Annotated in this window: 52 protein-coding genes and 3 pseudogenes (1 of these 55 cut by a window edge); 23 read left to right on the plus strand and 32 right to left on the minus strand. The window is 60.2% G+C overall.

The window, feature by feature from the left end:
- From LAB08_RS23230 to LAB08_RS23240, 3 genes are all read right to left on the minus strand, one after another.
- Window positions 1-124: the start of a carboxylate/amino acid/amine transporter gene (locus LAB08_RS23230; protein WP_096509521.1), read on the minus strand. 743 nt of this gene lie to the left of the window's left edge; only the first 124 of its 867 coding nucleotides appear in the window; its start codon is at window positions 122-124; its stop codon lies off the left edge, out of view.
- A 348-nt stretch (window positions 125-472) separates the two neighbouring features.
- Complete coding sequence (locus LAB08_RS23235) at window positions 473-1,072, minus strand: FMN-dependent NADH-azoreductase (protein ID WP_096509520.1); 600 nt, start codon at window positions 1,070-1,072, stop codon at window positions 473-475.
- A gap of 150 nt (window positions 1,073-1,222) precedes the next feature.
- Window positions 1,223-1,552 carry a 3-phosphoglycerate kinase gene (locus tag LAB08_RS23240; RefSeq protein ID WP_096509519.1) on the minus strand — a complete coding sequence of 110 codons (330 nt, stop codon included), beginning with the start codon at window positions 1,550-1,552 and terminating at the stop codon, window positions 1,223-1,225.
- A 50-nt stretch (window positions 1,553-1,602) separates the two neighbouring features.
- Here LAB08_RS23240 and LAB08_RS23245 point away from each other — a divergent pair, with 50 nt between their 5' ends.
- The 4 genes and pseudogenes from LAB08_RS23245 (at window position 1,603) to LAB08_RS23260 (ending at window position 5,833) form a co-directional block, all read left to right on the plus strand.
- On the plus strand, window positions 1,603-2,526 hold the full coding sequence (locus LAB08_RS23245) for a PA3225 family LysR-type transcriptional regulator (RefSeq protein ID WP_096509518.1): 924 nt from the start codon (window positions 1,603-1,605) through the stop codon (window positions 2,524-2,526).
- A gap of 14 nt (window positions 2,527-2,540) precedes the next feature.
- Window positions 2,541-3,346: pseudogene (locus LAB08_RS23250) on the plus strand (alpha/beta fold hydrolase).
- 3 nt (window positions 3,347-3,349) lie between these two features.
- Window positions 3,350-3,907, plus strand: coding sequence for a peptidylprolyl isomerase (locus tag LAB08_RS23255; RefSeq protein WP_096509516.1), 558 nt, complete (start codon window positions 3,350-3,352; stop codon window positions 3,905-3,907).
- Window positions 3,908-4,000: 93 nt separating this feature from the next.
- A complete protein-coding gene (locus LAB08_RS23260) occupies window positions 4,001-5,833 on the plus strand; it encodes an ABC transporter ATP-binding protein (RefSeq protein WP_096509515.1) in 1,833 nt (610 codons plus the stop codon).
- Between the two features lie 122 nt (window positions 5,834-5,955).
- On the opposite strand, the gene LAB08_RS23265 is transcribed toward LAB08_RS23260, so the two are convergent.
- On the minus strand, window positions 5,956-7,080 hold the full coding sequence (locus LAB08_RS23265) for a GNAT family N-acetyltransferase (RefSeq protein WP_096515222.1): 1,125 nt from the start codon (window positions 7,078-7,080) through the stop codon (window positions 5,956-5,958).
- Window positions 7,081-7,362: 282 nt separating this feature from the next.
- Here LAB08_RS23265 and LAB08_RS23270 point away from each other — a divergent pair, with 282 nt between their 5' ends.
- Window positions 7,363-8,685 (plus strand): putative porin, encoded by a 1,323-nt coding sequence (locus LAB08_RS23270; RefSeq protein ID WP_096509514.1) that lies wholly within the window; start codon window positions 7,363-7,365, stop codon window positions 8,683-8,685.
- A 134-nt stretch (window positions 8,686-8,819) separates the two neighbouring features.
- Here the strand turns inward: LAB08_RS23270 and LAB08_RS23275 are convergent, their stop codons facing one another.
- The 10 genes from LAB08_RS23275 to LAB08_RS23320 all read right to left on the minus strand — a co-directional run bounded on the left by LAB08_RS23275 (window position 8,820) and on the right by LAB08_RS23320 (window position 17,528).
- Window positions 8,820-9,872: an AI-2E family transporter gene (locus LAB08_RS23275; protein ID WP_096509513.1), complete on the minus strand. Its 1,053-nt coding sequence runs from the start codon at window positions 9,870-9,872 to the stop codon at window positions 8,820-8,822.
- A gap of 70 nt (window positions 9,873-9,942) precedes the next feature.
- Window positions 9,943-10,749 (minus strand): DUF4892 domain-containing protein, encoded by an 807-nt coding sequence (locus tag LAB08_RS23280; protein ID WP_096509512.1) that lies wholly within the window; start codon window positions 10,747-10,749, stop codon window positions 9,943-9,945.
- An 8-nt stretch (window positions 10,750-10,757) separates the two neighbouring features.
- A complete protein-coding gene (locus LAB08_RS23285; RefSeq protein ID WP_096509511.1) occupies window positions 10,758-11,417 on the minus strand; it encodes a glutathione S-transferase family protein in 660 nt (219 codons plus the stop codon).
- Between the two features lie 50 nt (window positions 11,418-11,467).
- A complete protein-coding gene (locus LAB08_RS23290) occupies window positions 11,468-12,322 on the minus strand; it encodes an alpha/beta hydrolase (RefSeq protein WP_096509510.1) in 855 nt (284 codons plus the stop codon).
- A complete protein-coding gene (locus tag LAB08_RS23295) occupies window positions 12,319-13,122 on the minus strand; it encodes an alpha/beta fold hydrolase (protein WP_096509509.1) in 804 nt (267 codons plus the stop codon). Before LAB08_RS23295 ends, LAB08_RS23290 begins: the two co-directional genes overlap by 4 nt.
- A 220-nt stretch (window positions 13,123-13,342) precedes the next feature.
- Window positions 13,343-13,786 carry a hotdog fold thioesterase gene (locus LAB08_RS23300; RefSeq protein WP_096509508.1) on the minus strand — a complete coding sequence of 148 codons (444 nt, stop codon included), beginning with the start codon at window positions 13,784-13,786 and terminating at the stop codon, window positions 13,343-13,345.
- Between the two features lie 31 nt (window positions 13,787-13,817).
- Complete coding sequence (locus LAB08_RS23305; protein ID WP_096509507.1) at window positions 13,818-15,485, minus strand: AMP-binding protein; 1,668 nt, start codon at window positions 15,483-15,485, stop codon at window positions 13,818-13,820.
- A gap of 187 nt (window positions 15,486-15,672) precedes the next feature.
- Window positions 15,673-16,128: a phosphohistidine phosphatase SixA gene (gene sixA / locus LAB08_RS23310; RefSeq protein ID WP_096509506.1), complete on the minus strand. Its 456-nt coding sequence runs from the start codon at window positions 16,126-16,128 to the stop codon at window positions 15,673-15,675.
- On the minus strand, window positions 16,125-16,472 hold the full coding sequence (locus LAB08_RS23315) for a DUF4389 domain-containing protein (protein ID WP_096509505.1): 348 nt from the start codon (window positions 16,470-16,472) through the stop codon (window positions 16,125-16,127). The genes sixA and LAB08_RS23315 overlap by 4 nt, the downstream gene beginning before the upstream one ends.
- Before the next feature lie 30 nt (window positions 16,473-16,502).
- Window positions 16,503-17,528 carry an NAD(P)H-dependent glycerol-3-phosphate dehydrogenase gene (locus LAB08_RS23320; RefSeq protein ID WP_096509504.1) on the minus strand — a complete coding sequence of 342 codons (1,026 nt, stop codon included), beginning with the start codon at window positions 17,526-17,528 and terminating at the stop codon, window positions 16,503-16,505.
- 196 nt (window positions 17,529-17,724) lie between these two features.
- On the opposite strand from LAB08_RS23320, the gene LAB08_RS23325 reads away from it, so the two are divergent.
- The 6 genes from LAB08_RS23325 to LAB08_RS23350 all read left to right on the plus strand — a co-directional run bounded on the left by LAB08_RS23325 (window position 17,725) and on the right by LAB08_RS23350 (window position 25,254).
- Window positions 17,725-19,848 carry a TonB-dependent receptor plug domain-containing protein gene (locus LAB08_RS23325; protein WP_096509503.1) on the plus strand — a complete coding sequence of 708 codons (2,124 nt, stop codon included), beginning with the start codon at window positions 17,725-17,727 and terminating at the stop codon, window positions 19,846-19,848.
- A 1-nt stretch (window position 19,849) separates the two neighbouring features.
- Window positions 19,850-20,782 (plus strand): ABC transporter substrate-binding protein, encoded by a 933-nt coding sequence (locus LAB08_RS23330; RefSeq protein ID WP_096509502.1) that lies wholly within the window; start codon window positions 19,850-19,852, stop codon window positions 20,780-20,782.
- Window positions 20,779-22,680 (plus strand): ATP-binding protein, encoded by a 1,902-nt coding sequence (locus LAB08_RS23335; protein WP_096509501.1) that lies wholly within the window; start codon window positions 20,779-20,781, stop codon window positions 22,678-22,680. The genes LAB08_RS23330 and LAB08_RS23335 overlap by 4 nt, the downstream gene beginning before the upstream one ends.
- A gap of 247 nt (window positions 22,681-22,927) precedes the next feature.
- Complete coding sequence (fabA, locus tag LAB08_RS23340) at window positions 22,928-23,443, plus strand: 3-hydroxyacyl-[acyl-carrier-protein] dehydratase FabA (RefSeq protein ID WP_003179264.1); 516 nt, start codon at window positions 22,928-22,930, stop codon at window positions 23,441-23,443.
- A gap of 11 nt (window positions 23,444-23,454) precedes the next feature.
- Window positions 23,455-24,675 (plus strand): beta-ketoacyl-ACP synthase I, encoded by a 1,221-nt coding sequence (fabB, locus tag LAB08_RS23345; protein WP_096509500.1) that lies wholly within the window; start codon window positions 23,455-23,457, stop codon window positions 24,673-24,675.
- Between the two features lie 390 nt (window positions 24,676-25,065).
- A complete protein-coding gene (locus LAB08_RS23350) occupies window positions 25,066-25,254 on the plus strand; it encodes a hypothetical protein (protein WP_096509499.1) in 189 nt (62 codons plus the stop codon).
- 70 nt (window positions 25,255-25,324) lie between these two features.
- Here LAB08_RS23350 and LAB08_RS23355 read toward each other — a convergent pair whose 3' ends face one another.
- The 8 genes and pseudogenes from LAB08_RS23355 to LAB08_RS23390 form a co-directional block, all read right to left on the minus strand.
- Window positions 25,325-25,867 carry a DUF2058 domain-containing protein gene (locus LAB08_RS23355; protein WP_096509498.1) on the minus strand — a complete coding sequence of 181 codons (543 nt, stop codon included), beginning with the start codon at window positions 25,865-25,867 and terminating at the stop codon, window positions 25,325-25,327.
- A gap of 28 nt (window positions 25,868-25,895) precedes the next feature.
- Window positions 25,896-26,729, minus strand: coding sequence for a nucleoside triphosphate pyrophosphohydrolase (mazG, locus tag LAB08_RS23360; protein WP_096509497.1), 834 nt, complete (start codon window positions 26,727-26,729; stop codon window positions 25,896-25,898).
- Between the two features lie 124 nt (window positions 26,730-26,853).
- Window positions 26,854-29,097, minus strand: a complete 2,244-nt coding sequence (gene relA, locus LAB08_RS23365; protein WP_096509496.1) for a GTP diphosphokinase — start codon at window positions 29,095-29,097, stop codon at window positions 26,854-26,856.
- Window positions 29,098-29,220: 123 nt separating this feature from the next.
- The gene (gene rlmD, locus LAB08_RS23370; RefSeq protein WP_096509495.1) at window positions 29,221-30,573 is read right to left on the minus strand and encodes a 23S rRNA (uracil(1939)-C(5))-methyltransferase RlmD; all 1,353 of its coding nucleotides are present in this window, start codon (window positions 30,571-30,573) and stop codon (window positions 29,221-29,223) included.
- Window positions 30,573-31,475 (minus strand): cysteine synthase CysM, encoded by a 903-nt coding sequence (gene cysM, locus LAB08_RS23375; RefSeq protein ID WP_096509494.1) that lies wholly within the window; start codon window positions 31,473-31,475, stop codon window positions 30,573-30,575. The genes rlmD and cysM overlap by 1 nt, the downstream gene beginning before the upstream one ends.
- 108 nt (window positions 31,476-31,583) lie before the next feature.
- A pseudogene (locus LAB08_RS23380) lies at window positions 31,584-32,436 on the minus strand (PDDEXK nuclease domain-containing protein).
- A gap of 183 nt (window positions 32,437-32,619) precedes the next feature.
- Window positions 32,620-34,041: a sensor histidine kinase gene (locus tag LAB08_RS23385; protein ID WP_096509493.1), complete on the minus strand. Its 1,422-nt coding sequence runs from the start codon at window positions 34,039-34,041 to the stop codon at window positions 32,620-32,622.
- Window positions 34,031-34,750 carry a response regulator transcription factor gene (locus LAB08_RS23390; protein WP_096509492.1) on the minus strand — a complete coding sequence of 240 codons (720 nt, stop codon included), beginning with the start codon at window positions 34,748-34,750 and terminating at the stop codon, window positions 34,031-34,033. Before LAB08_RS23390 ends, LAB08_RS23385 begins: the two co-directional genes overlap by 11 nt.
- 215 nt (window positions 34,751-34,965) lie before the next feature.
- Here LAB08_RS23390 and LAB08_RS23395 point away from each other — a divergent pair, with 215 nt between their 5' ends.
- The 4 genes from LAB08_RS23395 to LAB08_RS23410 all read left to right on the plus strand — a co-directional run bounded on the left by LAB08_RS23395 (window position 34,966) and on the right by LAB08_RS23410 (window position 39,806).
- Window positions 34,966-37,719, plus strand: a complete 2,754-nt coding sequence (locus tag LAB08_RS23395) for a response regulator (RefSeq protein ID WP_096509491.1) — start codon at window positions 34,966-34,968, stop codon at window positions 37,717-37,719.
- 178 nt (window positions 37,720-37,897) lie between these two features.
- Window positions 37,898-38,890, plus strand: a complete 993-nt coding sequence (locus tag LAB08_RS23400; RefSeq protein ID WP_096509490.1) for a 2-hydroxyacid dehydrogenase — start codon at window positions 37,898-37,900, stop codon at window positions 38,888-38,890.
- Window positions 38,891-38,967: 77 nt separating this feature from the next.
- Window positions 38,968-39,402, plus strand: a complete 435-nt coding sequence (locus tag LAB08_RS23405; protein ID WP_084321985.1) for a hypothetical protein — start codon at window positions 38,968-38,970, stop codon at window positions 39,400-39,402.
- Window positions 39,402-39,806, plus strand: a complete 405-nt coding sequence (locus LAB08_RS23410) for an META domain-containing protein (RefSeq protein WP_096509489.1) — start codon at window positions 39,402-39,404, stop codon at window positions 39,804-39,806. The genes LAB08_RS23405 and LAB08_RS23410 overlap by 1 nt, the downstream gene beginning before the upstream one ends.
- Window positions 39,807-39,890: 84 nt before the next feature.
- Here the strand turns inward: LAB08_RS23410 and LAB08_RS23415 are convergent, their stop codons facing one another.
- Window positions 39,891-40,358: a TlpA disulfide reductase family protein gene (locus LAB08_RS23415; protein WP_096509488.1), complete on the minus strand. Its 468-nt coding sequence runs from the start codon at window positions 40,356-40,358 to the stop codon at window positions 39,891-39,893.
- Window positions 40,359-40,472: 114 nt separating this feature from the next.
- Between LAB08_RS23415 and arsC the strand changes: the two genes are divergently transcribed.
- From arsC to LAB08_RS23430, 3 genes are read left to right on the plus strand one after another with little or no spacing between them, the layout of a single operon-like run.
- Complete coding sequence (gene arsC, locus LAB08_RS23420; RefSeq protein WP_096509487.1) at window positions 40,473-40,826, plus strand: arsenate reductase (glutaredoxin); 354 nt, start codon at window positions 40,473-40,475, stop codon at window positions 40,824-40,826.
- Window positions 40,823-41,419, plus strand: a complete 597-nt coding sequence (gene wrbA, locus LAB08_RS23425; RefSeq protein WP_096509486.1) for an NAD(P)H:quinone oxidoreductase — start codon at window positions 40,823-40,825, stop codon at window positions 41,417-41,419. The genes arsC and wrbA overlap by 4 nt, the downstream gene beginning before the upstream one ends.
- A gap of 2 nt (window positions 41,420-41,421) precedes the next feature.
- The gene (locus LAB08_RS23430) at window positions 41,422-41,847 is read left to right on the plus strand and encodes a DUF2069 domain-containing protein (RefSeq protein WP_096509485.1); all 426 of its coding nucleotides are present in this window, start codon (window positions 41,422-41,424) and stop codon (window positions 41,845-41,847) included.
- A 99-nt stretch (window positions 41,848-41,946) separates the two neighbouring features.
- Here the strand turns inward: LAB08_RS23430 and LAB08_RS23435 are convergent, their stop codons facing one another.
- On the minus strand, window positions 41,947-42,621 hold the full coding sequence (locus LAB08_RS23435) for a DNA-3-methyladenine glycosylase I (protein WP_096509484.1): 675 nt from the start codon (window positions 42,619-42,621) through the stop codon (window positions 41,947-41,949).
- Between the two features lie 129 nt (window positions 42,622-42,750).
- Window positions 42,751-43,575: a tRNA 2-thiocytidine(32) synthetase TtcA gene (gene ttcA / locus LAB08_RS23440; RefSeq protein ID WP_096509482.1), complete on the minus strand. Its 825-nt coding sequence runs from the start codon at window positions 43,573-43,575 to the stop codon at window positions 42,751-42,753.
- 373 nt (window positions 43,576-43,948) lie between these two features.
- Here ttcA and LAB08_RS23445 point away from each other — a divergent pair, with 373 nt between their 5' ends.
- Both LAB08_RS23445 and LAB08_RS23450 read left to right on the plus strand, forming a co-directional pair.
- Complete coding sequence (locus tag LAB08_RS23445; protein WP_096509481.1) at window positions 43,949-44,551, plus strand: Yip1 family protein; 603 nt, start codon at window positions 43,949-43,951, stop codon at window positions 44,549-44,551.
- Window positions 44,552-44,708: 157 nt separating this feature from the next.
- Window positions 44,709-45,203 carry a SprT family zinc-dependent metalloprotease gene (locus tag LAB08_RS23450; RefSeq protein ID WP_096509480.1) on the plus strand — a complete coding sequence of 165 codons (495 nt, stop codon included), beginning with the start codon at window positions 44,709-44,711 and terminating at the stop codon, window positions 45,201-45,203.
- A gap of 130 nt (window positions 45,204-45,333) precedes the next feature.
- Here LAB08_RS23450 and LAB08_RS23455 read toward each other — a convergent pair whose 3' ends face one another.
- Together LAB08_RS23455 and LAB08_RS23460 are read right to left on the minus strand one after the other, a co-directional pair.
- Complete coding sequence (locus tag LAB08_RS23455; protein WP_096509479.1) at window positions 45,334-46,515, minus strand: CaiB/BaiF CoA transferase family protein; 1,182 nt, start codon at window positions 46,513-46,515, stop codon at window positions 45,334-45,336.
- A 145-nt stretch (window positions 46,516-46,660) separates the two neighbouring features.
- On the minus strand, window positions 46,661-47,995 hold the full coding sequence (locus LAB08_RS23460) for a dicarboxylate/amino acid:cation symporter (protein ID WP_096509478.1): 1,335 nt from the start codon (window positions 47,993-47,995) through the stop codon (window positions 46,661-46,663).
- Window positions 47,996-48,335: 340 nt separating this feature from the next.
- Here LAB08_RS23460 and LAB08_RS23465 point away from each other — a divergent pair, with 340 nt between their 5' ends.
- Window positions 48,336-49,364 carry an AraC family transcriptional regulator gene (locus LAB08_RS23465; RefSeq protein WP_096509477.1) on the plus strand — a complete coding sequence of 343 codons (1,029 nt, stop codon included), beginning with the start codon at window positions 48,336-48,338 and terminating at the stop codon, window positions 49,362-49,364.
- A 120-nt stretch (window positions 49,365-49,484) separates the two neighbouring features.
- Here LAB08_RS23465 and LAB08_RS23470 read toward each other — a convergent pair whose 3' ends face one another.
- The 3 genes and pseudogenes from LAB08_RS23470 to LAB08_RS23480 all read right to left on the minus strand — a co-directional run.
- Window positions 49,485-50,831 (minus strand): ATP-binding protein, encoded by a 1,347-nt coding sequence (locus LAB08_RS23470; protein ID WP_096509476.1) that lies wholly within the window; start codon window positions 50,829-50,831, stop codon window positions 49,485-49,487.
- Window positions 50,828-51,505, minus strand: a complete 678-nt coding sequence (locus LAB08_RS23475; protein ID WP_096509475.1) for a response regulator transcription factor — start codon at window positions 51,503-51,505, stop codon at window positions 50,828-50,830. The genes LAB08_RS23470 and LAB08_RS23475 overlap by 4 nt, the downstream gene beginning before the upstream one ends.
- Window positions 51,506-51,600: 95 nt before the next feature.
- Window positions 51,601-51,900, minus strand: a pseudogene (locus LAB08_RS23480) (hypothetical protein); the annotation flags it as partial.
- Between the two features lie 156 nt (window positions 51,901-52,056).
- Here LAB08_RS23480 and LAB08_RS23485 point away from each other — a divergent pair.
- A complete protein-coding gene (locus LAB08_RS23485) occupies window positions 52,057-52,848 on the plus strand; it encodes a dienelactone hydrolase family protein (protein ID WP_096509473.1) in 792 nt (263 codons plus the stop codon).
- 162 nt (window positions 52,849-53,010) lie between these two features.
- The gene (locus LAB08_RS23490) at window positions 53,011-53,736 is read left to right on the plus strand and encodes a 4'-phosphopantetheinyl transferase family protein (protein ID WP_197706296.1); all 726 of its coding nucleotides are present in this window, start codon (window positions 53,011-53,013) and stop codon (window positions 53,734-53,736) included.
- 126 nt (window positions 53,737-53,862) lie between these two features.
- Here the strand turns inward: LAB08_RS23490 and LAB08_RS23495 are convergent, their stop codons facing one another.
- Both LAB08_RS23495 and LAB08_RS23500 read right to left on the minus strand, forming a co-directional pair.
- The gene (locus tag LAB08_RS23495) at window positions 53,863-55,473 is read right to left on the minus strand and encodes an ATP-binding protein (protein WP_096509471.1); all 1,611 of its coding nucleotides are present in this window, start codon (window positions 55,471-55,473) and stop codon (window positions 53,863-53,865) included.
- Complete coding sequence (locus LAB08_RS23500; protein ID WP_096509470.1) at window positions 55,470-56,192, minus strand: response regulator; 723 nt, start codon at window positions 56,190-56,192, stop codon at window positions 55,470-55,472. The genes LAB08_RS23495 and LAB08_RS23500 overlap by 4 nt, the downstream gene beginning before the upstream one ends.
- Window positions 56,193-56,648 lie beyond the last annotated feature (456 nt).

Raw genomic sequence — 56,648 nt, forward strand, 5'->3', positions numbered from 1 at the left:
CCAGTCCGGCCAGCAGCACGCGCACCAGTACCGCGAAGTAACTGTCGACATGACCGGCAAGGTATTCGCCGATCAGACTGAAGGAAAACGCCTGGATCAGCGTGACAAAAAGTAGATAGCCCATGCTCGCCTCGTTTCGAATGGCGGCGACGATAGCGGTTTTTGTCTTTCACTGCGAATCATCAGGCAACACACAAATTCCCTTGTGGGAGCGAGCCTGCTCGCGAAGAGGGAGTGTCAGTCGACATCATTGTTGCCTGACCTACCGCATTCGCGAGCAGGCTCGCTCCCACAGGGGTGAAGTGGATACTCCGTAAATCCCGGGCAAAAAAAAGCCCGATCTCGCTAAAGCGTTCAATCGGGCCAGGGCACTCAGGAGCAATAAGTGCAAAGGGAGGTTCGATGCGCGTACAGGCTTGAAGGGTTGCGCCAGGTCACTAGACCATCCAGCGATTATCTGGCGATTAACCGGTCAGGCCACCTGCGAAAGCTTGGCATTGGCCTGGTTCAGGCCCTTCTCCTGGAAGCCACCGCCCAGGTTCATGCCTTCGGCGTGAATGAACGTGACGTCGTGGATGCCGATGAAGCCCATGACCTGACGCAGGTAGGGTTCCTGGTGATCCGATGGCGCGCCGGCATGGATGCCGCCGCGAGCGGTCAGCACATAGGCGCGCTTGCCATTGAGCAAACCCTGGGGACCGGTTTCGGTGTACTTGAAGGTCACGCCGGCACGCAGCACATGATCGAGCCAGGCTTTGAGGGTGCTCGGAATGGCGAAGTTGTACATCGGTGCGGCCATGACCAGCACGTCGGCGGCCAGCAATTCGTCGGTCAACTGGTTGGAGCGTTCCAGGGACAGTTGTTCAATGTCACTGCGCTGATCGGCAGGTTTCATCCAGCCACCCAGCAGATTGATGTCCAGGTGCGGCACCGGGTTGACGGCCAGGTCACGAACGGTGATCTGGTCCTGAGGATGCGCGGCTTTCCACTGGTTGATGAAGGTCTGGGTCAGTTGACGGGAAACCGAGTCTTGCTGACGGGCACTGCTTTCGATGATCAGAACGCGGGACATGGGATGTAGGCTCCATCTGAGAATGCTGTAAGTCGATGGAGTGAAGGTTAAACAGAGTCATATCGATGAAAAAGCGCAAATAACTGCTATAACCCATCAATAAATTCGTTTATAAGCGGAGCATAGCCAGCTGGCCTGCTCCGCTGGAGGTCATTTCGGCTTGCAGGTCATGCTGATGTACAGCTTGATGATTTTGCGATTGAACTTGGCTGACAGGTCGGCGCTTTTGCCGGCATCCAGATTGACCCTGCGCGTCTTTGGCGATTCGGGGCCATTGCGGAACACCACCGCGCATTCGGCAGGGATCTCACCATAGTTGTTCACGGTGATCGAACCCAGATCGTAATCGGAGGCGTAAGTGGTGTAGTCGATCTTCAGGCCATTGAGTTCTTTTTGTACATCGATCGGATAAGCAAACGCAGTCAGCGGCAACATCGCCAGCAGCACAAAGCCTGATTTAAAAAAAAACAGTTTTTTCATTCAGCAGTCTCCAATAAGAACTGCGCAGCTTAGGACAAGAGGAGCTCCACATGAAAGCGCCCCGCGTGACCCTTGATCAATGGCGAACGCTTCAGGCCGTGGTCGACCACGGTGGTTTCGCCCAGGCCGCCGAAGCGCTGCACCGCTCGCAATCGTCAGTCAGTTACACCGTGGCGCGCATGCAGGACCAGCTCGGCGTGCCGCTGTTGCGCATCGACGGGCGCAAAGCGGTGCTCACCGAAGCCGGTGGCGTGCTGTTGCGCCGATCCCGGCAACTGGTGAAACAGGCCAGCCAGCTGGAAGACCTGGCCCACCACATGGAACAAGGCTGGGAAGCCGAAGTGCGCCTGGTGGTCGACGCCGCGTACCCCAGCGCCCGCCTCGTCCGCGCGCTGACCGCCTTCATGCCGCAAAGCCGCGGCTGCCGGGTGCGTCTGCGCGAAGAGGTGTTGTCAGGCGTCGAGGAAGTATTACTGGAAGGCGTAGCCGATCTGGCCATTACCGGCTTGAGCATCCCGGGTTACCTGGGCGCGGAATTGAGCGATGTCGAATTCGTCGCGGTCGCCCACCCCGAACATCCCCTGCACCGCCTGAACCGTGAACTGAATTTCCAGGACCTGGAAAGCCAGATGCAGGTGGTGATCCGCGACTCCGGTCGCCAGCAACCGCGAGATGTCGGCTGGCTCGGCGCCGAACAACGCTGGACCGTCGGCAGCCTGGCCACCGCCGCCACCTTCGTCAGCAGTGGCCTGGGGTTCGCCTGGTTGCCCAGGCACATGATTGAACGCGAACTTCGAGAAGGCACGCTCAAGCTGCTACCGTTGGATCAAGGCGGGAGCCGCAACCCGAGTTTTTACCTGTATTCGAACAAGGACAAACCGCTCGGGCCGGCAACCCAGATCCTCATCGAACTGCTGCGTACTTTCGACACTGCGCCGCTGGACGCACCTTTCGCGGCCCCTGAACAAGCCTGACACGGAGTGTACCCATGGCCTATTTCGAACACGAAGGTTGTAACCTGCACTATGAGGAATATGGCCACGGCACGCCGTTGCTGCTGGTCCACGGCCTGGGTTCCAGCACGCTGGACTGGGAAAAACAGATCCCCGCGCTGGCGACGCGCTACCGGGTGATCGTCCCCGATGTACGCGGTCACGGTCGCTCCGACAAACCTCGCGAGCGCTACAGCATCGCCGGGTTCAGCGCCGATCTCGTCGCACTGATCGAGCATCTGAATCTCGGCCCGACCCATTACGTGGGCTTGTCCATGGGCGGCATGATCGGCTTTCAACTGGCTGTGGATCAGCCGCAACTGCTCAAGAGCCTGTGCATCGTCAACAGCGCGCCCGAAGTCAAACTGCGCAGCCGCGATGATTACTGGCAGTGGTTCAAACGCTGGAGCCTGATGCGCGTCCTCAGCCTGCGCACCATTGGCGAGGCGCTGGGCGGCAAATTGTTCCCCAAGCCCGAGCAGGCGGATTTGCGACAAAAGATGGCCGACCGCTGGGCAAAAAACGACAAACATGCTTATCTCGCCAGCTTCGATGCAATCGTTGGCTGGGGGGTTCAGGAACGACTGTCGAAGGTGTCCTGTCCAACCCTCATCGTCAGCGCCGACCGTGACTACACACCGGTCTCGCTGAAGGAAAACTACACAAGACTGCTGCCCGATGCGCGGCTGGTGGTGATCGCCGATTCCCGTCACGCCACGCCGCTGGACCAGCCCGAACGCTTCAACCAGACACTGCTCGAGTTTCTCACCGCAGTCGATACCACCCCACTCAGGATCACTGACCCATGCTGAAAAAAATCGCCCTCGCCGCCGGCTCCGTTCTGTTTGCCGCCAACCTGATGGCGGCAACGCCTGCCACGGCGCCGCATGTCCTGCTGGAAACCACCAATGGCCCAATCGAAATCGAACTGGACCCGGTCAAGGCCCCGATCAGTACCAAGAACTTCCTTGATTACGTGGACAGCGGCTTCTACAACAACACGATTTTCCACCGCGTGATTCCGGGCTTCATGGTCCAGGGCGGCGGCTTCACCCAACAAATGCAGCAAAAAGACACCAAGGCGCCGATCAAGAACGAGCACAAGAACGGCCTGGCCAACGTTCGCGGCACCTTGTCCATGGCCCGTACCTCGGTACCGGATTCGGCCACCAGCCAGTTCTTCATCAACGTCAAGGACAACGATTTCCTCGATCAGGGTGACGGCTACGCGGTGTTCGGCAAAGTGGTCAAAGGCATGGATGTGGTCGACATCATCGTCAATACGCCCACCACCATGCGTGGCGGCATGAAGGATGTGCCGGCCGACCCGGTGTTCATCAAGTCGGCCAAACGCATCGACTAAGACTAAGCTGGACAAGGATGTCCGAGCTTTTACCGGTTTAACCGGCAAGGCTCAAACCGTTTAAAGGAGTGCCCGTTCGCGGGTGGAAAACCGATGCTTTATCGCCGTTTTGAAAAACTGATCGACATTTTTCGCGATGCCCCGACAGCCGCTCCCCCGGACCGGGTCCTGCCCTTCTATACCTATTACCTCAAGCAGGTCTGGCCGAGTTTCGTGGCCCTGCTGATCGTCGGCCTGTTCGCAGCCCTGATCGAAGTGGCGCTGTTCAGCTACCTGAGCCGCATCATCGACCTGGCACAGGGCACCCCAAACGCCAACCTTTTCAAGGAACACGGCGTTGAACTGGCCTGGATGGTGGTGGTGGCGCTGATCCTGCGTCCGGTGTTCGTCGGGCTGCATGACTTGCTGGTGCACCAGACCCTGAGCCCCAGCATGACCAGCCTGATCCGCTGGCAAAACCACAGTTACGTGCTCAAGCAGAGCCTGAATTTTTTCCAGAACGACTTCGCCGGGCGCATCGCCCAACGCATCATGCAGACCGGCAACTCCCTGCGCGATTCGGCCGTGCAAGCGGTGGATGCGCTGTGGCACGTGCTGATCTATGCCATCAGCTCGCTGGTGCTGTTCGCCGAAGCCGACTGGCGCCTGATGATCCCGTTGCTGACCTGGATCGTTACCTTTATCAGCGCCCTCTACTACTTCGTACCCCGGGTCAAGGATCGCTCGGTGGTCGCTTCCGATGCTCGTTCCAAACTCATGGGGCGGATCGTCGATGGCTACACCAACATCACCACCCTGAAGCTGTTCGCCCACACCCATTTCGAGCAGCAATACGCCCGCGAAGCGATCAAGGAACAAACCGAAAAAGCCCAACTCGCCGGCCGTGTCGTCACCAGCATGGACGTGGTCATCACCAGCATGAACGGCCTGTTGATCGTCTGTACCACCGGGCTGGCCCTGTGGCTGTGGACACAGTCACTGATCACCGTGGGCGCGATTGCCCTGGCCACCGGACTGGTGATTCGTATCGTCAACATGTCCGGGTGGATCATGTGGGTGGTCACCGGCATCTTCGAAAACATCGGCATGGTCCAGGACGGTTTGCAGAGTATTTCGCAACCGGTCAGCGTGACCGACCGCGACCAGGCCAAACCGCTAAACGTGGCCCGTGGCGAAGTGCGCTTCGAGGACGTGGACTTTCACTACGGCAAGCAGAGCGGGATCATCGGCGGGCTCAACCTGACGATCAAACCCGGTGAAAAGATCGGCCTGATCGGTCCGTCGGGCGCCGGCAAGTCGACACTGGTCAACCTGCTGCTGCGCCTCTACGACGTGGAAGGCGGGAAGATTCTCATCGATGGCCAAAACATTGCCGACGTCAGCCAGGAAAGCCTGCGCGAACGCATCGGCATGATCACCCAGGACACGTCCCTGCTGCATCGCTCGATCCGCGATAACCTGCTTTATGGCAAACCCGATGCCACCGACATCGAACTCTGGGAGGCGGTGCACAAGGCGCGGGCCGATGGCTTCATTCCCACCTTGTCGGATGCCGAAGGCCGCATCGGCTTCGATGCCCATGTCGGTGAGCGGGGGGTGAAACTCTCCGGCGGCCAGCGTCAGCGGATCGCCATCGCCCGTGTGCTGCTCAAGGACGCGCCGATCCTGATCATGGACGAAGCCACCTCGGCACTGGATTCGGAAGTCGAAGCGGCGATCCAGGAAAGCCTGGAAACCCTGATGCAGGGCAAAACCGTAATCGCCATCGCCCACCGGCTCTCGACAATCGCCCGGATGGACCGCCTGGTGGTATTGGAAAACGGCAAGATCGCCGAAACCGGCAACCATGCCGAACTGCTGGCCCTGGGCGGTTTGTATGCGCGGTTGTGGCAGCACCAGACGGGTGGGTTTGTCGGGATCGATTAACTATCACCAATAACCCTGTGGGAGCGAGCCTGCTCGCGAAAGCGGTGTATCAGTCGACAAACTTGCTGTCTGACACTCCGTCTTCGCGAGCAGGCTCGCTCCTACAATGGTTTGTGTGAAATTCAGCCCTGTCGGTAAGGCAACGCCATCCGCGCATCCTCGGCATAGGCCAGCACACCCACCCGTTCCTGATGCAGGAAATCTTTGACCGCGGCTTTCAAGCCTGGATGACGCAGGTAATGCCATGAATGGGTGATCACCGGTTCGAAGCCGCGAATCAACTTATGCTCACCCTGGGCGCCAGCGTCGAAGCGCTGGAAGCCGTTGGCAATCGCGTAGTCCATGCCCTGGTAGAAACAGGTTTCAAAGTGCAGGCGATCGAACTCCGCCAGGCAGCCCCAATAACGGCCATAAAAACTGTCACCCCCCACCAGACTGAACGCCATCGCCACCGGCCGAGCACCCTGTTTGGCCAATACCACGCGTATCGACTGCGGCATGCGCTCGGCCAGCAAGCTGAAAAACGCTCGTGTCAGATAGGGTCGTTGCCGACGCACTGCGTAGGTATTGGCGTAGCAGGCATAGACAAAATCCCACTGCACCTGGGTCAGTTGCCGACCTTCAAGCCATTCGAACTCAAACCCCTGCCCCGCCACTTGCTCGCGCTCTTTGCGCATCTGTTTGCGTTTGCGTGAACTCAGGGCATCGAGGAAATCCTGGAAGTCCCGATAGCCGCGATTGTGCCAGTGATACTGACAGCCGATGCGTTGCAACCAACCCGGTTGTTCGGCCAATGCGGCATCGGTGAACGGGTCGGTGAAATTGATGTGGGCGCTGGAGAGTTGTTCAATCTCCAGATAGCCCGGCAGGCTTTTCAATAATTCAAAACCGTCTTCCACGCTCGCTGCCAGCAAACGCGGACCGCTGACCGGGCTGAACGGCACGGCGGTCAGGAGCTTGGGGTAGTAATCAATGCCGGCGCGCTCACAGGCATCGGCCCAGGCGTGGTCAAACACGTACTCGCCGTAGGAGTGCCATTTACGGTAGCTGGGCAATGCCGCGATCAGTCGATCGCCTTCGACATGCAGCAAATGTTCAGGCTGCCAGCCGGAATGAGGGCCCACGCTGCCGCTGTCTTCCAGTGCGCTCAGGAACGCGTGACACAGAAACGGCTGAGTCTCGGGCACCAGGGCGTCCCACGTGTGCGGGTCGATTTCGGACAGATTTTGCAGGCGTTGCAACGGCATCACCATCCTCACTTATTCGTGGTGTGAAAGCCCCGCGAGTATCGCCTATCGCCATCCTTTGCACACGATCAAATCGACGACAGCGCTCTAGCTCAATAGTTCGGGACGACTTTGTATCGTCATCGACATGCCATCACATTGCCACCGCTCTGTCATAAACCATCGCGATACTGGCGCCTGTTTTTAGAGCGCCGGGTTATACCCGGTCACTGTTTTCCGTCCATCAATGGTCGGTTGTGCCCTGGATGGCTCAGTCATCCACTCTCATCTTCGGAGATTGATATGCGTCTTGCTTCCACGAAAACTGCGGCGGCCCTGTGTGGTGGCCTGCTGCTGGCCATGAGTGTTCCGGCCAGCGCCGCAGTCGACGCCAAACTGCTCGACATGCTTAAGGCTAACGGCTCGATTACCAACGCGCAGTACAGCGAACTGCAAGCCGAGCTGGCCAGGGACCAAAAAGACCAGCAAATCGCCCGCCAGGCTCAGCAAGAGACCAATGAGCAGATCGCGGCAACCGCGAAGAAAACCAATGAGCTGAGCACCTTCGACCAGAAACTGGCCTGGGCTGCCAAGACCCAATTCAAGGGCGACGTGCGTTTCCGTCAGGAGACCGTCAAGAACGATGGCGTTCCAAACAACAAAGACCAGGATCGCCAACGCATTCGTGTCCGCCTGGGCGCCTACAGCGAAATCAACCCGCAAGTCGATACCGGTATCCGTATCGCCACCGGCAACAACGACGACCCTCGCTCCACCAACCAGAGCCTGGACAACTACTTCGACAAGAAGCAGATCTGGCTGGACCAGGGTTACGTGGATTACCACCCAGACGCCATCAAAAACCTGCACGTGGTTGGCGGCAAGATGCCACAGCAATGGGTGAGCATGGGCGACGTCATCTGGGATAGCGACATCAGCCCGGAAGGTCTGTCGCTGTCGTACAAGTACCCGCTGAGCGGCAGCACCGAGCTGTTCGGTAGCGCCGGTCACTACACCCTCAAGGACAACGTCGACGGCGAGGGCGTGCAGTTCAAACACGACCTGCGTCTGTATGCGGGTCAGTTGGGTGCGCGCTTCGCCCTCACCGACAACCTGAAGTTCACCTTGGGTGGCAGCATCTACAGCTACGACAACGATGACAACATCACCCCGGTCCCAGGCGTCATCCCAGGTCAGTTGGCTATCAACGGCAACAGCCCGAACGAACAGTTCAAGCTGTACGAAGGTTTTGGTCAGCTCGACATCGGCGGCCTGCCAGTACCGCTGTCGCTGTACGGTCAGTACGTCGACAACAAAGACGCCAGCAACGATCAGGACACCGCCTGGCTGGCCGGCGTCAAGACCAAGTTCTACGGTTTCGCAGTGGACTACAACTACCGCGACGTACAGCGTAACTCTGTAGTTGGCGCCTTCACCGACTCCGACTTCGCCAACGGCTTTACCGGTTCGCGCGGCAGCAAGCTGAAAGTGAGCTACGAGCTGGACAAGAACTTCGCCCTGGGTGCCACGTACTTCATGGCGACCTCCGACCAGACCAACGCCAACATCAACAAGAAAGATTCGGACATCAACACCCTGCAACTGGATGCCGAAGCGAAATTCTGATTTCCCGCTATACGGCTCGGGCAAGGAAGCCCGAGTCGCTTTTACAGCCTGGCGTTGGTCTGACGGTCCCCATCATCCGTCCGCCGGATCAACGCGAGTCTGTTTTCTTCTTCCCCTGCGTAATCCTTCCTGACTCAGCGACGGTCTTCGACCCGGGCCTGACTCTTGCTCCAGTCGGTCAACAAGCTGTACGCCACCGCCAGCAACGTCGGACCAATGAACAGACCGATGAAGCCGAACGCAATCAACCCGCCAAACACCCCCAGCAGCACGATCACCAACGGCAAATTCCCGCCGCGGCTGATCAGGTAGGGCTTGAGGACGTTGTCCACGCCGCTGATGATGAATGTGCCCCAAATGCCGAGGAACACCGCCAGCCCGTACTCCCCTTTCCAGACCAGCCATGCCGTGGCCGGAATCCACACCAGTGGTGGCCCCATGGGAATCAGGCTGAGCAGGAACGTGGCGATGCCGAGCACCAGCGCCCCCGGCACTCCGGCAATCAGGAATCCGATCAGCGCCAGCACCGCCTGGGCCGCAGCCGTGCCGATCACTCCGTTGACCACCCGTTGCACCGTGCCCGCCACCAACTCGATGTAATAACCGGCACGGTGGCCGATCAGGCGCTCCAGCAAGCTATGGACAAACGCCGCCAGCCGTGGCCCGTCGCGGTAGAAAAAGAACACGAAGACAATGCTCAAGGTCAGTTCGAGAATACCGCCGCCAATCTGCGCACTGCGCGCCAGCAACCAGTTCCCGACCTGCCCGAAATAGGGCTTGAGCGACACTATCATCGCCGCGCCCTGCTGATCGACACTGTCCCAGATCCCCACCAGACGCCCGCCCACCAACGGAACGCTGCCCAGCCAGACCGGGGCCTCCGGCAGGCCATCGACCTGCACATCCTTGATGAACGCCACGGCATCGCGGACATGATCGGCCAGGTTGAACCCCAGCCACACCAGTGGCGCCGCCACCAACACCATCCAGCCCACAGTCAACAGCGCTGCCGCCAGGGATTCGCGGCCATTGAGCCAACGGGTCAGCAGGCGCATCAACGGCCAACTGGCAAACGCCAACACCGCGCCCCAGAACAACGCAGACCAGAACGGCGCCATCACCCAGAAACTCGCACCGAACAGCACCACGAGCAGGATCTGCACCAACAGCCGATCGTTATTGATCATTGGAAATCTCGAATAAATCAGTCAGCAAAAGAGTAGGCGAACGCTTCGACAAGCGTTCACCTGATAAAGCTTATCGCAGCAGTTCAATGTGCAGGCCAGAGCCTTCGACACGACCGGTTTCCGTCCGCGCCGCACGCACGCCCTGGTCGATCAACGCCTGACGCCAGGCTTCGGCATTCGGTCCGGAAACACTGACCCGTAGCGTCGTGTCCAGATTCAGGCCTCGGGAGATCAGGCGCAACCAGGTGTCATCAGGCGCCTGGGTCAGGTTGGGGAAATCGAGTTCGCCCGTGCTTTTGAGTTCACGCAGCAAGGTCGCGGAGGTCGGCAGCAGAACACCCAGCGGTGCGGCAGCGTCGAATTGCTCAACGTGCAGGTAGGCTTTGCGATTGCCGCGGGTGATGCTGTAAAGCGCCACCAGTGTGTTGTCTTTCGGTGCCGCCAGGCGCAACAGCAGGTACGCCTGTTCGTTGTCCGAGCCGTAGAGTTTGGCGTTGCCGAACACCTCGTTGGCCCACAGGCTGCTCTCGCCGCAATCACGGGCCTGGCACCAGAACAGCAACTGGGCGTCCTGCTTCTGCAACGCTTCGCGAGCAGCGGTGAAGGCGTCGATGGATGAATGTTCCGGCGGCAACTCATAGGTTACCGACGTGGTGCTGCCACGGGCACTGACCTGGCCATCGAAGCGTAACTGGCCGCTGATCTTGCGGATCGAACCGAGCGGATAAATCCGTTCAAGTTCGGCCGCCGGGCGATAGTCGATGATCTGTGCATCGGCCATGCGGGGCAGGATCGGCAGGTCCTGACTGCCAGGTAGATCAGCGGCAAACAACAGGGGACTGAAACTGCACAGCACCAGCAGATTGAGGGAACGCATCGATAGACTCATCGGATCAGCATGGCCTGGGCACCCTTGACGACGCTGGCGTCATCGGTGCGTTCAGGAATCAGCAAACCACGCTGCACCGCTGGCCGCGCTTCCAGGGTCGCCATCCAGCGTTGCAACGCCGTCAGTCCATCCACTGGAACACCGGACCACTCGTAGCCTCGCACCCAGGGGAACGTCGCAATGTCAGCGATGCTGTACTCGCCGGCCAGAAACTCGACGGTTTGCAAGCGCGTATCGAGCACTTCGTAGAGGCGTCGGGTTTCATGCTGATAGCGATCGATGGCGCCCTGGAGTTTTTCCGGAAAGTAACGGAAAAACACGTTGGCCTGGCCCTGCATCGGGCCGATACCGCCCATCTGGAACATCAGCCACTGCAACGCGACCGAGCGCCCCTTGGGGTCGGCGGGCAATAATTTGCCAGTCATTTCAGCGAGGTAAATCAGGATGGCGCCGGATTCGAACACGGCGAAATCGCCGTTGGCGCGATCGACAATCGCCGGGATCCGGCCATTGGGGTTGATCTTGAGGAAGTCCGGGGACTTCTGTTCCTTCTTGTCGAAACTCAAGGCATGCACGGTGTAAGGCAGGCCGAGTTCCTCGAGCACGATAGAGACCTTGTGGCCATTCGGGGTCGCAGCGGTGTACAGATCTATCATGGTTGTCTCCCATTTCAACCCGCCCAGCCTCGACAGTTGCCCGGTGCAAGTCAAGGAATGGCGAAGAACCGATTGAAACAGTCTGCGACAAGATCGGCACCGGGCTCGTCATTCAGGTGCAAATGATGGCCGCCTGGCAGCTGTTCACGGCTAAAGGGTAGACGCTCCAGCAATTCGGGATGTTTGGCGAGCATGCCATCGGCGGCAACCACCAGTTTTGCAGGGCACGCGACGCGCTGGACGAAGGCCATGGCCTGTTCGGTGGTCAGCCGCAGTGGCGATGGCAGTGTGAGGCGATTGTCGGTGCGCCAGGTGTAACCGCCCGGCACCGGCATCAAGCCACGCCGGGCCAGCAACTCGGCGGCTTCGCGGCTGACCGCCACCAGCCCCTTCATGCGCGCCTCGATGGCCCGTTCGAGGGTGCTGTAGACCGGTTTGCTTTTTTCCCGCAGATCCAGTTGTGCCTGCAAGGCCATGCCCATGCGCTCGGCAGCATTTTCGCCTTTGTCTGTAGGAGGAATGACGCCGTCGATCAACGCCAGATGGGTGACACGTTCCGGCAATGACCCGGCAATGATCAGCGAAGCGATCGCCCCCATGGAGTGTCCCATCAGTGCAAACCGTTTCAAGCCAAGCTGTTCGGCGACTTGCAATACATCGTGGGCATAGTCCCACATGGCATAGCCGGCACCGGCCGGGCGATGCCCGGAATGACCGTGGCCGGCCATGTCCAGGGCAATGATGCGCAGGCCTTTGAGCTTCGGCGCCAGCCGGGCGAAGCTATTGGCATTGTCGAGCCAGCCGTGCAGGGCAATCACCGGCAACCCGTCTTCGGCGCCGAACAAGTGTGCCGCCAGCTCGATGTGCGGCAGGCTCAGGCGGATTTCTTCGACGACGTTGCTCATGCGCAATCCTGCTGGCGACCGTCCCAGCGACTGAACAGGTTTTTCAGCATCGCGGCAGTGTCCTGAGGCCGTTCAAGGGGAAACATGTGGCCCCCGGGCATGGTCAGGGTTTCGCCCAGCGGCATGCGCCCAACGGAACTGGCTTGATAGCGCATCACCACCCGGCTCTTGCGGCCGCGAACCAGTGCCAGTGGCACTTTCAATTGCCCGGTTCGGCCAGGGCTGGTGTGGGGCACGCCACGGTAAATGCTGATTTCCGTGGCCGGGTCAAAACGCAGGCGCAACTTGTCGCCGACCTGCTGCAAACCGTATTGCAGATAGGCGTCGAAACACTCCGGGTCGAAACCGCGAAACAGGGTTTTGCCGGCGAAATAACGACGGGCGCTTTCGAGATCGGCGAACTCTTCGCGTCGCCCCAGGGTACGGCCAGCGGGCGTCAGTTTGTCAATGAAACCGAATCGCTTGGCTGCGCGGATCACCCATTGGTCGGCACGGGACAGTACCGGCGAGTCGAGCATGACCACGCCGCGATACAACTCGGGGCAACGCAACGCTGCGTGCAGATGCAGTACACCGCCGAAGGAATGGCCAACGCCCCAGACCGGCTCGGCCTGTTGCTGCACGTGATGGATCAACTCATCCACCAGGTTGTACCAGTTGTCATCCGCCGGGAAACGCGGGTCATGGGCATGCTGCTCCAGATGCGACACCTGATACTCGGGCGCCAGCGCCGCGAACAATTTGCCGTAGGTACCCGAAGGAAAACCATTGGCGTGGGCGAAAAATATCTGTTGCGACATAACCGGCAAATCCATGAGCGAGATCAGGCGTTGATTGTCCGTAAGACCGCGTACTACAGCAATGACCGTAACTGACAGGAATGATGACAGTCCGGCCATGGTGATACCCCCTGTAGGAGCGAGCTCGCTCGCGATGAACTAAAGAACGCCGCGGGGTGTCAGGCTCTCAGCGTTTTCGTTAACGACCATCGCGAGCAAGCTTGCTCCTACAGGTACGGGGTCAACGGGCAGGCGGATTTTCACCCAACGGCACCACCGCCATGGTCAACCTCGACACGCAACTGGCCTTGCCCTCGTCGCTGGTCAAACGGATATCCCAGACATGGGTCGTGCGACCGATGTGAATCGGCCTGGCCACTGCCGTCACCCGCCCGCTGCGCAAGCCACGCAGGTGGTTGGCGTTGATTTCCAGGCCCACGCAGTAAAACTTGCTGGCGTCGATGCACAGGTAGCTGGCCATGGAGCCGACAGTTTCCGCCAGTACCACCGAAGCGCCGCCATGCAGCAAGCCGTACGGCTGATGGGTGCGGTGGTCGATGACCATGCTCGCGGTCAGGGATTCATCATCGAAGGCTTCGAAGCGGATATCCAGCACTTCGCCGATGGTGTTTTTCTGGATTGCGTTCAACTGTTCGATGTTGGGAGTGGTACGCCACAGGCTCATCGCTGAATTTCCTTGTTGGTCTATGCGTGCCTCAATCCTGCCACAGCACCGCTTCGCTATGCTCGCTCCATTCTTCGAAGCGCGCGCCATAGGCGGCTTCGATCACGTTGCGCTTGATCTTCAGGGTCGGTGTGAGGAAGCCGTTTTCCACGGCCCAGCTGTCCTTGACCACCACCAGCCGCCGCAATCGCTCGTGCTTATCGAGGACCGCATTGACCTCTTCCAGCAGTTTTTCCAGGCTGGAGCGCAAGCCGGCGCGGGCCGCTTCCCCTGCATCCTGCTGCCCCACCGCCGAGAGCACGCACAAGCCCAGCGGCGCACTCAAGCCATCGCCCACCACGCACACCTGCTCGATGCGGGAATGCACCGCCAGGCGGTTTTCGATGGGTGCCGGCGCCACGTACTTGCCTTTGCTGGTCTTGAAGATTTCCTTCAGCCGTCCGGTCAGGCGCAGGTTGCCTTCGGCGTCTTCCTCGCCTTTGTCGCCAGTGCGCAGGAAGCCGTCCTCGGTCAGGGTATCGGCGGTTTTCTGCGGTTCCTTGAAATACCCAAGCATGGTGGCGCCGCTACGCACCAGCACCTCGCCCGACTCATCGATTCGAACCTCGACCTCCGGGCAGGGCTTGCCGATCCAGCCGGGTTTGTTCTGGCCGGGCAGACAGATGTGCGAGTAGCCACAGCTTTCCGTCATGCCATAGACCTCCAGCACGTCCAGCCCGAGTTTGCGATACCACAGCAGCAAGGTCTGCGGCACGGGAGCGGCGCCCGACAACGCCACGCGCAAGGCGTCCAGGCCCAGCCCGGCGAGCACCTTGTGCCCGACCCGCTTGCCGATGATCGGCAGGCCAAGCAGGAAGTCGAGGCGTTTTGCCGGGATCTTGCTGTACACACCCATCTGGAATTTGGTCCAGATACGCGGTACGCCGAACAACGCCGTCGGCCGGGCGCGCCGCAGGTCGGTGAGGAAGGTATCGAGGCTTTCGGCAAAGAATACGGTCTGCCCGGTATAGATCGACGCCAGTTCGACGAACATCCGCTCGGCAACGTGACACAGTGGCAGATAGGAAAGCAGTCGATCCGACTCATTCAAGCCGAACAATTGCGTGCCGTGAGTGGTGGCGAATCCCAGATTGCCGAAGCTGTGCATCACCCCTTTGGGCATGCCCGTGGTGCCGGAGGTATAAATGATGGTCGCGAGTTGATCGGCGCCGGGTTTCGGGTCGTCCTGAATCGGCGAGCTGTGTTGCAGGTCGGCCCAGCTGAAATCGAAGTCCCCCGGCGGATGCAGCGGCAGGCTGATGGTTACAAGGTCCGGGTTGACCCCACGGGACATGCCGGGCCAGTCGTCGAGCTTACCGATAAAGGCCAGCGCCGCTTCGGAGTGCTCCAGCACCTGGGCCACCGACTCGGCCGTCAGGTTTGGGTACAAGGGCACTGAAACATGCCCGGCCATCCAGATCGCCAGGTCGGCAATGATCCAGTGCGCACAGTTTTTCGAGATCAGGGCGATGTGACTGCCTTGGGGCAATTCCCGCGCCCGTAGCCAGTGCGCCGCGCAGCGGGCCTGATAACCGACGTCGGCCCAGGTCAGGGTCTCGACCTGGCCGTCACCGACAGGCTGGACCAAAAAGCGCTGGCGCGGATGACGCGCCTCCCGCTCGTAGAACACCTCCAACGGCAAACGAAAAGCAGCAGACATGCGACTCGCTCCTTTATTTTTGTTGTGGAGCAAGCGTAGCCAACCAAGCAAGTGCTTGGTTAGCTATTTCATACATTTTTTTCAGGCGAAGCAGTACCTGTAGGAGCAAGGCTTGCCCGCGATGGCGATCTTGAAGACGCCATCGCGGGCAAGCCTTGCTCCTACAGGAATCAAAAGCAAAATCAGGTTACGGGTGCTTGATGCTGTTGAGCTTCATCGCCCCGATCAGCAGCTCATTGCTTTCAAGCTCGGCCAGGCCGGCGGTACTGACTTTTTCTGGCGGATGGCCAGCACCATGTTGCAGGTAACTGAGCAGATTCCCCACCAGTGGATTATGAGAAACCAGCAGCACATTGGTCACCGACTTCAGTTGATCGGTGACCCTGTCGGGATCGAAATCCGGGGTCAGCCACTCAACGGTGCGGATTTCCGGTTCGAAACCCAGGGCATCTTTTACCAGGTGCGCGGTCTGCTGCGCTCGCATATAAGGACTGGCATAAATCGCTGTTAGCGGCTGGCCAACCAGGTTGGCGGCGGTGCGCAGCACTTCTTCACGACCGTTGGCCGTCAGTTCCCGTTCCGAATCGTGGGGCTTGGAGCCGTGCGGTTCGGCTTCACCATGACGCAATACCCAGAGTTTCATAGCTTGGGTTCCTCATCTCGGGCCGGATGCGGGGCTGGCGCCACGACATGCGGTGCCTCACCTTCCGGCGTACGCGGCGTCGGCCAATCGGCGAACGGCCAAGGCTTCTGGTCGCTGTGAAAACTGCCGAAACGACCGATCTGCGCCAGGAACTGGCTCAGGCTGTCGCCGAAGTTCATCAGGCTGGCGCTCGGGGCGCCATAAATCAAACGATAGATCAACTGCACCAGCACCACAGCGCCAAGGATGAACTGCGCCACTTGCCAGACCAGCACAAAGACAACCATCCAAAGCACCCGCAGCAGGATGGACTCGTATTTGGCTTCTACTTTTTGATCGCTCATGTCTCGCTCCGTTCCTGTTGCGTTGAGGGCTCAGTTGAAGCCGCTGGTGGAAATAAAGTCGACGTCGGTCTTCGGTTCGCCGCGCATCAGCAGGCCGATCACCTGTTCAAGCGTGCGCCCTTCGAACAGGATAGCGTGCAGCCCGGCGACCAGCGGCATGTAAACGCCCACTTCCTGGGCCTTGGCCTTGAGCACCTTAAGGGTGTTCACGCCTTCGGCCACTTCACCCAAGCGGTTGACCGCTTCCTCCAGGCTCAAACCCTGGCCTAGGGCGAACCCGACCTGATAATTGCGACTCTTTGGCGACGAACAGGTGACGATCAAATCACCCACGCCCGCCAGGCCGAGGAAGGTCATCGGGTTGGCGCCCTGGTTCACAGCGAAACGGGTCATTTCCGCCAGAGCCCGGGTGATCAACATACTCTTGGTGTTTTCGCCCATGTCCAGCGCCACCGCCATGCCGGCGATGATCGCGTAGACGTTTTTCAACGCTCCGCCCAACTCGACGCCGAAACGGTCGCCACTGGCGTACACACGAAAGGTACGGCCATGCAGCACGGCTTGAACCCGTTCACAGAGTTCTTCGTCCTCGCTGGCCACCACCGTGGCGGTCAACGCATGTTCGGCGATTTCACGGGCCAGGTTCGGCCCGGACAACACGCCGATGCGCGCTTGCGGGGCGATCTCTTCGAGGATCTGGCTCATCAGTTTGAAGGTATGGGCTTCGATGCCCTTGGTCAGGCTCACCAGCAGCTTGCCCCGCAGCAATTCGGCGTGGGGCGCGAGCACCGAGCGCAACGCGCTGGAAGGCAATGCGACGAAACTCAGGTCGCAGGCTTCCAGGGTGGCTTGCAGGTCGGTAACCGCCGTCACGCCGGGCAGTATCTTGATACCTTTGAGGTAGCGCGGGTTCTCGCGATTGACCCGGATGGCCTCGGCCTGTTCGGGGTCACGCATCCACTGCAGGACTTGATGGCCGTTTTCGGCCAGCAGGTTAGCCACGGCGGTACCAAAACTTCCGCCTCCCAGGACCGCAATCGGGCGCTGTTCAGTCATATGCAATCCGTTTATCCAATACCAGTGGCAATGTCGGCATTATACGGAGCCCCCCAGTGGCGGCCAGCCCCTGTGTCAATTACCCGCGCATGAGCAAAGAAGTCCGATAAAACCGAGGAAAGTGCTGACATCGTGACTGGAAAAGTCATCCGGCTCGGTTAACATGCGCGCCAATAATTAATAACAAGGACGTGTTGTGTCATTGGGCTCGCCTTCACCCCGCTCGCCACTGGTACTGGCGCTGGTCTTCAGTTCGCCATTGCTCGCTGACGACCTGTTCCTCGACAGCGATCCGTTGCCGCAGGTGCTCACGGCCACGCGCCTGAAACAGTCGCCGGCCGCGGTCCCGGGAAGCATGACGGTGATCGACAATGCCCTGATCACTGCCACCGGCGCCCGGGATATCAGCGAGGTGCTGCGCCTGGTGCCGGGCATGATGGTCGGCAATATCAGCGGCAATCAAGCGGTGGTGAACTATCACGGGACCAATGCCACCCAGGCACGGCGCATGCAGGTACTGATCGATGGCCGCTCGGTCTATCGTGCCGGACTGTCCATCGTGGACTGGAGCGACATCCCGGTGGCCATGGAAGATATTGAGCGCATCGAGGTATTCCGCGGTCCGAACACCGTCAGCTATGGCGCCAATGCCCTGATGGCGGTGGTCAATATCATCACGCGCCACCCGGCCGACAGCCACGGTACGCGAATGAAAGTCACGCATGGCCAACGTGGCATCGACGACTTTTATGCCAGCCAGGGCGTAGGTTGGGATGACGGCGATTTGCGCCTGTCGTTGTCTGGCCAGCAGGACGATGGTTTCGACATCGATCGCAACGGCGCCGATTACCACGATAGCCGCCGATTGAACCGTTTCAGCCTGGACGTCAGCCAGGCACTCAGCGAACGGCAAAGCATCGATTGGCAATTGAACGCCAAGGAAGGCAGCAACCAGCGGCCGTATACCTACCGCCCGGTGTTTTCCGGGATTACCAATTCTGGTAACAATTCCGACGTCACCGCCAAGGACTACGCCGGCTCGCTGCGCTGGAACCTCGACATCAATCCCGACCACAGTCTGTACATCCAGGGCACGGCCCAGCACTGGGACCGCCAGCAAACCTGGCGCGCCTGTGATGCCGAGGTCTCGTTCAGCCCGCAGTTGACTGAGCTCTGGCAACTCAACCCGAACTACACCGAACGCCTGGCACGCAACATCGAACAATTCATCGGTCCCGGCGCGCCCGCCGGCGATCCTGCCCAGCAGGCATTGGCCAACCAGGTACTCGACCAATGGCGCAGCGGTGCTCGACAGACGGTTTGCGGTGACATCGATCAAAGCACCCGGGAAACACGCTACGACCTCGAACTGCAAGACACCCTGAGCCTGTCCGATAGCCTGCGCCTGGTCAGCGGCCTGAACTATCGTTACGACCGGGCTGACTCCGAGACCTACTTCAATGGCACCCTCGATGACACTACCTGGCGGACATTCGGCCAACTCGAATGGCGTGCCAGCGAACACTGGTTATTGCAGGGCGGAGCCATGTTCGAAGACACCCGTTTGATCGGCAGTTCGCTGACCCCGCGCATGGCGGTCAATTACCTGATCAACCCGCGCCACGGTTTGCGTGCGGTGTACTCCGAGGCGATTCGTTCTCCGGACATGTTCGAGAACAGTGTCAACTGGAGTTACCAGGTCACCAAGCTGCAGCCCGGCGCGTTTGGACAGTCCAGTGCCCGCTATTTCGTCAAGACACGCGGCCCCGGCAACCTTGATCAGGAACACATGCGATCCCGTGAACTGGGCTACAACGGCTACTTTGCCGAATGGGGGATGGCCGTCGATGTGAAGCTGTTCCATGACGAAATCACCGGAATGATCAGCGAGCCGTTACGCAACAATCAGTACATTGCGAGCAATGCCAATTCGGCACGCTTTTCGGGAGCTGAAACCCAGTTCGACTGGAGAATCGACAATGCCGACCGACTGCGCCTGACCTATGCCTACGTCGATGCCGACGCGAGCAACCCGCTGGACGCACAACAGACCGCACGCAACAGCGGTTCCGCCGGTTGGCTGCGGGATTGGGGCCATGGCTGGAACAGCGCACTGTTCTACTATGGCGACGACGCCCTCAACGACTATCGCTTCGAACGTGTCGACACACGCATCGCAAAACGCATCGGCCTGGGCAAGGCGAACCTGGAGCTGGCCGGCGTGATGCAGCAACGCCTCGACAACCAGCCCACCACTTTCGTCGACAACAATTACGATGAACGTCGGGTGATGTATTTCAGCGCGGAGCTGGTCTTTTAAGATGAATCATTGTCCGCCACGCAAGACGCCAGGTGTTGGCCACCTGCTGGCGATGCTGTGCCTGGTGATCAGTGGCTGGCTGGCTTGCCTGTCAGCCGGCGCCGCGGACATCCTGTTGACCGGCGCCGAAGACAGCCCGGGCGTGCAATCCTTCGTCCAGGCAGTGCGCGCATTGCGCCCTGGCGATCGCGTACGGTTCCAGCCGCTGGCCGACCTGCCATCACCCGGAAAAATCCCGGACGATGTCCGTTTGATTCTGCTCGACCTGCCGAGCCTTGACTGGCGCCTGCAAGACGCCCAGGGCCCTGCGACACTGGTGCTGCGTATCAGCCGTTTGCAAGCGCGCCAACACCTGGGCGACAGCGTGCCCCCACACCTCAGCCTGTTGTGGAGCGACCCGCCGCTGGAGCGCCAATTGCGCCTGACCCGAACGCTCCTGCCCCAGGTCAAGCGTGTCGGTGTGCTATACGACAGTCACAGCGAATTTCTGTTGAAAGAGCTGCGCCGGGCCGCTTATCCGCTCGGGCTCGAGGTGGTCACCGAGCGCTGGGACAACATCCAGGACAGTCGTCCATTGCAAACCTTGCTCAATAGCAGTGACGTGCTGCTGGGCCTCGATGACCCCGATCTGTACAACCCGAAAACCGCAAAAAACCTGCTGCTCAGCAGTTATTCGCGACAACTGGCGCTGATCGGCCCCAACGCCGGGTTCGTCAGGGCCGGGAGCCTGGCCAGCACCTACAGCGATCAGAGCGATTGGCTGGCGATTCTCGATGAATTGCTCGACCAGCCACCCGCCACGTGGCCGCGTACGCACTACCCGCTTCGCTTCAAAGTCTCAAGCAACCCGCAGGTGGCACGTTCATTGGGTATTGAACAGATAAACGAAGCCTCTGTCGCAACACTGTTGGCTGAAAGAGAACGCCGTCCATGACCTTCCGTCGCCGTTGGGACATCAACACCCGCACGCAGTTGATCAGTCTGGGCCCTGCCCTTTTGCTGACCTTGCTGCTGATCAGCTTCTTTACCTTCGTGCGGATCCAGGACCTGCGCCAGGAACTCAACCACACCGGTCAACTCATCGCCAACCAATTGGCCCCGGCCACTGAATACGGGGTGATTTCCGGCAACAACGAGGTGCTGGAAAGTCTGCTCAAGGCCACCTTGGCAACGCCCAACGTACGTTTTCTGGAAATCCAGGACAATGACAACCGGATTCTGGTGTATGTCGAGCAACCGTCGGCCAGCCATACCCACCCGCATCAGGTCGAAGTGTTTCAGGCGCCGGTACGGCTGCAGCGGATCCCGCTGCACAATGATTTTTTCCAGGACAGCAAAATCGCCACCAGCGGCCCCGCCGAGGATTACCTGGGCCGGGTGATCGTCGGCCTGTCCAGCGATGCCTTCAGTCAACGCCAGCAGGAAATTCTATTCAAGGCCGCGATTCTGGCGCTGTTCGCCCTGCTGTTTACCTTCGTCCTCGCCCGACGCCTGGCGGGAAGCCTGTCGCAACCGATCCGCGACATCGGCAATGCGGTCAAGGCGATCCAGGACGGGGACTACAAAACGCCGTTGCCCATTGTGGACGACACCGAACTGGGCGCCTTGTCGCAACACATCAATAACCTGGCCAGCGGTCTCGAACAGGCCAGTCGCGAACAGCACCAGGCCATGGCGCAATTGATCCAGACCCGTGAAGAAGCGGAAAAAGCCAACAATGCCAAGTCCGACTTCCTTGCCATGATGAGCCATGAACTGCGCACACCGATGAATGGCGTGCTGGGCATGTTGCAGCTGCTGGAAACCACCGAAATGACCCCGGAGCAGGTCGAATACGCGGCGCTGGCGTCGGAGTCCACCGAGCATCTGCTCAAAGTCATCAACGATATTCTGGATTTCTCGCGCATCGAGCGCTCGGAACTGGAGCTCGAACACATTCCGTTCAACCTCGCCGACTTGATCGGCAGCTGCGCCCAGTCGTTCCAGCACAGCGCCGCGCAACGCGGGCTCGATCTGCAATTGCAGATCGCGCAAGACATGCGCGAGTTGCAGGTCCAGGGTGACCCGACGCGGATCCGGCAGATTCTGGTCAACCTGATCGGTAACGCACTGAAGTTCACCGAGCAGGGCCGTGTGTCTATCGAACCGCAGTGGCAGTCGCTGGATCATGAACTGGTGTGGTTCACCTGTACCGTGCGCGACAGCGGGATCGGCATTGCGACCGAAAACCTGGAATTGATGTTCAACGCGTTCCAGCAGGCCGACAGTTCTATTTCAAGACGTTACGGCGGCACCGGCCTGGGCCTGCCGATTGCGCGTACTCTCGCCGAGCGCATGGGCGGCACCCTGCGCGCCCAGAGCGAAGAAGGCCGTGGCTCGGTATTCACCCTGGAAATCCCGCTGGCACTTCATCAGCAGCCACTGCAGGTTCCAGCCCCGCGGGCACCGACAGGCAATGGGGATGGCGATGGCCGCAATGTGTTGCTGGTCGAAGACAATCCGGTCAATCAGACGGTCATCGAAGCCATGTTGCGCAGCCTGGGCTTTACTGTCAGCGTCGCCGCCGATGGCGCACAGGCGGTGCGCAGTGCCGAGAGCCTGATTTTCGAAGCGGTTCTGATGGACTGCCGATTACCGATCATCGATGGCTACGAGGCCACCCGACAGATTCGCCAACTGCCTGGTTGCACCGACTTGCCGATCATCGCCCTGACCGCCAATGCCTTGCAGGGCGATCGCGAAGCCTGTTTGTCGGCGGGGATGAACGATTATCTGGCCAAGCCCTTCAAACGCAATGATCTTCAGCAGATTCTGCAGCGCTGGGTGCAGTAGTACAGGCCTTTCGAGCATCTGCGACTGGCGTGAAAGGCGAAAGTGCGGCAGTCTTAGGCACCCGAACAGGCCCGAAAAGGGGCTTGAATAATAATTTCAGTGCACAAGTGTACATTCATGTCCTTGGTGCTGTGACTTTCACCACAACGCAATAGTCTATGAGTAGGCTGCCGGTTCGAGGCATGAACGCTTCGATCGGCCGGGAAGATTTGCCCCACCTGCCGCATGGGACTATTGAGGAGCTCGCATGACCAAACAAAACGCCTTTACCCGGGAAGACCTGCTGCGCTGCAGTCGCGGTGAGCTGTTCGGCCCAGGTAACGCGCAACTGCCCGCCCCGAACATGCTGATGGTCGATCGCATCACCCTGATCAGCGAAGAAGGTGGCAAGTACGGCAAAGGTGAATTGGTCGCCGAGCTGGATATCACTCCGGACCTGTGGTTCTTCGCCTGCCATTTCGAAGGCGATCCGGTGATGCCGGGCTGCCTGGGCCTCGACGCCATGTGGCAACTGGTCGGCTTCTTCCTCGGCTGGCAAGGCTTGCCGGGCCGTGGCCGCGCCCTGGGTTCGGGCGAAGTGAAGTTCTTCGGCCAGGTCCTGCCGACCGCCAAGAAAGTCACCTATAACATTCATATCAAGCGTGTCCTGAAGGGCAAGCTGAACCTGGCCATCGCCGACGGTTCGGTCACTGTCGACGGTCGCGAAATCTACACCGCCGAAGGCCTCCGGGTCGGCGTATTCACCTCCACTGACAACTTCTAAGGGTTATTCGCATGCGCCGCGTCGTTATCACTGGTCTGGGCATTGTTTCGTGCCTGGGCAATGACAAAGAGACCGTCTCCGCTAACCTGCGTGCAAGCCGCCCTGGCATCCGGTTCAACCCGGAATATGCCGAAATGGGTCTGCGTAGCCAGGTTTCCGGCTCCATTGACCTCAACCTTGAAGAATTGATCGATCGCAAGATTTATCGCTTCGTCGGCCACGCAGCGGCTTATGCCTACCTGGCCATGAAAGACGCCATTGCTGACTCCGGCCTGACCGAAGAGCAAGTGTCCAACCCGCGTACCGGCCTGATCGCCGGTTCCGGTGGCGCGTCCACGCTGAACCAGATGGAAGCGCTGGACATCCTGCGCGAAAAAGGCGTCAAGCGCGTCGGCCCATACCGTGTAACGCGGACCATGAGCAGCACCGTTTCCGCTTGCCTGGCCACCCCGTTCAAGATCAAGGGCCTGAACTACTCCATCGCGTCTGCCTGCGCCACCAGTGCTCACTGCATCGGTACCGCCATGGAACAGATCCAGATGGGCAAGCAGGACATCGTATTCGCCGGCGGCGGTGAAGAAGAGCACTGGAGCCAGTCGTTCCTGTTCGACGCCATGGGCGCCCTGTCCAGCAAGCGCAACGACACCCCGGAACAAGCCTCCCGCGCCTACGACGCCGACCGTGACGGCTTCGTCATCGCCGGTGGCGGCGGCATGGTCGTCGTCGAAGAGCTGGAGCACGCTCTGGCCCGTGGCGCGAAGATCTACGCGGAAATCGTCGGCTACGGCGCGACTTCCGACGGCTACGACATGGTTGCCCCAAGTGGCGAAGGCGCGATCCGCTGCATGCAGCAGGCGCTGTCCACCGTCGACACCCCGATCGACTACCTGAACACCCACGGCACTTCGACCCCGGTCGGCGACGTCGCGGAGATGAAAGGTGTGCGTGAAGTGTTCGGCGACAAGGCGCCGGCCATCAGCTCCACCAAGAGCCTGTCGGGTCACTCCTTGGGCGCCGCCGGCGTCCACGAAGCGATCTACTGCATGCTGATGATGGAAGGCAACTTCATTGCCGGCTCCGCCAACATCGACGAGCTGGACCCGGAAGTGGCCGACCTGCCGGTGCTGACCAAGACCCGCGAAAACGCCACCATCAACACCGTGATGAGCAACAGCTTCGGTTTCGGTGGCACCAACGCCACCCTGGTACTGAAGCGCTGGCAGGGCAAGTAATACCCCGCCGCTGAGCCGCACAAAAAAACGCCCCGACTGGTTCGGGGCGTTTTTTTTCGCCTGCAGAAAGCCTCGCGGTAAATATAAACCCCTGTGGGAGCTGGCTTGCCAGCGATGACGTCGGCACAGCCAACATCACCATCGCCTGACACATCGAAATCGCTGGCAAGCCAGCTCCCACAGGGTCGAAGTCGCCTGCTCAACATGAAGCTTTTGTCATGAAACCCAATGCCCTGCGACTGAATGTCGCGGATTTCGCGGGCTGCAGGACTGTTTCCATTTTTGTAAAAAACCCTTTCCAATCCTTGGCATTTACTTAGCAGGCTAACAAAATTTATAAAAGAGTCCTGCACATGCCTTGCTGCAGATAACAGAGATTGGAGCTAGCAGATGACTGTAAAAGTAACTGAACGCGACGATTCACATAAATCCCATGAAGGCGTAGCCGCCGGTATCCGGATCTGGGATGTGTACCAACAAGACCTGCTGGTCGGGATGTTCCATTCAGAGAAAGACGCCTACAACTATAAGGCCGAGCTGGAAACCCAGGAGCAGCAACGGGAACGGCGCTCCGCATAAACAATGACCGCATTGAAAACGACAAATCCCGCCATGAGCGGGGTTTGTCGTTGTTACGGCCTCGAACGGCTTACCACATCAGATCATCCGGGATCTGATAGGCCGCGTACGGATCGTCTTCGGCAGCGACTTCTTCAGTCTTGACGTTCATCTGCACGATGCGCTGCGGATCGCGTTCCTGGATCTTCAGGGCCGCCTCCCGCGGGATGACTTCGTAACCGCCGGCATGGTGCACGATAGCCAGCAAACCGTTGCTGAGCTGGTTGCGCATCAGCGTGTTCACCGAGAGGCGCTTGACCTTCTTGTCGTCGACGAAGTTGTAGTAGTCCTCGGTCGTCAACTTCGGCAAGCGCGTGGCTTCGATCAATTGCTTGATCTGCGCGACACGGGCCTTGGCCTCGGCTTTTTCCTGCTGCTGGCGGTTGAGTTCCTGATCGCGCTTGACCTTCTCGGCCATGGCTTCTTGCGCCGCACGCTGCTGGGAATCATCGAGTTCGATCTGGCCCTTGTGGGCCAGGCGTTGTTGTTTCTGCTTGTCTTTGCTGACCTGCTTGGCCTGCTTCTGGTTGACCAGCCCTGCTTTGAGCAACTGGTCGCGAAGGGAAATGCTCATGGTGCTTATTACTCACTTAGGCAACTGCTCAACCGCAGCTGGGCACATTCTTTTCCTGACGTTTGGCTTCGCCCCATAAGGCGTCCAACTCTTCGAGGGTGCAATCTTCCATGGGACGGTGGGTGTCGCGCAATGCCTGTTCGATAAAACGGAAGCGTCGTTCGAACTTGCTGTTGGCGCCACGCAGCGCGGTTTCCGGGTCGACCTTGAGATGGCGCGCCAGGTTGACCACGGAAAACAGCAGATCGCCGACTTCATCGGCAATCGCCGCCGGGTCGTTGTCGGCCATCGCTTCGAGTATTTCATCGAGTTCTTCACGGACCTTGTCCAGCACGGGCAAGGCATCGGGCCAGTCGAAACCGACCTGCCCTGCGCGCTTTTGCAACTTGGCCGAACGGGACAACGCGGGCAACGCCGCGGGGACGTCATCGAGCAAGGACAGTTGTTGCGGGGCGTCGGACTTCTCCGCGCGCTCTTCGGCCTTGATCTCTTCCCAACGCTGCTTGACCTGCTCTTCACTCAGACGCGGGACATCCAGCGGCGCGTACAGGTCACCGGTGGGGAATACATGGGGATGACGACGGATCAGCTTGCGGGTGATGCTGTCGACCACGCCATCGAATTCGAAGCGCCCTTCTTCCCGGGCCAACTGGCTGTAATAAACCACCTGGAACAGCAGATCGCCCAGCTCACCCTGCAAGTGATCGAAGTCACCGCGCTCGATGGCATCGGCGACTTCGTAGGCTTCCTCCAGGGTGTGCGGGACGATGGTCGCGTAGGTCTGCCTGATGTCCCACGGGCAACCGTACTGCGGGTCGCGCAGGCGGCTCATCAAGTGCAGCAGGTCTTCAAGGCTGTACATTATTTATGTCTCACCACAAAACCCTGTGGGAGCGAGCCTGCTCGCGAAAGCGGTGCATCAGCCAACAAAGATGTCGACTGGAGTATCGCATTCGCGAGCAGGCTCGCTCCCACATTGGCCATCTTCAAGGCGTTCGGTTACGCCGCGTTTCGATGATGTTCGGCAATTGGGAAATCCGTCCCAGCAACCGCCCCAGTGCATCCAGCCCCGGAATCTCGATGGTCAGGGACATCAACGCCGTGTTGTCTTCCTTGTTCGAGCGGGTGTTGACCGCCAGCACGTTGATCCGCTCATTGAGCAGCACCTGGGAAACGTCACGCAGCAGCCCCGAACGGTCGTAGGCACGAATGACGATGTCCACCGGATAGGTGAGCACCGGCACCGGCCCCCAGCTGACCTGGATGATCCGCTCCGGCTCGCGTCCGGCCAGTTGCAGCACCGAGGCGCAATCCTGGCGATGAATACTCACGCCGCGGCCCTGAGTGATGTAACCGACAATCGCATCCCCCGGCAGCGGCTGGCAGCAGCCCGCCATCTGGGTCATCAGGTTGCCGACGCCCTGGATCTGGATGTCGCCGCGCTTGCCCGGTTTGTAGCCGGTGGCCTTGCGTGGAATCAGTTCCAGCTGTTCGTTGCCGCGTTCCGGCTCGACCAGTTGCTGCGCCAGGTTGACCAGTTGCGCCAGGCGCAAGTCGCCGGCACCGAGCGCGGCAAACATGTCCTCGGCGGTTTTCATGTTGGCCTTGTCGGCCAGCTTGTCGAAATCCACCGCCGGCAGGCCGAGGCGATTGAGCTCACGTTCAAGCAGGGTTTTACCGGCGGCGACGTTCTGATCGCGCGCCTGCAACTTGAACCAGTGAACAATCTTCGCCCGCGCCCGCGAAGTAGTAACGTAACCCAGGTTCGGGTTCAGCCAGTCGCGACTCGGGGTGCCGTGCTTGCTGGTGATGATCTCGACCTGTTCACCGGTTTGCAGGCTGTAGTTGAGCGGCACGATGCGCCCGTTGATCTTGGCGCCACGGCAGTTGTGACCGATTTCGGTGTGCACGCGGTAGGCGAAATCCAGCGGCGTCGCGCCCTTCGGCAGGTCGATGGCATGACCGTCCGGGGTGAAGATGTAGACGCGATCAGGCTCGATATCGACCCGCAGCTGTTCCGCCAGGCCACCGATATCGCCCAGCTCTTCGTGCCATTCGAGGACCTGACGCAGCCAGGAGATTTTCTCTTCGTAGTGATTGGAGCCGGATTTGACGTCGGTGCCCTTGTAGCGCCAGTGCGCACAAACGCCAAGCTCTGCCTCTTCGTGCATCGCATGGGTACGGATCTGCACTTCCAGCACCTTGCCCTCGGGCCCGATCACCGCAGTGTGCAGCGAGCGGTAGCCGTTTTCCTTGGGGTTGGCGATGTAGTCGTCGAACTCTTTCGGGATGTGTCGCCACAAGGTGTGGACGATGCCGAGCGCGGTGTAGCAGTCGCGCATTTCCGGCACCAGTACACGAACGGCGCGCACGTCGTAGATCTGGCTGAACTCCAGACCCTTGCGCTGCATTTTGCGCCAGATCGAATAGATGTGTTTGGCCCGGCCGCTGATGTCGGCGTCGACGCCGGTGGCCTGCAACTCGTTTTTCAGCTGGCTCATCACGTCGCTGATGAAGCGCTCGCGATCCAGTCGCCGCTCGTGGAGCAATTTGGCGATCTGCTTGTACTGGTCAGGCTCCAGGTAACGGAAGGACAAATCCTCCAGCTCCCACTTGATGTGACCGATACCCAGACGGTGAGCGAGCGGCGCGTAGATGTCGAACACTTCGCGGGCCACGCGGTTGCGCTTTTCGTCATCGGCGGTTTTCACCGCACGAATTGCGCAGGTGCGTTCGGCCAGTTTGATCAGGGCGACGCGAACGTCGTCGACCATGGCCACCAGCATCTTGCGCAGGTTTTCCACCTGCCCCTGGGTGCCCATCACCATGGATTTACGCGGGCTCAGGCTGTCACTGATCGCCGCCATGCGTTGCACGCCGTCGATAAGCTTGGCCACCACGGGACCGAAGCGCTGACTGACCGCCGGTAGCGGGATCTGGCCTTCGCGAACACCCCGGTACAGGACCGCGGCGACCAGCGAATCCTGATCCAGCTTGAGGTCGGCGAGAATCTCGGCGATTTCAAGGCCGGTGCGGAAACTCGAATTGCCTTCTGACCACAAATTCTGCGCCGCATTGGCTTGTTGCTCAGCCTCGCGAGCGTACTCGCAGGCTTCTTTCAAGGCTTCGCGATCCAGTGCCAGATCGACACTGACCGCATGATCGAGCCAAGCCTCGAGATTGATACTGCCGTCGGTGTTGATCGGCTGGTGTGCTCTCACCTGTACCATCTTGCTTACCTTCCCTACGACGCAGATTCAATGCGTCAGAATCGCTGACCTTCGTTGCCCATGAGCCCACGTCGGGCTGGTGCGTGGCTGCACGGGCGGGCCAGTCGGACCAGACGAGCCTTCCTAGCTCGCTTCAAATAACGCCATGGCCTCGACATGTGCCGTTTGAGGAAACATATCGAGAATCCCGGCACGTTTTAACCGGTAGCCCTGCTTGATCAATTCGACCGTGTCGCGCGCCAGAGTTGCCGGGTTGCACGACACATACACCAACCGTTCGGCGCCCAGGGACTTGAGCTTGCGCACCACCTCGAAAGCACCGTCACGCGGTGGGTCCAAGAGTACCGCAGAAAAGCCTTCGCGCGCCCATTCGGCATCAGCCAGAGGCTGGGATAAATCGGCCTGAAAAAACTGCGCATTATTCAGATTGTTGCTGACAGCGTTCGCGGCTGCCCGCTCGACCATCACCTGCACACCTTCCACCGCCACCACCTCGCGAACGACCTGCGCCAGCGGCAAGGCAAAGTTACCCAAACCGCAGAACAGATCGAGCACTCGCTCATCCGCCGTCGGCTTCAACCATTCCAGAGCCTGGGCCACCATGGCTTCGTTGACCCCGGCGTTGACCTGGACGAAATCCCCAGGCCGATACGCCAACTCCAGGTTCCACTGTTCCAAACGATAGCCCAAGGATTGACCGGCCTCGACCGGCTGCGGTTCACCGTCGCCGTGCAGCCACAACTGGGCTTCATGGAACGCGCAGAAATCCTTGAGGATCGTCAGGTCGGCCTCGGACAGCGGCGCCATGTGCCGCAGCAAAACCGCCAACGATGAACCGCTGAACAACTCCACATGCCCAAGTGCCTGGGGTTTGCTCAAGCGCCGCAACATCTCCGGCAAGCGGGTCATGATCGGTTGCAAGGGCTGTACCAGCACCAGGCATTCATCGATCGCGACGATGTCCTGGCTGCCGGCGGCGCGGAAACCGACTTCGAGTTTCTTCGCCTTCATGTCCCAGCGCACCGCCACTCGGGCGCGACGGCGGTAAGCGAATTCCGGACCGCTCAAGGGCGTGGCCCATTCTTCGGGCTCGACACCGGCGACCCTGGTCAATTGCTCGGCGAGCATGCGCTGTTTCAGGGCGAGCTGTTCGCTGTGAGGCAGATGTTGCACGCTGCAGCCACCGCAGCGGCCGGCATGGGCGCACGGCGCCGGGCGGCGCAGTTCGCTGGCCTTGAACACCCGCTCGGTACGCGCCTCGACCACTTTACCGTGGGCACCGAGCACACGCGCCTCGACTTCCTCACCGGCCAATGCGCCGATGACGAACCAGGTGCGACCTTCGAAAAACGCGATACCGCGACCGTCATTGGCCAGGCGCTCGATGGTCAGGCGCTGCTTTTTGCCGGTCGGGACTTGCGGGGCCTTGCTGCCGCCTGTGGGCTGGAAGCGCAGGCCTCTCTCATGCTTGGCCATCAGTTGGGCGCGTCGAAAATGCCGGTCGACAGGTAACGGTCGCCACGGTCGCAGATGATCGCGACGATCACCGCGTTTTCAACTTCTTTGGACAGACGCAACATGGCTGCCACGGCACCACCCGACGACACGCCGCAGAAAATACCTTCCTCGCGGGCCAGACGACGGGTCACGTCCTCGGCTTCGCTTTGCGCCATGTCGACAATGCGATCAACGCGATCGGCCTGGTAGATCTTCGGCAGGTATTCCTGGGGCCAGCGACGGATACCCGGAATCGCCGAGCCTTCCATGGGTTGCAGACCGATGATCTGCACGTTCTCGTTCTGCTCTTTCAAGTAGCGCGAGACGCCCATGATGGTGCCGGTGGTGCCCATGGAGCTGACGAAATGGGTGATGGTGCCTTCGGTCTGGCGCCAGATTTCCGGGCCGGTGCCGGTGTAATGCGCCTCGGGGTTATCACCATTGGCGAACTGGTCCAGCACCTTGCCGCGACCTTCCGCTTCCATGCGCTGGGCAAGGTCACGGGCGCCTTCCATGCCTTGCTCCTGGGTGACCAGAATCAGCTCGGCACCGTAGGCGGTCATGGCGGCTTTGCGTTCGGCACTGGAGTTGTCCGGCATGATCAGGATCATCTTGTAACCCTTGATCGCGGCGGCCATGGCCAGCGCAATCCCGGTATTACCCGAAGTTGCTTCGATCAGCGTATCGCCGGCGTGGATCTGCCCGCGCAACTCGGCGCGAGTGATCATCGACAGCGCCGGACGGTCCTTGACCGAACCCGCCGGGTTATTCCCTTCGAGCTTGAGCAAAAGGGTATTGCTGGTTTCGCCGGGCAGGCGCTGCAAACGGACCAGCGGAGTGTTGCCGACGCAATCGGCGATGGTTGGGTACTGCAAGGTCATGGCGTATTCGCAATCCAGACTGCGGGGGCGACTATCATACCGGCAAACCTTGGAAGGCCATATCACGCAAAGTGTGGTGCTTATGGTTTATGGGAATAAGCGGATCATTCAGCCCTCTTCTGTTTGTGCGACATTCAAGGCATAGAACTCATGCAGCTTGGCCTGCAACAACTGTTTGTCCGGCAGTTGGACCTGATACTCCGCGATCAGCGCGGGCGACAGGCTGCGGTTAAGGGCGTACTCGACGACTTCGTCATCCTTGCTGGCACAGAGCAAGACACCGATAGCAGGGTTTTCATGAGGTTTGCGTTCTTCGCGATCCAAAGCTTCCAGATAGAAGCCCAACTTGCCCAGATACTCCGGTTCAAAACGCCCGACCTTGAGCTCGATGGCCACCAGGCAGTTGAGACCCCGATGAAAGAACAGCAAATCCAGCGCAAAATCACGCCCGCCGATTTGAATCGGGTATTGGGAGCCGACAAAGCAGAAATCGCGGCCCAGTTCGCTCAAACAGCGCCGCCTTGAACTGGCGCTCCAGCTCCCGCTTGGACCATTTCTCCTGAACGGCCATTCGCAGATAGAACTCGCGTTCTTCCGGCCGTTTGCATTGGCCGAAGATGATCAAATTGTGTGACCAGGATAATTGTCGCGCCAGTGGTGCGACTTTTAATTCGGTGCGGTAGGTCTCATAGAACTGGCGCATGCGGAACAGGTTCGACCGAGTAAAACCACGCAGCCCCGGTTGATTCTGGGCCAGATGCTCGGCCAATTGACCAACCACGGAATCACCCCATTCGGCTTTCTCCAGCTTGCGGCTGATATAAGCCCCCACCTGCCAGTACAACTCTATCAACTGGGTATTGACCGCCTGCAGGGCCTGTCGTCTGGCACGTTGAATCAGGGCAAGCACTTCATTGAAGCGGTCGTCGGTTGTACTGCAGGGCACCTGGGATGCGGTCATGCATGACTCCTTGGACATGAGTAAAAGCGTGAGCTTAAACCTCCAAGGACGCTTGAAATGACCGGTGATACCCTTTGGGAAAAGTCGTACAGAATCTCGGGAACGCTCTGGCAAATTCACAGTGTTCGTTGTTGGGAGGGCCTATTAGAGAGCAGGCTCGCTCCTACATTTAATCCTGGTTGTTCACATCATCTGTGGTCGGCACTGACTCACTGTGGGAGCGAGCCTGCTCGCGATGGCGTCGTCATTGTCACCGCCATCATCCGCCACCAACCGCATATTCATCCGCAACCCCGCCCCAGTGTTCTGCGCCCAAAGCCTCCCGCCCTGCCGCTGCACCGCATTCCTGGCAATGCTCAACCCCAACCCAAACCCGCCATCCCCCGGTCGCGAACCATCGAGGCGGGTAAACGGCAGGAAGATCCGCTCCAGATCCGCTTCCGCGACACCACCACCCTGATCCTCCAGCCACAGATGCCAATAGTTGCCGTCACGTCGCCCACCTAGCGTGACCACGCCGCCCTCGGGGGAATGGCGAATCGCATTGCGCAGCATGTTTTCCAGCGCCTGAGCCAGCGTATTGAGGTGACCACGCACCCAGCAGGACGAGTCCACCGAGCACTGCAATTGCCCTCCCGGCCAGCAGCTTTCATAGCAGGCGTTTTCCGTGAGCATCTCCCACAGTGCCTGGACCTGGATCGCTTCGTCGGGCAAGCGGGTGCGCTCGGTGTCGAGCCAGGCCAGTTGCAGGGTGTCTTCCACCAGCCGCTGCATGCCGTCGACTTCGCGGCCGATACGTTCGCGCAAGGCGTCCAACCCTTGCTCGCTTTCACTGGCGACTCGCAGGCGACTCAGCGGCGTGCGCAATTCGTGGGACAGGTCGCGCAGCAATTGCTGCTGCAAGGCCACGGTACTTTGCAGGCGTTCGGCCATGTGATCGAACGCCCTGCCCAACTCGCCCAACTCATCCGAACGATTGGTGGCACGACTCGACAACCGGACATTCAATTGATCGGCGCGCCAGGCATTGGCCTGTTCGCGCAAGGTGTTGAGCGGGATCACCAGCAAGCGATATAGGCCGACGCACAGCAATAAGGTGAACAGTCCCGGAATCACGCCGTTGGTGATCACGCGCCAGAACACCCGATAGTGCCCGGGCACAAAACGTTCGGGCAGTTCGATCACCAGGCTGCCGGCAGAGGGGTCGCGGGGAAATGGCACGCGCATCCAGGGCCGGCCTTTCTTGTGGATGGGCCAATCCAGGCCGCGCAGGAAGGTCAGGTGCTCGATTTCCTTTTCCGTCAGCGGTTGGCTGCTCAAGGATTGCAAATCCCCGCCGATGACACCGACCCAACTCTTTTCGCGCTGCTGCATGCTTTGCAGCCAGCGATCGACGCCCTCGCGCTGGTGCTGCCGCCATGCCCGGTCGGCTTCGGCGGCATAGCGCGTCAGGGTGCCGCGAGCCTCATCCGACAGGAACTGGTTGCGCTCTTCCATGTAGCGGCCCCAGGACCAGCTCAACCAGATCATCAGCAGACAGAACGCCACCAGCAGACAGGCCAGCTTCCAGAACAGCGAGTGCCGCCCCGGCAACTTACAGTTCATCGCCGGCACTCAGGATGTAGCCCTTGCCCCACACCGTGCGCACTTCGCGTTCGGTGTAGCCGATGGCCTTGAGCTTGCGACGGATCTGGCTGATGTGCATGTCCAGGCTGCGGTCATGGGCCGCGTAGCCTCGTTGCAGCACATGCTGATAAAGGAAGGCCTTGCTCAAGACTTCATCGCCGTTGCGGTTCAGGGTTTCCAGCAACCGGTATTCACTGCGGGTCAGGCCAGCAGCTAGTTCGCCGTAGAACACCTCGAACAGTTCATCGTCGAAACGCAGGCTGTCCGCCACCGGGACCATCGCGGACGGTGTCGGCCGACGGTCCAGTGCAACCCGGCGCAGTATCGCTTCGATGCGCACTCGCAATTCGACCATGCTGAAAGGCTTGGGCAGGTAATCATCGGCCCCCAGGCGAAAACCGCTGACGCGATCCGCCTCGGCACCCAGCGCCGACATCAGCAACACCGGCGTGGAATGACTCTGGCGCAGTTGAGTCAGCACCGAGAGCCCATCCAGGCCGGGGAGCAGAATGTCCATCAGCACCACGTCGAAAGGTTGCTGAAGTGCAGCGTCCAGTCCTTCCCGGCCGTTCTGGCACCAGGTCACCTGAAAGCCGCTACGGCCCAGATGCTCGTGAACATAGGCACCGAGTACGAGGTCGTCTTCGATGGAGAGGATACGGGGATGGCCGGACGTGATGGGAGTCATGAGTATCTGCAAATAATTCTCAGTTGATAATTATTCAAGATTGCGCCGCACAGGGCAACCCACGGCTTTGCCTCGCACTCAAAAGTGCCGAGCCGACCGATGAATGACGACGTCAATTTTACGAGGATTGACCGCCTGCAAATCGCTACACTGCCCAGGTGACGCGTGCCGGACGCACGTGCGGGTCTATAAATAGCTGGATGCGGGAGAGAGGCGTGCTCAAGAACCTGGGAATTAAAGGCCGCGTGCTGTTGCTGACCCTGTTGCCAACCAGCCTGATGGCATTGGTGCTGGGGGGCTATTTTACCTGGATGCAGCAATCCGACCTGCAAGCCCAACTCATGCAGCGCGGCGAGATGATCGCCGAGCAACTGGCGCCGCTGGTGGCACCGGCCATGGGGCACAGAAACACCGAGTTGCTGGAGCGAATTGCCACCGAATCCCTGGAACAACCGGACGTGCGTGCCGTGACCTTCCTCGCGCCTGACCGCACGCCGCTGGCCCATGCCGGTCCCATCATGCTCAATCAGGCTCCCATGGGCGAGGGATCGCAGATGTTGCGCCGCAGTGGCAGTGATGCGACCCGTTATTTGCTGCCCGTGTTCGGCAAACACCGCAACCTGGCCGGTGACGTGATTCCCGATGAAGCCGACCGCCTGCTGGGCTGGGTCGAACTCGAACTGTCCCACAACGGCATGCTGCTGCGCGGCTACCGCAGCCTGTTTGCCAGCCTGATGATGATCGCTGCGGGCCTTGGGGGAGCGGCGCTGTTGGCATTGCGCATGGGGCGCACGATCAATCGACCCTTGAGCCAGATCAAGCAAGCCGTGGCCCAGCTCAAGGACGGTCATCTGGAAACCCGCCTGCCGCCCCTCGGCAGCCAGGAGCTGGATGAGCTGGCGTCCGGCATCAACCGCATGGCCGGCACCCTGCAGAACGCCCGGGAAGAATTGCAGCACAGCATCGACCAGGCCACCGAAGACGTGCGCCAGAACCTGGAAACCATCGAGATCCAGAACATCGAGCTCGATCTGGCGCGCAAGGAAGCCCTGGAGGCGAGCCGGATCAAGTCCGAGTTCCTCGCCAACATGAGCCATGAAATCCGCACGCCGCTCAACGGCATTCTCGGTTTTACCCACCTGCTGCAAAAAAGCGAGCTGACCCCGCGCCAGCTCGACTACCTGGGCACCATCGAAAAATCCGCCGACAGCCTGTTGGGGATCATCAATGAAATCCTCGACTTCTCGAAAATCGAGGCCGGCAAACTGGTGCTCGACCATATTCCGTTCAACCTGCGCGACCTGCTGCAGGACACGCTGACCATCCTCGCCCCCGCCGCCCACGCCAAGCAGTTGGAGCTGGTGAGCCTGGTTTACCGCGACACGCCGCTGTCGCTGGTGGGCGATCCGCTGCGCCTCAAACAGATTCTCACCAACCTGGTCAGCAACGCGATCAAGTTCACCCGCGAAGGCACCATCGTTGCCCGCGCCATGCTGGAAGATGAAAACGAAGACAGTGTGCAACTGCGCATCAGCATTCAGGACACCGGCATCGGCTTGTCGAACCAGGACGTGCGGGCGTTGTTCCAGGCGTTCAGTCAGGCCGACAACTCGCTGTCCCGACAGCCCGGTGGCACGGGCCTGGGGCTGGTGATTTCCAAGCGGTTGATCGAACAAATGGGCGGCGAAATCGGCGTCGACAGTACGCCGGGCGAAGGTTCGGAATTCTGGATCAGCCTGAGCCTGCCGAAAACCCGCGACGACGCCGAAGACTTGCCCGGCCCGCCGTTGTCCGGTCGCCGCGTGGCGGTGCTGGAAAATCACGAGCTGGCCCGCCAGGCGCTACAGCATCAACTGGAAGATTGCGGTCTGGCCGTCACCCCGTTCACTAACCTGGAAAGCCTGACCAACGGCGTGACCGTCGCGCATCAGACTGACCAGGCAATCGACCTGGCGGTACTGGGCGTCACCAGCAACGACATGCCGCCGGAGCGCCTCAACCAGTACATCTGGGACCTCGAACACCTGGGTTGCAAAGTATTGGTGCTGTGCCCGACCACGGAACAGACGCTGTTCCACCTCTCGGTGCCCAACCCTCACAGTCAGCTCCAGGCCAAACCGGCCTGCACCCGCAAGCTGCGGCGGGCGCTTTCCGATCTGGTCAACCCGCGCCAGACCCGCAGCGAACCCGGTGAACCGGTCTCCAGCCGCGCACCGAAAGTGCTGTGCGTCGACGACAACCCGGCCAACCTGCTGCTGGTGCAGACCCTGCTCGAAGACATGGGGGCCAAAGTGCTGGCAGTGGAAAGCGGATACGCCGCCGTCAGGGCCGTTCAGGTCGAGACGTTCGATCTGGTGCTGATGGACGTGCAGATGCCCGGCATGGACGGACGCCAGAGCACCGAGGCAATCCGCCAGTGGGAAAGCGAGCGGCATTGCACACCCTTGCCGATCGTCGCCCTCACCGCCCACGCCATGGCCAACGAGAAACGTGCGCTGCTGCAAAGCGGCATGGACGACTACCTGACCAAACCGATCAGCGAGCGGCAACTGGCACAAGTGGTGTTGAAGTGGAGTGGCCTGGCGCTGCGCAACCAGAGCCCGGAACGCTCCGGCGACAGCCACGGCGGCGCCTATGAGCTGCAGGTGCTGGATCACGAAGAAGGTTTGCGCCTGGCCGCCGGCAAGGCCGATCTGGCTGCGGACATGCTCGCCATGCTGCTGGCATCGCTGGAAGCAGACCGCGAAGCCATCCGCCAGGCGCAGGAAAGCCACGACCACAATGCGCTGATCGAACGGGTTCACCGCCTGCATGGCGCCACCCGTTATTGCGGCGTACCGCAACTGCGCGCGGCCTGCCAGCGCAGCGAAACCCTGCTCAAGCAAAAGGACCCGAAGGCCTTTGGCGCCCTCGAAGAACTCGACCGCGCGATCAACCGACTGGCCGCCCAGGCGCGTATCAATGCCTGACGCAGCGCAATTGGACTGTGAATCCTGAACGCTAAACTAATCGCACCCCTTGTAGGAGCTGGCTTGCCAGCGAAGGCAAACTTGAGAACAACGCAAAATTTGAGGCCGCCTTCGCTGGCAAGCCAGCTCCTACAGGATCGGGGTAGGCAGCAAAACGTGAGTTTTCCAGGAGGACAGCATGCGCACGATTCTTTTCAGCAGCCAGACCTACGACCGCGACAGTTTCCTCGCCGCCGACCTGCCGGCCGGTATCGAATTGCACTTTCAAGCAGCGCGACTGAGCCTCGATACGGCGGCGCTGGCCGAGCATCACGAGGTGGTCTGCGCCTTCATCAATGACGACCTCGGCGCCCCGGTGCTCGAACGCCTGGCGGCCGGCGGCACACGCCTGATCGCCCTGCGCTCGGCCGGTTACAACCATGTCGACCTGGCAGCGGCGAAACGCCTGGGAATGGCGATTGTGCGTGTACCGGCCTATTCGCCCCATGCCGTGGCCGAGCACGCGGTGGCGCTGATCCTGGCGCTGAACCGCCGTTTGCACCGCGCCTACAACCGTACCCGCGAAGGCGATTTCAGCCTGCACGGGCTGACCGGTTTCGACTTGGCAGGCAAGACCGTCGGCGTGGTCGGCACCGGGCAGATCGGCGCAACCTTTGCCAGGATCATGCACGGGTTCGGCTGCCAACTGCTGGCCTACGACCCATACCCCAACCCACAGGTTGAAGCCTTGGGGGCCCGCTACCTGGGCTTGCCGCAACTGCTGGCCGAATCGCAGATCATCAGCCTGCATTGCCCGCTCAACGAACAGAGCAAGCATTTGATCAATCGCGAATCGCTGGCGCACATGCAACCGGGTGCGATGCTGATCAATACCGGCCGCGGCGGCCTGGTGGACACGCCTGCGCTGATCGACGCATTGAAGGAGGGCCGGCTGGGTTATCTGGGGCTGGACGTCTACGAAGAGGAGGCGCAGTTGTTCTTCGAGGACCGTTCCGACTTGCCTTTGCAAGACGATGTACTGGCGCGGCTACTGACCTTCCCCAACGTGATCGTCACCGCGCACCAGGCTTTCCTGACCCGCGAAGCCCTGGGCGCGATAGCCGCGACCACCTTGGACAATATCGCGGCCTGGAGGGCGGGCAAGCCCGAGAATCGTGTCGAGGGCGACTGAACCTGATCGAAGGTCATCTGCCCGCGCCATGCTGCGCGTATGCCCGTGCTAGCATATCGCGCATATTTGGAGGACCCATGGTCGAACACGATTTCCGCTACAGCCTGATGAACCCGCAACACACCCTCACCGAATGCCGCGCCCTGGTGCCGGGGCGTTATCAAGTCACCGGCAACGGCGGCTCGATTCGCAACAATGACGTGCTGGTCGTGACCCTCAAAGGTGCCAAGGACTTGTCCATGCGCCTGACCGTCGAAACGGTTCGCCACTTGATCAATCCGCCCGGCCAATGGGTCGCGGTGGCCAGTGGTCCGGTGTTCGGCGAACTGGCGATCCATACCTGGCAAGTGAATTGCGACAGCTGCGCCAAGGAGTTGAGCTTCGAGTTCGCGGTCGACGCCAAACTGGGCAACAAGGCTGAAAAACCTGCTGCCACTGCGCGGATTGCCGAATTGGGCTGGAAGTCCGTTGGCGAGAAACACCTTTGCCCGAAATGCCAGGAGCCTGCGTGATGAAACGCCTCGCTCTGGCCGGTATGGTCGGTGCAAGCCTGCTGGGTTGCGCCGCCGAGCCTGTGCAATTGCAACAAAACCGCAGCTACATCCTGGAGTGGATCGGCGAACGGCCATTGATGGATTACAGCCACCTGACCATCACCCTCGGTGAAGATGGTCGCGCCTACGGCAACGGCGGCTGCAACCACTGGTTTGCGCCCTACACCCTGGAAGGCAGCAAACTGAGCTTCGGCAAGATCGGCAGCACGCGCAAACTCTGCGCGCCGGCGCTGATGGAGCAGGAAAAGCGGTTCCTTCAGGCCTTGGAAAACGTGCAGCGCTGGGACGTCTCCTCGATCGAGCAGATGCGCTTCTGGCCTGCCGAAGGCAAGCCGCTGCGCTGGTGGCTGGAAGAGGGTTGATCCCCGATTCATGTGGGAGCACAGCTTGCTGGCGATGGCGTCCCTGAGATCGCTATCTCGGGCAAGCCTTGCTCCCACAAACTCTCAATTCTTGGCCTGCAACGCCTCCAGCTTCGCCATCACCCCCGCCGCCGTCTGCTCGCCCACCAACTGTTCCCGCACCTTGCCCTTGTTATCGATGATGTAGGTCACCGGCAATGCCTCACTGCGGGGCAGTTCGAACAACTCGGCAGGGTCCTGCGCCAGCACGGTGAATTGGATGCCGAGTTTCTCGCTGGCGCTTTTCAGCTCTTCGCCCTGCACATTGTCGAAGTTGACCCCGAACACACCGATCTTCTTGTCCTTGAGCTGACCGGCCAGGGTGTTCAATTCCGGGATCTCAGTGCGGCACGGGCCGCACCATTCGGCCCAGTAGTTGAGCACCAGCCATTGTTTGTCCAGGCGCTCGGAGGCGACCTTCTGCCCGTTCTGATCGATCCCGTAGTCGTTACCGCAGCCCCCCAGCATCAACGCCCCGATGATCGCCAATGCCGCTGCCAGTCGCCTTGTCATGTCGTGATCCTTGTCGAAAAAAGAATACTGCCGCGACCCATTGCCACCCAAGGTTCTGGATTACGCGTTGCACAGTTAGAATAGCCGCCACCTCACACAAGATGCGACCCGCTCATGACCGATCTGACGCTTTATCACAATCCGCGCTGCTCGAAATCCCGCGGTGCGCTCGAACTGCTGGAAAACCGTGGCCTGACCCCGACCGTGGTGCGCTATCTGGAAACCCCGCTGGACGCCGCGCAAATCCAGCGCCTGCTGACCAAACTGGGCATCAGCGCCCGGCAACTGCTGCGCACCGGCGAGGACGAGTACAAGACCCTCAACCTGGCCGACAGCAGCCTGAGCGAGGCGCAATTGATCGCCGCCCTCGCCGCCCACCCAAAACTCATGGAGCGACCGATTCTCGAGGTCGGCGACAAAGCCGTCATCGGCCGGCCGCCGGAGCAGATCCTGGAGCTGCTGCCGTGAGTGCGCCATATATTCTGGTGCTGTATTACAGCCGCAGCGGCTCGACCAACGAAATGGCCCGGCAGATTGCCCGTGGCGTCGAACAGGCCGGCCTTGAAGCGCGCCTGCGCACGGTGCCGGCGATTTCCACCGAATGCGAAGCCGTGGCCCCGGACATTCCGGAGGAGGGCGCGCTCTACGCCAGCCTCGACGACCTGAAAAACTGCGCTGGCCTGGCCCTGGGCAGTCCGACCCGCTTCGGCAACATGGCGGCGCCTCTCAAGTATTTCCTCGACGGCACCAGCAACCTGTGGCTGACCGGCGCCCTGGTGGGCAAACCGGCCGGCGTGTTCACGTCCACCGCAAGCCTGCACGGCGGCCAGGAAACCACCTTGCTGTCGATGATGTTGCCGTTGCTGCACCACGGCATGCTGATCACCGGCCTGCCCTACAGCGAGTCAGCGCTCCTGGAAACCCAGGGCGGTGGCACGCCATACGGTGCCAGCCACCACGCCGGGGCTGATGGTAAAAGCGGTCTGGACGGGCACGAAGTGGCGCTGTGTCGCGCACTGGGCATGCGCCTGGCCAAGACGGCACAGAAGCTGGAGGGCTGAGGGTGGCCAAGAAGCCGAAGATCCTGCCCGCCATCGAATGGCTCGAACCCCGTGTTCGGGCCATGCGTGTCATCAGTCTGTTGTGTTTTTTCGGTCTGGTGGGGTTGCTGTGTATCTACTACCTGCTGGTAGCCGACCTGCACGGCGCCCGGCCCTGGGTGATTTTGCTGATCGAGCTGGTGCCGCTGCTGTTATTGGCGCCCGGCATGGTGGTCGGTAGCCCGCGCGGGCATTCATGGATGTGTTTTGTGGTGAACCTGTATTTCATCAAGGGCGCCCTGGCCGCGTACGACCCGAACCGGCAGATGTTCGGTTTGCTGGAAATGGGCGCGAGCCTGGCGGTGTTCTGCTCGGCCTTGCTGTATGTGCGCTGGCGGTATCAGTTGAATCGCAAGTTGGCTGGCGAGGGCGAGATTTCCGTCGCCTGATAGACCGCTTTCGCGAGCAGGCTCGCTCCCACAGGGGATTTGTGAACAGCACAGATCCAATGTGGGAGCGAGCCTGCTCGCGAATGAGGCGACTCGGATTCAATGATTCACTGTGTAAGCCAGCATCATCGAGATCTGGCTCATCGGCCGTCCGCCGCTTTCTTCATGCCATCGGTTGAACACCTGCTGCACCAGCGCCAGGTCGCGCAGGCTGCTCGGCACCTTGTCGATGATGCCCTGTGCATTCAACGCCGCCACCACGTCATAGCTCGGCACGAACGTGTCCTTGCCGACCATCCGCAGAAAACGCGGGGCCGACAGACCGCCCAATTGATGGCCACGCTTCTTCAGGAACGTCCACAACCCGACGATATCAGTCACCGGCCAATCGGCGATCATCGCGCCGAAGCTGCCCTTTTCATGGGCCACGTCCAGTACGAACTGCGCATTGCGCGGCACGCTCTTGAGCTTGCCCAGGTGGCGGATGATCCGCGCGTCCTGCATCAGGCGCTCCAGGTGTTCGGCGCTCATCAGCACGACTTTTTCCGGGTCGAACCTGAAGAACACTTCTTCGAAGGCCGGCCACTTGGCATCCACCAGGCTGTGCTTGAGGCCCGCGCGAAACACACGCAGCGCCATGGTCGACAGGTAACGATCGTCAGTGATGTCGCGCAACTGTGCCGGGGTCTTGGGAACGGGCAGATGGGCGTCCAGTTCGGCGGCCGAACCGAAACGGTTCAAGCAGTATTCGTTCAGCCACTTGTAGTCGCGCATGCCCTCTCCCGGGAAATAGAAGTAAAAACGGTGGGAGCGAGCCTGCTCGCGAAAGCGGTGTGTCATTCAACATTGATGTCGACTGACCGGACGCCTTCGCGAGCAGGCTCGCTCCCACAGTGATGGTGCTTAAAGGTTTACGACGTTGACGAAGCGCGAAGCCGCCGTCTCGTCGATCTTGAGGCTGGTGAAGTCGAACAGGTTGCGATCCGCCAGTTGCGACGGGATCACGTTCTGCAGGCTGCGGAAAATGCTTTCGGTACGCCCCGGGGTCTTGCGTTCCCAGTCCTGCAGCATTTCCTTGACCACCTGGCGTTGCAGGTTTTCCTGGGAACCACAGAGATTGCACGGGATGATCGGGAATTGCTTGAGATCCGAATAAGCCTGGATGTCCTTTTCGCTGCAGTAGGCCAGCGGGCGGATCACCACATTGCGACCATCGTCGGCCCGCAGTTTCGGTGGCATGGCCTTGAGCGAACCGTTAAAGAACATGTTCAAAAAGAAGGTCTCGACAATGTCGTCGCGATGATGCCCCAGGGCCATCTTGGTCGCGCCGATTTCATCGGCAAAGGTGTAAAGCGTGCCACGACGCAGGCGCGAGCAGAGCGAGCAAGTGGTCTTGCCCTCAGGAACAAGCTCCTTGACCACCGAGTAGGTGTCTTTCTCGACAATGTGGTACTCGATGCCCAGCTCCTTGAGATAGGCCGGCAAGACATGCTCGGGGAACCCCGGCTGCTTCTGGTCCATGTTCACGGCCACGATATCGAACTTGATCGGTGCGACCTTCTGCAGATGCATCAGCACATCGAGCATGGTGTAGCTGTCCTTGCCGCCGGACAGGCAGACCATGACCTTGTCGCCGTCTTCAATCATGTTGAAATCGGCGACAGCCTCACCGGCCTGGCGGCGAAGGCGCTTTTGCAGTTTGTTCTGGTTGACCGTAAGAGTGCCCATGACGCGAAATCCGTGAGGTGTGACGAAAGGCGGGCATTTTACGCAAAAACCCCGCCAGGGCGAAGTGCCCCCTATCCCCCTGTGGGAGCGAGCCTGCTCGCGAATGCGGTGCGTCAGCCAATAAAGATGTCGACTGACATATCGCATTCGCGAGCAGGCTCGCTCCCACAAAGAACCGCTGACAGTCCCAGCAGCGATTAACAACAAGGTTTACAGCGCAATTTGCTCTAAGCCCCTTCACCTTGTAAGGGAAACTCCTTCCTATACTGCGTCATAAGGTCGCATTCAAATCCAGACCTATTACTTACTTGGCCGCATTGGCCCGTAGGCGCTCCACTGGGGGGCGACGGTAAAAACAAGAGGAGTGACTGGCATGATCCATCACGTAGTGGGGCTCTTCACCCACCCTGACCAGGAATGGAAAGAAATCCGTGGCGACCAGGAGGAAAGCATCAGCCACATGTACCTGACCCACACGCTGATTCTGGCGGCAATCCCGGCAATTTCGGCGTTTATCGGCACCACGCAAGTCGGTTGGGTCATCGGCAGTCGGGCGCCAGTGATGTTGACGATGGAAAGTGCACTATGGATGTCGATCATGTCGTACGTGGCGATGCTTGGCGGCGTTGCGGTAATGGGTGCGTTCATCCACTGGATGGCCCGCACCTATGACGCCAACCCGAGCCTGGCCCGCTGCGTCGCATTTGCAACCTATACCGCGACACCGCTGTTCATCGGAGGTCTGGCGGCACTGTATCCACACTTGTGGCTGGGGATGATCATCGGCACCGCAGCGATCTGCTACACGGTCTACCTGCTGTATGTCGGGCTACCGACGTTCATGAACATACCAACTGACGAGGGCTTCCTGTTTTCCAGTTCTGTACTCGCCGTAGGCCTTGTGGTGCTGGTGGCCATCATGGCGTTCACCGTAATTGTCTGGGGACTCGGCGTGGGGCCGGTCTACACCAATTAATATCACGTCACCTAAAACTAGATCTGCCAACACAGGCCGCCGCAAGGCGGCCTTTTAATGCTTGAACAACTGGAACGGCTACGACCATTCGGCGCTTGAGCGATTCGCAAGGCCTGGGGGTTGCGGCATACTCGACGTCTCTGGAGATCCATCAAGCATGCCCGAGCAACTCAATTCCCGCGTCGAAGACTGTTTCCAACAAGCCGAATCCTTTTTCAAACGACCTTTCAAACGCCCCGTGGTGAGCCTCAAGCTGCGTGGACAAAAAGCCGGCGTCGCGCATTTGCACGAGAACCTGCTGCGCTTCAACCCGCAGTTGTACCGGGAAAACACCGAAGATTTCCTCAAGCAGACCGTGGCCCACGAAGTCGCGCACCTGATCGCCCATCAATTGTTTGGCGACCGCATCCAGCCCCATGGCGAAGAATGGCAATTGATCATGCGTGGTGTGTATGAACTCCCCCCCAATCGTTGCCACACCTACGACGTCAAACGCCGCAGCGTGACCCGCTACATCTACAAATGCCCGTGCGCCGACAGCGATTTCCCGTTTTCGGCACAGCGCCATAGCCTGGTGAGACAGGGGCGGCGGTATTTGTGCCGGCGCTGCCGCAGTACGTTGGTGTTCAGTGGGGAAATGCGGGTCGAGTAGTTGGGTGACTGCGCTGGCCTCATCGCGGGCAAGCCTTGCTCCCACAGGTTTCATTGTCGTTCACAAATTTTGTGATCAAAGCTGATCCCTGTGGGAGCAAGGCTTGCCCGCGATGAGGCCGGTATAGGCGCTAGAGAATCACCCTGGCACGCCGCAACTCATCAATCCGCTCAACGCTGAACCCCAACTCCCCCAACACCTGATCCGTGTGTTCCCCCAACGCCGCACCAATATGCCTGGGCTCCGGCAATCCATCCGAAAACTTCAACGGACAAGCCATCTGCGCCTGAGTCGAACCATCGCCCCGCGGCACTGCAGTCACCAGCTCCCGCGCCCGCAATTGCGGATGCCGCACCGCTTCGCGCAGGCTCAATACCGGCTCGACACAGGCGTCCAGCTCGGCAAACAACGCACACAGCTCGGTAAAGTCATGTTTTTCAAACTCGACCTTCAACGCATCCTTGAGCTTCTTCTGCTGCGCCGGCTGCGGCGACAGGCCCAGGCTCGCCAGCTCCTCGAGCCCCAACGCCACACACAACTGCTTCATGAAGTCCGGCTCCAGGCTGCCCACCGATAACCAGCGCCCGTCCCGCGAGCGGTAGTAATCGTAGAAGCTGCCGCCATTGAGCATCTGGTCTTCCCGCCCCGGCTCGACGCCACAGGCCAGGTACCCGGCACCGGCCATGGCGTTCAGGCTGAATGCGCAGTCGGTCATGCTCACATCCAGATGTTGCCCCTGCCCGGTGTGCTGCCGGGCGATCACTGCCGCCAACAGACCGACCACGCCGTGCAGCGAACCACCGGCGATATCCGCCACCTGCGCGCCCAAGGGCAGCGGTCCGCTGTCGGCGCGGCCGGTGTAGTTCGCCAGCCCGGCCAGCGCCAGATAATTAATGTCGTGGCCGGCGCGATCCTTGTAGGGGCCGGTCTGGCCATAACCGGTGATCGACACATAGATGAGCTTCGGATTGATCGCCTTCAAGGCTTCATAGCCCAGCCCCAGGCGCTCCATGACACCGGGACGAAACTGCTCCAGCACGATGTCGTAGTCCTTGAGCAATTGCTTGATGACGTCCAGCGCCTCAGGCTGCCTGAGGTCCAGGGCCAGGCTGCGTTTATTGCGATTGAGGTAGGCGTGGCTGGCCGATACCCCGTGATCGTGGGGTGGCAGCACGCGCAACAGGTCCATGCGGGTCGGCGATTCGATGCGCAGCACCTCGGCGCCCATGTCCGCCAACAACAACGAGGCGAACGGGCCGGGCAGCAGGGTCGAGAAATCCAGTACCTTGAGTGATGCCAGTGGACCGAGCATGAATATTCTCCTTATATGATGCCCCTCAGACTAGGCAGCCGAACGTGACGGAGCAATCACCTTATGCGCCAGTGACGCTGACAGTTGCGCTCAAGTCGCAGGCAATAAAAAACCCGCCGAAGCGGGTTTTTCATTACAACAAGACTTACTTGGCGTTAGTCGGGGTCGCCCCTTTGACATGGCCCAGAACATCGTCTTTAGGCTCGTCAGCAATGCCGCGACCGCCGGAAGCCAGTTCAGCGTGCATCACGTCGGTGTCCAGCTCCTTGACCCACTTGGCCACCACCAGGGTGGCAACGGCATTACCAATCAGGTTGGTCAGGGCACGGGCTTCGGACATGAAGCGGTCGATGCCGAGAATCAGCGCCAGGCCGGCAACCGGGAGATGACCCACCGCGGACAGGGTGGCCGCCAGTACGATGAACCCGCTACCGGTCACGCCCGCAGCCCCCTTGGAGGACAGCAGCAACACCACCAGCAGGGTGATCTGATGCGTGATGTCCATGTGGGCGTCAGTGGCCTGGGCAATGAACACGGCCGCCATGGTCAAGTAGATCGCCGTGCCGTCGAGGTTGAACGAGTAACCGGTCGGGATCACCAGACCCACGACGGATTTCTGCGCGCCCAGACGCTCCATCTTGATCAGCATGCGTGGCAACACCGATTCCGAGGAGGAGGTGCCCAGCACGATCAGCAGTTCTTCACGGATATAGCGGATCACTTTTAGCACGCTGAAACCGTGCGCGCGGGCAATACCGCCGAGCACGATCAGGATGAACAGTACGCAAGTGATGTAGAAGCAGGCCATCAGTTGGCCCAGCTGCACCAGCGAGCCGACACCGTAGGCACCGATGGTGAACGCCATGGCACCGAACGCACCGATTGGCGCGAGCTTCATGATCATGTTGATGATGTTGAACATCACGTGGGCGAAGCGATCGATGAAATCCAGCAGCGGCTTGCCATAGGCACCCAGGCGATGCAGGGCGAAACCGAAGATCACCGAGAACATCAGCACTTGCAGGATGTCGCCCGTGGCGAACGCACCGACAATGGTGGCCGGGATGATATTCATCAGGAAGCCGATAACGCTCTGGTCAGCGCCTTGTGCCACGTAGGTCGCCACTTTCGAGGCATCCAGGGTGCTCACATCGATGTGCATGCCAGCGCCCGGCTGCACGATGTTGACCACGACCAGGCCCACCAGCAACGCAATGGTCGATACGATTTCGAAGTACAGCAGCGCGTAACCGCCAGTCTTGCCAACCGACTTCATGTCCTGCATGCCCGCGATACCGCTGACGACGGTGCAGAAGATGATCGGCGCGATGATCATTTTGATCAGCTTGATGAACCCGTCACCCAGCGGCTTAACGGCCACACCGAGCTGTGGATAGTAGTGACCGAGCAAAATACCGATGACAATTGCAACGATCACCTGGAAATACAGGGATTTGTACAGTGGCTGACGAGTCGTCATTGCAAAGTTCCTCAAGAGTGCGCGGGGACAACATCCATCCGTTGCCCACGACACCTCATTTGCGAACCCTCCTGCACCGGAGGGATTTGTTTTTTCGAGCTGCGCGACGGCAGGCATCTGCCGGTTGTATCGCAAAGCCCGTGCCACCTTCCGTGAATCCTCCTACAAGCCTTTTGATATCAGGCATTGCAGGTTCTTCTTGACTGGCTAGCGGTTGCGCCGCAGTGGCGGATTTCCGCCCATTGACCAAATCGGGTCGTACAATCTGGCGGATATCCGCCTTGTTCATCCGTTGCAACCGCAGCTACCATCCATCGCTCAATGGACGGATTTGCCTGCTATGCGCGAACGCACCATCGCCAGTCATTTCGCCCGTGCGGTCCTGCGCGGCGCGCAACGGCACGGCTACGACTATTCGGACCTGTTGCAGCAATTGGGGATCAGCCCCGAGTTGCTCGAAGAGCCGCGGGCGCGCATTGGTCCGGAGCCATTCACCCGACTGATACAGGCTCTGTGGCTGGCACTGGACAACGAATACCTCGGGTTTGGGAAAGCGCCGAGCAAACCCGGTAGCTTCGCGATGATGTGCCATGCCGTGATTCATTGCCGCAATCTGGAGAAGGCACTCAACCGCGGCTTATTGTTTTATAGCCTATTCCCTGACGCCCCGCGCCTGACCCTGACGCGCGAAGACGAAATGATTCGCCTGAGCCTGGACGATTCGCAGCTCTGGGATCCGGACCATTTTCTCACCGAATACCTGCTGGTGGTCTGGCACCGGTTCGGCAGTTGGCTGATCGGTCAGCGCATTCGCCTGGAGCAGGCGACGTTCAGTTACCCGCGACCGGAACACGGGGCCGAGTACGATTTGCTGTTCTCTTGTGCACTGAGCTTTTCAACCGCAAAGAGCGCGGCACAAAAGAGCAGCGGGGCGCAAAGCAGCCTGCTGTTCCACAGTCGTTACTTGAACATGCCGTTGCTACAGGACGAACGTACCCTCAAGCATTTCCTTGAACGCTCGCCTGCCGACCTGCTGGCGCGCCCGGATGATGGCCATAGCCTGACCAGCCAGTTGCGGCGCTTGCTCAGCCGCGACAGTGCTCGCTGGCCGGACCTCGACGCCGTGGCCACGCACCTGCACATCAGCCCGCAGACGCTACGTCGGCATTTGCGCGAGGAAGGCACCAGCTTTCAAGAGTTGAAGGACCAGTTGCGCCGCGACATTGCGATCTATCACCTGAGCCGCAACGATCTGCCCTTGCAGCAGATCGCCGAACAGCTGGGGTTTTCCGAGCCTTCGGCGTTTCATCGGGCGTTCAAGAAGTGGACGGGGCTGACGCCTGGGGCTTACCGGGCGCAGGAAAGTTGAGATTTGCGGCGGATTGACTGGCCTCTTCGCGAGCAAGCCCGCTCCTACAGGGGATGTTCAGTGCGTCATAGATCCATTGTGGGAGCGAGCCTGCTCGCGATGGCGCCCGCAAGAGCAACACTAAACCACCGGAAACTGAATCCTGAACGCCGCCCCGCCCATGGGTGAATCCCCCAGCGTCAGTTTGGCGCTGTAGCTTTCAATGATGTCCTTGACCACCGCCAGGCCAATGCCCTGCCCCGGATGCTGTCGATCCAGGCGCTCGCCACGTTGCAGGATTCGTGCGCGCTGATCGGGCGGCACGCCGGGACCGTCGTCCTCAACGCACAATTCGATACCACCCAGGGTCTGCCGCACGCTGATGCGCACTTCACCCAGGCACAGGCGATAGGCGTTCTCCAGCAAGTTGCCCATCATCTCCAGCAAGGCCCCCTGCTCAATCGGCACGTAACACTCTGGCGGCAGGTCCAGGGTCACCCGCACGCGCTTGTCGCGGTAGACCTTGTCCAGCGTGTCGCAGAGACTTTGCAGCACCGGACGCAGTTGAACCTGATGCCGCACCAGACCGCTTTTACGCAGGCTGGCGCGCTGCAATTGATAGCTGATCTGCTGGCTCATGCGCTCGATCTGGGTTTGCAGCACCCGGGCCTGATCGCGATTTTGGGGGCGTTGCGCCATGTCCTCGCTGACGCCTTGCAGCACCGCCAGCGGTGTTTTCAGGCTGTGCGCCAGATCGTCGAGGGAATCGCGGTAACGGCTGCGCTGTTCGCGCTCGCTGTGCAGCAAGCGGTTCAGGGAACCCGTCAGGCGCAAGAGTTCGCGGGGATGTTGTTCGCTGAGGCTTTCGCGGGCGCCACTTTCGATTTCGTCCAGCTCCTGGCTGAGCCGGCGCAACGCCTGCAAGCCCCAGGTCAGGCCGATCCACAGCAACGCCAGCAGCACCAGCAAGGCCGCGCCGAAGCCCAGGTAGAGGTTTTCCCGCAGGCCTTCGAGGGTCAGCTCGTATTCGCGTACCGGTTGCAGCGCGACAATGCTGAACGCCGCGCTCTTGCCCCCCAGCAACTTGACCTCGACGTCATAGACGAAGAACTCCTGGCCATTGGCTTCTCTGATCCTGGCGAACTCATTGCCGCGCCCGTCATAGCGCGGTTTGTAATTGAGCATCTCTTCCTGAGTGGCCCTGGAGCGCCAGACCAGATGACCTTCGCGGTCGTAGATATAACCGAGCAAACGGCTGTCGGTCAGGTTGAAGCGCTCGTCGGGCAATTGCGCCGGCATCTGCAAGCGGTTGTTCTCCACCCGTGCGGCGGAGATCAGTGTCGTCACGTCGGAGGCCAGGCGTTGTTCAATGGAGTCTTGCAGCGCCAGGCTGAACGCACCTTGCATCGCCGGCAGCAGCGCCAGCATGAACAACACCGCCAGCAGTGTGGCGGCGAGCATCAAGCGGACACGAAGGGAACGAATCAAGTGCAGCGCTCATTGAACAGGTAGCCGAGGCCGCGAACGGTATCGATCGGCTTGAACCCGACCGGCCCTTCCAGTTTGCGGCGCAGACGGCCGACCAGCACTTCGATCACATTCGGATCGCGCTCGTCGTCATCCGGGTACAACTGTTCCATCAGGCGGTCCTTGGCCACTACTTGCTGGTGATGGCGCATCAGGTACTCGAGGATGCGGTACTCGTAGGCCGTCAGCGCCAGCGGCTGATCGTCCAGGGATGCCTGTTTGCGATTGAGGTCGAGCACCAATGGCCCGGCGACGATGGTCGACTGGGTGAAACCGCTGGAGCGGCGCAACAAGGCATTGAGCCGGGCGTCGAGTTCTTCGAACTGGAACGGCTTGACCACATAGTCGTCGGCGCCAGCCGCCAGGCCTTCGACCTTGTCCTGCCAATTGCCGCGCGCCGTGAGGATCAGGATCGGAAAGGTCTTGCCCCGCGAGCGCAACTGGCGGATCAGATCGAGGCCGCTCATGCCCGGCAGGCCGAGATCGATCACCGCCAGGTCATGGTTGAATTGCTCGGTCTGATACAAGGCCTCCTCGGCATTGGCCACGGACTCGACCACATGCCCGCTTTCCGTCAGGCGGGTTTGCAGGTGATGGCGCAACAGCGCTTCATCTTCGACGACCAGCAATTTCATAACGTTCTCCTGCTGATCAACAGCTCCAGAGGCACAACCTTCAATAAAGGCACGTGTTGCGATGGCTGATATCACGACGGCTTGCTGATAGTCGTCAAATCGTAGCGGCCCATGAGGTCCTCCTGACGAAGTTTAATGCCATTGTGCGAGACCGACACGTTGTCATACGTGGCGTAGTCACTATTCTGGCTGCCTTGCCGGGCCAGATGCACGCTCCAGGCACTGTCATTGTCGACCACACCGCCCACGCTCGAATAATTCAGGACACCGGACTTTTTGACCTTGTCGCTGGTCTGTCCAGAAGTAAGCCTGGTGAAATTATCGTCGGTCGCATGGGCGGCAGCACTGACGCCCAGGACGGTGAACGCCAGAAGCAGGTTTTTCAAGCCAGTCATAGGGAGTTTCCTCATGCGCTGTTCGCTTTTTGGTAGCGGCAAGGGTACTGATCCCGCCCTGAACTCCCCCTGAACGCAATCTGAACCTAAGCTGAATCAACCCGATCCGGGTGCTTCGATGAGAGTGTCCCGATAATTTTCGACAGGAGATTAACCATGCGCATGTTCCTCGCTGTCCTCTTGCTGGCCTTTAGCGGGCTCAGCCACGCCGCCATCAAGACCCAGGAAATCCCCTACCAGAGCGTCGACGGCACGAAACTGATCGGCTATTACGCCTATGACGACGCGATCAAGGGCCCGCGCCCCGGCGTCGTTGTGGTGCATGAATGGTGGGGGCTCAACGATTACACCAAACGCCGCGCCCGCGACCTCGCCGGCCTCGGCTACAGCGCCCTGGCCATCGACATGTATGGCGACGGCAAAAACACCGAACACCCCAAGGACGCCATGGCGTTCATGCAGGCGGCGACGAAAGACAGCGCGGCGTCCAGTGCGCGCTTTCAGGCCGGGCTCGACTTGCTGAAGAAACAAGCGCAAACCGACCCGAATAAAGTGGCTGCCATCGGCTACTGCTTCGGTGGCGGTGTGGTACTCAATGCTGCGCGTCAGGGTATGCCGCTGGCCGGCGTGGTGAGTTTCCACGGCGCATTGGCGACTAAAACGCCGGCGACACCCGGTAGCGTGAAAGCGAAAGTCCTGGTCGAACACGGCGCGCTGGACAGCATGGTGACGCCCGATAACGTGGCTGCCTTCAAAGCCGAGATGGACAAGGCTGGCGCCGACTACAAGTTCGTCAGCCTCGACGGCGCCAAGCACGGCTTCAGCAATCCTGACGCCGATCGCCTGAGTCATGGCGATCACGGCGGGCCGGACATTGGTTACAACAAGGCGGCGGATGAAAAGTCGTGGGCGGATATGCAGGCGTTTTTCAAGAAGATATTTGGGTAATCAGGTAGACCGCGGTGCGGCTTTCGCGAGCAGGCTCGCTCCCACATTGGATTTGTGTCTCACCGTCGATCCTGTGGGAGCGAGCCTGCTCGCGAATGGCCGCACCGCCGATCTGAACCTTTGCACTACCCAGTTTCAGGGCAACCCGGCAAAATGCCCGACATGAATCCAGTCCCCGCCCTGCCCGCCTGCTGTACGCCCCTCGATGCCCACTGGCCGCTGCCGTTTGTGCTGCCGGATGCGGTGCTGTTGAGCACCCACTTCAATCCTTCGCAACTGCTCAGCGATGATTTCCAGCGCAGCGCCATCGACGTGCCGGCGAGTATCCAGCGCTCCGTCGCGAAACGGCAGGCGGAGTTTCTCGCCGGACGGATCTGCGCGCGGGCCGCCTTGCAACAACTGGAAGGCCTGAGCGTCAGCCCGGCCATCGGCGAAGACCGGGCACCGGTCTGGCCGGCGCATATCACCGGCTCCATTACCCACAGTACCGGCCGGGCCGCGGCAATTGTCGCCAGGAAAAACCATTGGCGCGGCTTGGGCATGGACCTGGAAAACCTGCTCAATGCCGAACGCGCCGAACGCCTGGCCGGGGAAATTCTCACCCCGCCCGAGCTCCATCGCATGGCCGCCGGGCATCGCGATCAACTGGCGTTGCTGGTGACCCTGACCTTTTCGGTAAAGGAGAGCCTGTTCAAGGCGCTCTATCCGATCGTCCAGCAGCGTTTCTACTTTGAACACGCCGAAGTGCTGGAGTGGACCGAGGCGGGTGAAGTGCGGTTGCGGCTGTTGACGGACCTGTCGAGTGAATGGCGCAACGGCACCGAGCTGGATGCGCAGTTTGGGGTCAAGGATGAGCAGTTGTTGAGTCTGGTCAGCATCAGGGCCTGAAGTGTTTCGGCGCCTGTCGGGCCGCCATCGCGAGCAAGCTTTGCTCCCACAGGTTTAGTTTGACCGGCACAAAACCTGTGGGAGCAAAGCTTGCTCGCGATGGGGCCCGAACAGACAACAAATAACTCAGCGCTTCTCCTGATTCCTCGGCCAACTCAAACTGAAACAGGCACCGCCCAGGCTTTTGCTCTTGCCGATCAATGCCCGCCCGTCATGCCAATGAATGATGCGCCGCACAATCGACAGGCCCAAGCCATGCCCGCCTGATGCACGGGTCCGGCTGTCATCGAGGCGCAGGAACGGGGTGAAGATTTTCTCCCAGGCCAATTCCGGCACGCCCGGCCCATCATCCTCGACATCCACCCGACAACGTTGCTGCCCCACCTGATAACTGATGGTTACCCGTGATTGCGCATGACGCATGGCATTGCTGACAAGGTTCTGCAGTGCCCGATGCAAATAGCGCGGCTCGGCCTCGACCCAGGCATCGTCGCAGTCGGCGGCCGACAGGCACAAGCCACGCTGCACCGTGACATCGGCACGCAACGGCGCCAGCTCCCCAATCACCTGATTGACCAGGGCATCCAGGTCGACGCGTTGAAAATTCAGTGCTGGCGAGCCTTGCTCCAGCCGCGCATAGGTCAACATCTCGTCCACCAGACGGTCGAGGTCCTCGATGTCGTGATCCATGCCCTCGCAATATTTCTCCAGGGCTTGCGGCGTGGTCGCCGAACCAATCATTTCCAGGCCAAAACGCAAGCGCGCTACCGGCGTGCGCAGTTCGTGGGAAACGGCGCGCACCAGTTCCCGCTGGATTGCCAGCAGTTGCTGCAAGTGCTCGGCCATGCCGTTGAACGCCGACGCCAGCCGCCCCACCGAGTCCGCGCCGCGCGCCGGTACGCGGGTTTCCAGGCTGCCCTTGGCGATGCGCGTGGCGGCGGCTTCCAGTCCACGCAAGCGGCGCTCCAGTTGCCGCACCAGCAGGTAGACAATCAAGCCGATCAGGGTCAGGCCCAGCGCCGCGATCAGCACCAGCCACTCCGGCGGATAAGGATTCATCTGATACAAGGGCCCGATTTCCAGCACCCACGGCGTGCCGACCATGCCGGCGAACACCCGGACCGAATCGCCGCCCTTGCCCAGCGCCATCACCGTGTCGCCTTCGGATACCCGGCGGCTCTGGTCCTCATCCATGTCGGCGTCTTCCACCGTAACCAGCCGCAAGTCGAAACCAAAGCCCTTGTCCTGCTTCAATTGCGCCAGGCGCACCGGTTGCTCGCCCACCGGGTAGCGCACCAATTCATCGGTCAACAGGTAAATCGTCGCCCGGGCCAATTGTTCGCTGATCTGCTGGACCTCACCGGTGAGCACCAGTTGTTCCTTGTCACTGACCAGGCGGTAAACCTTTGCCGCATGCGGGCCGGTCTGCTCCACCAACGCCTGGCCATGCAGCACGCGGGTACGCTGCGTGAGATCGAGGTCGGTCTGGTTGAAGGTTTTCAGCGCCAGCGGAATCCCCAGCAGCCGTTCCCACACCACTAGCGCCCGGTGGCGCTCGGTTTCGTTCATCGGTTGCAGGTTGTCGGCCATCAGCGAAAACGTGCCATGGGCCAGGCGTTCGCGATATTGCTCGCCGCGCACCTGGTTGAGCATGTGCAGCGCCAGCACACCGAGCACTGCCACCAGAATCAACGCGGCGCACATGCCGCCATAGATGCGCAGGAAGATCGAGTTCACAGGGACGAATCTACGCAGGCCTCGGGAACGAACAGGTAACCTTTGCTGCGGACAGTCTTGATCAGGCGCGGATGCTCCGGGTCATCGCCGATTTTCGGCCGGATACGCGAGATGCGCACGTCGATGGAGCGGTCCTGTCCGTCATAGCCGATACCGCGCAGCGCGGTGAAGATTTCTTCCCGGGAGAGAATGCGGCCGGCGTTGGCCACCAACAACCAGAGCAAATCGAACTCGGCGCTGGTCAGCTCGATGCCGTTGTCATTCAGCCAGGCCTCACGCAACGCGTTGTCCACCACCAATGGGCCGAATTGCAGCCGGCGCTGTTTTTCCGGGACGACCTCGGGTGTTTCACTGCGTCGCAACAACGCCTGGATGCGCGCCAGCAGCAAGCGCGGACGCACCGGTTTGCATACGTAATCGTCTGCGCCAAGGTCCAGGCCGAGGATCTGGTCGGTGTCGTCGGTACGCGCGGTGAGCATCAGGATCGGGCCGTCATAGCGGTCGCGAACCTTACGACAAATACTCAGGCCATCTTCGCCAGGGAGCATCAGGTCAAGGATCACCAGGTCCGGCTGCTCCTTGATGATGCGCGCCGCCGCCAGGGCGCCATTCCCCTCGATCGACACACGCAGGCCATTGGCTTCCAGGTAATCGCGAGTCAGTTCGGCCAGACGCTGGTCGTCCTCGACAATCAATACCTGCCAGGCTTCTTGCTCCACGGGTGACCTCTACTTGCCAATTTCTCTAATAAGGAAGGATCCACCCGTCTTTTTGTAATGATGGGGGTGGATAAATTGCCTGCATGCTGGCCGATTGTATAAACGTCGCCCGCACAGAACACAAGCTGGTAAATGCGTTCGGACAAGACGTTTTTTTGTGATAGGGTTCGCGCCCTTAAAAATCCGAATGGCTGTTTTCAGTCGCTGAAAATGAGTGAAAAACAGTCCGCTCCAGCTACTTCGCGGCCTACACGCCCGCGCCATCTTTCACACACAATTTACGCACAGGTTTATCCACAGGCAGTACGTTGCAACACCCTCCAAAACGCATTATCTTGTAGCTCGGCGCTAAAAAAACCCTACATGTAGGGTTTTAGCTTAAAAGCCCAACCACATTTCAGACCCTGAACTCAAGCGCTTTATTGCCTGTTCAGGGTTGAACCAAGCACGATTTTA

The organism is Pseudomonas izuensis (genome assembly GCF_002356535.2).
GTDB classification, from domain to species: Bacteria; Pseudomonadota; Gammaproteobacteria; order Pseudomonadales; family Pseudomonadaceae; genus Aquipseudomonas; species Aquipseudomonas izuensis.

What these genes read in the sequence shown, in the direction of transcription:
- LAB08_RS23235 (WP_096509520.1), bottom strand. Translation starts at nt 1,072, where the DNA reads ATGTCCCGCGTTCTGATCATCGAAAGCAGTGCCCGTCAGCAAGACTCG.
- LAB08_RS23240 (WP_096509519.1), bottom strand. Translation starts at nt 1,552, where the DNA reads ATGAAAAAACTGTTTTTTTTTAAATCAGGCTTTGTGCTGCTGGCGATG.
- LAB08_RS23245 (WP_096509518.1), top strand. Translation starts at nt 1,603, where the DNA reads ATGAAAGCGCCCCGCGTGACCCTTGATCAATGGCGAACGCTTCAGGCC.
- LAB08_RS23255 (WP_096509516.1), top strand. Translation starts at nt 3,350, where the DNA reads ATGCTGAAAAAAATCGCCCTCGCCGCCGGCTCCGTTCTGTTTGCCGCC.
- LAB08_RS23260 (WP_096509515.1), top strand. Translation starts at nt 4,001, where the DNA reads ATGCTTTATCGCCGTTTTGAAAAACTGATCGACATTTTTCGCGATGCC.
- LAB08_RS23265 (WP_096515222.1), bottom strand. Translation starts at nt 7,080, where the DNA reads ATGCCGTTGCAACGCCTGCAAAATCTGTCCGAAATCGACCCGCACACG.
- LAB08_RS23270 (WP_096509514.1), top strand. Translation starts at nt 7,363, where the DNA reads ATGCGTCTTGCTTCCACGAAAACTGCGGCGGCCCTGTGTGGTGGCCTG.
- LAB08_RS23275 (WP_096509513.1), bottom strand. Translation starts at nt 9,872, where the DNA reads ATGATCAATAACGATCGGCTGTTGGTGCAGATCCTGCTCGTGGTGCTG.
- LAB08_RS23280 (WP_096509512.1), bottom strand. Translation starts at nt 10,749, where the DNA reads ATGCGTTCCCTCAATCTGCTGGTGCTGTGCAGTTTCAGTCCCCTGTTG.
- LAB08_RS23285 (WP_096509511.1), bottom strand. Translation starts at nt 11,417, where the DNA reads ATGATAGATCTGTACACCGCTGCGACCCCGAATGGCCACAAGGTCTCT.
- LAB08_RS23290 (WP_096509510.1), bottom strand. Translation starts at nt 12,322, where the DNA reads ATGAGCAACGTCGTCGAAGAAATCCGCCTGAGCCTGCCGCACATCGAG.
- LAB08_RS23295 (WP_096509509.1), bottom strand. Translation starts at nt 13,122, where the DNA reads ATGTCGCAACAGATATTTTTCGCCCACGCCAATGGTTTTCCTTCGGGT.
- LAB08_RS23300 (WP_096509508.1), bottom strand. Translation starts at nt 13,786, where the DNA reads ATGAGCCTGTGGCGTACCACTCCCAACATCGAACAGTTGAACGCAATC.
- LAB08_RS23305 (WP_096509507.1), bottom strand. Translation starts at nt 15,485, where the DNA reads ATGTCTGCTGCTTTTCGTTTGCCGTTGGAGGTGTTCTACGAGCGGGAG.
- sixA (WP_096509506.1), bottom strand. Translation starts at nt 16,128, where the DNA reads ATGAAACTCTGGGTATTGCGTCATGGTGAAGCCGAACCGCACGGCTCC.
- LAB08_RS23315 (WP_096509505.1), bottom strand. Translation starts at nt 16,472, where the DNA reads ATGAGCGATCAAAAAGTAGAAGCCAAATACGAGTCCATCCTGCTGCGG.
- LAB08_RS23320 (WP_096509504.1), bottom strand. Translation starts at nt 17,528, where the DNA reads ATGACTGAACAGCGCCCGATTGCGGTCCTGGGAGGCGGAAGTTTTGGT.
- LAB08_RS23330 (WP_096509502.1), top strand. Translation starts at nt 19,850, where the DNA reads ATGAATCATTGTCCGCCACGCAAGACGCCAGGTGTTGGCCACCTGCTG.
- LAB08_RS23335 (WP_096509501.1), top strand. Translation starts at nt 20,779, where the DNA reads ATGACCTTCCGTCGCCGTTGGGACATCAACACCCGCACGCAGTTGATC.
- fabA (WP_003179264.1), top strand. Translation starts at nt 22,928, where the DNA reads ATGACCAAACAAAACGCCTTTACCCGGGAAGACCTGCTGCGCTGCAGT.
- fabB (WP_096509500.1), top strand. Translation starts at nt 23,455, where the DNA reads ATGCGCCGCGTCGTTATCACTGGTCTGGGCATTGTTTCGTGCCTGGGC.
- LAB08_RS23350 (WP_096509499.1), top strand. Translation starts at nt 25,066, where the DNA reads ATGACTGTAAAAGTAACTGAACGCGACGATTCACATAAATCCCATGAA.
- LAB08_RS23355 (WP_096509498.1), bottom strand. Translation starts at nt 25,867, where the DNA reads ATGAGCATTTCCCTTCGCGACCAGTTGCTCAAAGCAGGGCTGGTCAAC.
- mazG (WP_096509497.1), bottom strand. Translation starts at nt 26,729, where the DNA reads ATGTACAGCCTTGAAGACCTGCTGCACTTGATGAGCCGCCTGCGCGAC.
- relA (WP_096509496.1), bottom strand. Translation starts at nt 29,097, where the DNA reads ATGGTACAGGTGAGAGCACACCAGCCGATCAACACCGACGGCAGTATC.
- rlmD (WP_096509495.1), bottom strand. Translation starts at nt 30,573, where the DNA reads ATGGCCAAGCATGAGAGAGGCCTGCGCTTCCAGCCCACAGGCGGCAGC.
- cysM (WP_096509494.1), bottom strand. Translation starts at nt 31,475, where the DNA reads ATGACCTTGCAGTACCCAACCATCGCCGATTGCGTCGGCAACACTCCG.
- LAB08_RS23385 (WP_096509493.1), bottom strand. Translation starts at nt 34,041, where the DNA reads ATGAACTGTAAGTTGCCGGGGCGGCACTCGCTGTTCTGGAAGCTGGCC.
- LAB08_RS23390 (WP_096509492.1), bottom strand. Translation starts at nt 34,750, where the DNA reads ATGACTCCCATCACGTCCGGCCATCCCCGTATCCTCTCCATCGAAGAC.
- LAB08_RS23400 (WP_096509490.1), top strand. Translation starts at nt 37,898, where the DNA reads ATGCGCACGATTCTTTTCAGCAGCCAGACCTACGACCGCGACAGTTTC.
- LAB08_RS23405 (WP_084321985.1), top strand. Translation starts at nt 38,968, where the DNA reads ATGGTCGAACACGATTTCCGCTACAGCCTGATGAACCCGCAACACACC.
- LAB08_RS23410 (WP_096509489.1), top strand. Translation starts at nt 39,402, where the DNA reads ATGAAACGCCTCGCTCTGGCCGGTATGGTCGGTGCAAGCCTGCTGGGT.
- LAB08_RS23415 (WP_096509488.1), bottom strand. Translation starts at nt 40,358, where the DNA reads ATGACAAGGCGACTGGCAGCGGCATTGGCGATCATCGGGGCGTTGATG.
- arsC (WP_096509487.1), top strand. Translation starts at nt 40,473, where the DNA reads ATGACCGATCTGACGCTTTATCACAATCCGCGCTGCTCGAAATCCCGC.
- LAB08_RS23435 (WP_096509484.1), bottom strand. Translation starts at nt 42,621, where the DNA reads ATGCGCGACTACAAGTGGCTGAACGAATACTGCTTGAACCGTTTCGGT.
- ttcA (WP_096509482.1), bottom strand. Translation starts at nt 43,575, where the DNA reads ATGGGCACTCTTACGGTCAACCAGAACAAACTGCAAAAGCGCCTTCGC.
- LAB08_RS23445 (WP_096509481.1), top strand. Translation starts at nt 43,949, where the DNA reads ATGATCCATCACGTAGTGGGGCTCTTCACCCACCCTGACCAGGAATGG.
- LAB08_RS23450 (WP_096509480.1), top strand. Translation starts at nt 44,709, where the DNA reads ATGCCCGAGCAACTCAATTCCCGCGTCGAAGACTGTTTCCAACAAGCC.
- LAB08_RS23455 (WP_096509479.1), bottom strand. Translation starts at nt 46,515, where the DNA reads ATGCTCGGTCCACTGGCATCACTCAAGGTACTGGATTTCTCGACCCTG.
- LAB08_RS23460 (WP_096509478.1), bottom strand. Translation starts at nt 47,995, where the DNA reads ATGACGACTCGTCAGCCACTGTACAAATCCCTGTATTTCCAGGTGATC.
- LAB08_RS23465 (WP_096509477.1), top strand. Translation starts at nt 48,336, where the DNA reads ATGCGCGAACGCACCATCGCCAGTCATTTCGCCCGTGCGGTCCTGCGC.
- LAB08_RS23475 (WP_096509475.1), bottom strand. Translation starts at nt 51,505, where the DNA reads ATGAAATTGCTGGTCGTCGAAGATGAAGCGCTGTTGCGCCATCACCTG.
- LAB08_RS23485 (WP_096509473.1), top strand. Translation starts at nt 52,057, where the DNA reads ATGCGCATGTTCCTCGCTGTCCTCTTGCTGGCCTTTAGCGGGCTCAGC.
- LAB08_RS23490 (WP_197706296.1), top strand. Translation starts at nt 53,011, where the DNA reads ATGAATCCAGTCCCCGCCCTGCCCGCCTGCTGTACGCCCCTCGATGCC.